At 44.0% G+C, this 49,886-nt stretch carries 50 protein-coding genes and 1 pseudogene; 24 read left to right on the top strand and 27 right to left on the bottom strand.

What is annotated here, in order from left to right:
* The 3 genes from BM329_RS04020 to BM329_RS04005 all read left to right on the top strand — a co-directional run.
* On the top strand, nt 1–94 hold a 94-nt coding region (locus BM329_RS04020), incomplete at its 5' end, for an IS1 family transposase (protein WP_218153253.1).
* Nucleotides 95–224: 130 nt separating this feature from the next.
* Nucleotides 225–1,409: a hypothetical protein gene (locus BM329_RS14975; RefSeq protein WP_245759003.1), complete on the top strand. Its 1,185-nt coding sequence runs from the start codon at nt 225–227 to the stop codon at nt 1,407–1,409.
* Nucleotides 1,410–1,882: 473 nt separating this feature from the next.
* Nucleotides 1,883–2,146 (top strand): helix-turn-helix domain-containing protein, encoded by a 264-nt coding sequence (locus tag BM329_RS04005; protein WP_092549261.1) that lies wholly within the window; start codon nt 1,883–1,885, stop codon nt 2,144–2,146.
* Nucleotides 2,147–2,570: 424 nt separating this feature from the next.
* Here BM329_RS04005 and fis read toward each other — a convergent pair whose 3' ends face one another.
* From fis to BM329_RS03955, 9 genes are all read right to left on the bottom strand, one after another.
* Nucleotides 2,571–2,867: a DNA-binding transcriptional regulator Fis gene (gene fis, locus BM329_RS03995; protein ID WP_010847912.1), complete on the bottom strand. Its 297-nt coding sequence runs from the start codon at nt 2,865–2,867 to the stop codon at nt 2,571–2,573.
* A gap of 7 nt (nt 2,868–2,874) precedes the next feature.
* Nucleotides 2,875–3,858: a tRNA dihydrouridine synthase DusB gene (gene dusB, locus BM329_RS03990; RefSeq protein WP_092549256.1), complete on the bottom strand. Its 984-nt coding sequence runs from the start codon at nt 3,856–3,858 to the stop codon at nt 2,875–2,877.
* Nucleotides 3,859–4,141: 283 nt separating this feature from the next.
* Nucleotides 4,142–5,023: a 50S ribosomal protein L11 methyltransferase gene (prmA, locus tag BM329_RS03985; protein ID WP_092549253.1), complete on the bottom strand. Its 882-nt coding sequence runs from the start codon at nt 5,021–5,023 to the stop codon at nt 4,142–4,144.
* A 38-nt stretch (nt 5,024–5,061) separates the two neighbouring features.
* Nucleotides 5,062–6,507, bottom strand: coding sequence for a sodium/pantothenate symporter (panF, locus tag BM329_RS03980; RefSeq protein ID WP_092549250.1), 1,446 nt, complete (start codon nt 6,505–6,507; stop codon nt 5,062–5,064).
* The gene (locus tag BM329_RS03975; RefSeq protein WP_092549247.1) at nt 6,497–6,739 is read right to left on the bottom strand and encodes a YhdT family protein; all 243 of its coding nucleotides are present in this window, start codon (nt 6,737–6,739) and stop codon (nt 6,497–6,499) included. Before BM329_RS03975 ends, panF begins: the two co-directional genes overlap by 11 nt.
* Before the next feature lie 170 nt (nt 6,740–6,909).
* Nucleotides 6,910–8,259 carry an acetyl-CoA carboxylase biotin carboxylase subunit gene (accC, locus tag BM329_RS03970; RefSeq protein ID WP_092549244.1) on the bottom strand — a complete coding sequence of 450 codons (1,350 nt, stop codon included), beginning with the start codon at nt 8,257–8,259 and terminating at the stop codon, nt 6,910–6,912.
* A gap of 12 nt (nt 8,260–8,271) precedes the next feature.
* Nucleotides 8,272–8,727 (bottom strand): acetyl-CoA carboxylase biotin carboxyl carrier protein, encoded by a 456-nt coding sequence (gene accB / locus BM329_RS03965; RefSeq protein ID WP_092549241.1) that lies wholly within the window; start codon nt 8,725–8,727, stop codon nt 8,272–8,274.
* A gap of 27 nt (nt 8,728–8,754) precedes the next feature.
* Nucleotides 8,755–9,207, bottom strand: coding sequence for a type II 3-dehydroquinate dehydratase (gene aroQ, locus BM329_RS03960; RefSeq protein WP_092549239.1), 453 nt, complete (start codon nt 9,205–9,207; stop codon nt 8,755–8,757).
* Between the two features lie 155 nt (nt 9,208–9,362).
* Nucleotides 9,363–10,337, bottom strand: a complete 975-nt coding sequence (locus BM329_RS03955) for an MDR family oxidoreductase (protein WP_092549236.1) — start codon at nt 10,335–10,337, stop codon at nt 9,363–9,365.
* Nucleotides 10,338–11,211: 874 nt separating this feature from the next.
* Here BM329_RS03955 and mreB point away from each other — a divergent pair.
* From mreB to tldD, 8 genes are all read left to right on the top strand, one after another.
* A complete protein-coding gene (gene mreB / locus BM329_RS03950; protein WP_092549233.1) occupies nt 11,212–12,255 on the top strand; it encodes a rod shape-determining protein MreB in 1,044 nt (347 codons plus the stop codon).
* A gap of 107 nt (nt 12,256–12,362) precedes the next feature.
* Nucleotides 12,363–13,328, top strand: coding sequence for a rod shape-determining protein MreC (gene mreC, locus BM329_RS03945; RefSeq protein ID WP_092549230.1), 966 nt, complete (start codon nt 12,363–12,365; stop codon nt 13,326–13,328).
* On the top strand, nt 13,328–13,816 hold the full coding sequence (gene mreD, locus BM329_RS03940) for a rod shape-determining protein MreD (protein WP_092549227.1): 489 nt from the start codon (nt 13,328–13,330) through the stop codon (nt 13,814–13,816). The genes mreC and mreD overlap by 1 nt, the downstream gene beginning before the upstream one ends.
* A gap of 87 nt (nt 13,817–13,903) precedes the next feature.
* Nucleotides 13,904–14,491, top strand: a complete 588-nt coding sequence (locus BM329_RS03935) for a Maf family protein (RefSeq protein ID WP_092549224.1) — start codon at nt 13,904–13,906, stop codon at nt 14,489–14,491.
* The gene (gene rng, locus BM329_RS03930) at nt 14,488–15,960 is read left to right on the top strand and encodes a ribonuclease G (protein ID WP_092549221.1); all 1,473 of its coding nucleotides are present in this window, start codon (nt 14,488–14,490) and stop codon (nt 15,958–15,960) included. Before BM329_RS03935 ends, rng begins: the two co-directional genes overlap by 4 nt.
* Nucleotides 15,961–16,050: 90 nt before the next feature.
* Nucleotides 16,051–19,869, top strand: a complete 3,819-nt coding sequence (gene yhdP / locus BM329_RS03925; protein WP_092549218.1) for an AsmA2 domain-containing protein YhdP — start codon at nt 16,051–16,053, stop codon at nt 19,867–19,869.
* Nucleotides 19,866–20,714 carry a deaminated glutathione amidase gene (gene nit1, locus BM329_RS03920; protein ID WP_092549215.1) on the top strand — a complete coding sequence of 283 codons (849 nt, stop codon included), beginning with the start codon at nt 19,866–19,868 and terminating at the stop codon, nt 20,712–20,714. The genes yhdP and nit1 overlap by 4 nt, the downstream gene beginning before the upstream one ends.
* A gap of 17 nt (nt 20,715–20,731) precedes the next feature.
* Nucleotides 20,732–22,177 (top strand): metalloprotease TldD, encoded by a 1,446-nt coding sequence (tldD, locus tag BM329_RS03915; protein ID WP_092549212.1) that lies wholly within the window; start codon nt 20,732–20,734, stop codon nt 22,175–22,177.
* 178 nt (nt 22,178–22,355) lie between these two features.
* Here tldD and yjgA read toward each other — a convergent pair whose 3' ends face one another.
* Nucleotides 22,356–22,892 carry a ribosome biogenesis factor YjgA gene (gene yjgA, locus BM329_RS03910; RefSeq protein ID WP_092549209.1) on the bottom strand — a complete coding sequence of 179 codons (537 nt, stop codon included), beginning with the start codon at nt 22,890–22,892 and terminating at the stop codon, nt 22,356–22,358.
* A 198-nt stretch (nt 22,893–23,090) separates the two neighbouring features.
* Between yjgA and pmbA the strand changes: the two genes are divergently transcribed.
* Nucleotides 23,091–24,434: a metalloprotease PmbA gene (gene pmbA / locus BM329_RS03905; RefSeq protein ID WP_092549206.1), complete on the top strand. Its 1,344-nt coding sequence runs from the start codon at nt 23,091–23,093 to the stop codon at nt 24,432–24,434.
* Nucleotides 24,435–24,484: 50 nt separating this feature from the next.
* On the opposite strand, the gene rnk is transcribed toward pmbA, so the two are convergent.
* The 12 genes and pseudogenes from rnk to BM329_RS03845 form a co-directional block, all read right to left on the bottom strand.
* Nucleotides 24,485–24,895 carry a nucleoside diphosphate kinase regulator gene (rnk, locus tag BM329_RS03900; protein WP_092549203.1) on the bottom strand — a complete coding sequence of 137 codons (411 nt, stop codon included), beginning with the start codon at nt 24,893–24,895 and terminating at the stop codon, nt 24,485–24,487.
* Between the two features lie 169 nt (nt 24,896–25,064).
* Nucleotides 25,065–25,157: pseudogene (locus BM329_RS15225) on the bottom strand (alanine racemase C-terminal domain-containing protein); the annotation flags it as partial.
* Nucleotides 25,158–25,530: 373 nt separating this feature from the next.
* On the bottom strand, nt 25,531–26,382 hold the full coding sequence (gene rapZ, locus BM329_RS03890) for an RNase adapter RapZ (protein WP_092549197.1): 852 nt from the start codon (nt 26,380–26,382) through the stop codon (nt 25,531–25,533).
* Nucleotides 26,383–26,421: 39 nt separating this feature from the next.
* Entirely contained in the window at nt 26,422–26,889 is a 468-nt protein-coding gene (ptsN, locus tag BM329_RS03885) for a PTS IIA-like nitrogen regulatory protein PtsN (protein ID WP_092549194.1), read from the bottom strand.
* 114 nt (nt 26,890–27,003) lie between these two features.
* Entirely contained in the window at nt 27,004–27,291 is a 288-nt protein-coding gene (gene hpf, locus BM329_RS03880) for a ribosome hibernation promoting factor (protein ID WP_092549191.1), read from the bottom strand.
* A gap of 23 nt (nt 27,292–27,314) precedes the next feature.
* Nucleotides 27,315–28,754 carry an RNA polymerase factor sigma-54 gene (gene rpoN / locus BM329_RS03875; protein WP_092549188.1) on the bottom strand — a complete coding sequence of 480 codons (1,440 nt, stop codon included), beginning with the start codon at nt 28,752–28,754 and terminating at the stop codon, nt 27,315–27,317.
* Between the two features lie 69 nt (nt 28,755–28,823).
* Nucleotides 28,824–29,549, bottom strand: coding sequence for an LPS export ABC transporter ATP-binding protein (gene lptB, locus BM329_RS03870; protein ID WP_092549185.1), 726 nt, complete (start codon nt 29,547–29,549; stop codon nt 28,824–28,826).
* A gap of 6 nt (nt 29,550–29,555) precedes the next feature.
* Nucleotides 29,556–30,104, bottom strand: a complete 549-nt coding sequence (gene lptA, locus BM329_RS03865; RefSeq protein WP_092549182.1) for a lipopolysaccharide ABC transporter substrate-binding protein LptA — start codon at nt 30,102–30,104, stop codon at nt 29,556–29,558.
* A complete protein-coding gene (gene lptC / locus BM329_RS03860) occupies nt 30,085–30,678 on the bottom strand; it encodes an LPS export ABC transporter periplasmic protein LptC (protein WP_092549179.1) in 594 nt (197 codons plus the stop codon). Before lptC ends, lptA begins: the two co-directional genes overlap by 20 nt.
* Nucleotides 30,679–30,695: 17 nt before the next feature.
* A complete protein-coding gene (gene kdsC, locus BM329_RS03855; RefSeq protein ID WP_092549176.1) occupies nt 30,696–31,259 on the bottom strand; it encodes a 3-deoxy-manno-octulosonate-8-phosphatase KdsC in 564 nt (187 codons plus the stop codon).
* Between the two features lie 127 nt (nt 31,260–31,386).
* Nucleotides 31,387–32,355 (bottom strand): arabinose-5-phosphate isomerase KdsD, encoded by a 969-nt coding sequence (gene kdsD, locus BM329_RS03850; protein ID WP_092549173.1) that lies wholly within the window; start codon nt 32,353–32,355, stop codon nt 31,387–31,389.
* Between the two features lie 38 nt (nt 32,356–32,393).
* On the bottom strand, nt 32,394–33,380 hold the full coding sequence (locus BM329_RS03845; RefSeq protein ID WP_092549170.1) for a calcium/sodium antiporter: 987 nt from the start codon (nt 33,378–33,380) through the stop codon (nt 32,394–32,396).
* A 232-nt stretch (nt 33,381–33,612) separates the two neighbouring features.
* Here BM329_RS03845 and mlaF point away from each other — a divergent pair, with 232 nt between their 5' ends.
* From mlaF to nhaR, 6 genes are all read left to right on the top strand, one after another.
* Nucleotides 33,613–34,416, top strand: coding sequence for a phospholipid ABC transporter ATP-binding protein MlaF (mlaF, locus tag BM329_RS03840; RefSeq protein ID WP_092549167.1), 804 nt, complete (start codon nt 33,613–33,615; stop codon nt 34,414–34,416).
* 10 nt (nt 34,417–34,426) lie between these two features.
* Nucleotides 34,427–35,209 carry a lipid asymmetry maintenance ABC transporter permease subunit MlaE gene (mlaE, locus tag BM329_RS03835; RefSeq protein WP_092549276.1) on the top strand — a complete coding sequence of 261 codons (783 nt, stop codon included), beginning with the start codon at nt 34,427–34,429 and terminating at the stop codon, nt 35,207–35,209.
* A 4-nt stretch (nt 35,210–35,213) separates the two neighbouring features.
* Nucleotides 35,214–35,726: an outer membrane lipid asymmetry maintenance protein MlaD gene (mlaD, locus tag BM329_RS03830; RefSeq protein ID WP_092549164.1), complete on the top strand. Its 513-nt coding sequence runs from the start codon at nt 35,214–35,216 to the stop codon at nt 35,724–35,726.
* Between the two features lie 33 nt (nt 35,727–35,759).
* Nucleotides 35,760–36,389 carry a phospholipid-binding protein MlaC gene (gene mlaC, locus BM329_RS03825; RefSeq protein WP_092549161.1) on the top strand — a complete coding sequence of 210 codons (630 nt, stop codon included), beginning with the start codon at nt 35,760–35,762 and terminating at the stop codon, nt 36,387–36,389.
* A 1-nt stretch (nt 36,390) separates the two neighbouring features.
* Nucleotides 36,391–36,726 carry a lipid asymmetry maintenance protein MlaB gene (gene mlaB / locus BM329_RS03820; RefSeq protein ID WP_092549158.1) on the top strand — a complete coding sequence of 112 codons (336 nt, stop codon included), beginning with the start codon at nt 36,391–36,393 and terminating at the stop codon, nt 36,724–36,726.
* Between the two features lie 564 nt (nt 36,727–37,290).
* Nucleotides 37,291–38,217, top strand: a complete 927-nt coding sequence (gene nhaR, locus BM329_RS03815) for a transcriptional activator NhaR (RefSeq protein ID WP_092549155.1) — start codon at nt 37,291–37,293, stop codon at nt 38,215–38,217.
* 90 nt (nt 38,218–38,307) lie between these two features.
* Here nhaR and rpsT read toward each other — a convergent pair whose 3' ends face one another.
* A complete protein-coding gene (gene rpsT / locus BM329_RS03810; RefSeq protein WP_092549152.1) occupies nt 38,308–38,568 on the bottom strand; it encodes a 30S ribosomal protein S20 in 261 nt (86 codons plus the stop codon).
* Between the two features lie 349 nt (nt 38,569–38,917).
* On the opposite strand from rpsT, the gene ribF reads away from it, so the two are divergent.
* From ribF to ispH, 5 genes are all read left to right on the top strand, one after another.
* Nucleotides 38,918–39,862: a bifunctional riboflavin kinase/FAD synthetase gene (gene ribF, locus BM329_RS03805; RefSeq protein ID WP_092549149.1), complete on the top strand. Its 945-nt coding sequence runs from the start codon at nt 38,918–38,920 to the stop codon at nt 39,860–39,862.
* Between the two features lie 92 nt (nt 39,863–39,954).
* A complete protein-coding gene (gene ileS, locus BM329_RS03800; protein ID WP_092549146.1) occupies nt 39,955–42,768 on the top strand; it encodes an isoleucine--tRNA ligase in 2,814 nt (937 codons plus the stop codon).
* On the top strand, nt 42,768–43,274 hold the full coding sequence (gene lspA, locus BM329_RS03795; RefSeq protein ID WP_092549143.1) for a signal peptidase II: 507 nt from the start codon (nt 42,768–42,770) through the stop codon (nt 43,272–43,274). The genes ileS and lspA overlap by 1 nt, the downstream gene beginning before the upstream one ends.
* Before the next feature lie 291 nt (nt 43,275–43,565).
* The gene (gene fkpB / locus BM329_RS03790) at nt 43,566–44,036 is read left to right on the top strand and encodes an FKBP-type peptidyl-prolyl cis-trans isomerase (protein ID WP_092549140.1); all 471 of its coding nucleotides are present in this window, start codon (nt 43,566–43,568) and stop codon (nt 44,034–44,036) included.
* On the top strand, nt 44,017–44,970 hold the full coding sequence (ispH, locus tag BM329_RS03785; RefSeq protein WP_092549137.1) for a 4-hydroxy-3-methylbut-2-enyl diphosphate reductase: 954 nt from the start codon (nt 44,017–44,019) through the stop codon (nt 44,968–44,970). Before fkpB ends, ispH begins: the two co-directional genes overlap by 20 nt.
* A gap of 396 nt (nt 44,971–45,366) precedes the next feature.
* Here ispH and BM329_RS03780 read toward each other — a convergent pair whose 3' ends face one another.
* The 4 genes from BM329_RS03780 to BM329_RS03765 all read right to left on the bottom strand — a co-directional run bounded on the left by BM329_RS03780 (nt 45,367) and on the right by BM329_RS03765 (nt 48,572).
* Entirely contained in the window at nt 45,367–46,524 is a 1,158-nt protein-coding gene (locus tag BM329_RS03780; RefSeq protein ID WP_218153252.1) for a hypothetical protein, read from the bottom strand.
* Between the two features lie 13 nt (nt 46,525–46,537).
* Nucleotides 46,538–46,849 carry an AzlD domain-containing protein gene (locus tag BM329_RS03775; RefSeq protein WP_092549134.1) on the bottom strand — a complete coding sequence of 104 codons (312 nt, stop codon included), beginning with the start codon at nt 46,847–46,849 and terminating at the stop codon, nt 46,538–46,540.
* Nucleotides 46,846–47,505, bottom strand: coding sequence for an AzlC family ABC transporter permease (locus BM329_RS03770; RefSeq protein WP_245759004.1), 660 nt, complete (start codon nt 47,503–47,505; stop codon nt 46,846–46,848). Before BM329_RS03770 ends, BM329_RS03775 begins: the two co-directional genes overlap by 4 nt.
* Nucleotides 47,506–47,726: 221 nt before the next feature.
* Entirely contained in the window at nt 47,727–48,572 is an 846-nt protein-coding gene (locus BM329_RS03765; protein WP_092549131.1) for a helix-turn-helix transcriptional regulator, read from the bottom strand.
* Between the two features lie 458 nt (nt 48,573–49,030).
* Here BM329_RS03765 and dapB point away from each other — a divergent pair, with 458 nt between their 5' ends.
* Entirely contained in the window at nt 49,031–49,852 is an 822-nt protein-coding gene (dapB, locus tag BM329_RS03760; protein ID WP_092549128.1) for a 4-hydroxy-tetrahydrodipicolinate reductase, read from the top strand.
* Nucleotides 49,853–49,886: the final 34 nt, after the last annotated feature.

The raw sequence follows: 49,886 nt of genomic DNA, 5'->3' as shown, positions 1-49,886 counted from the left end.
AAGACTGACTCGCAAAACATTGTCTTTTTCAAAATCCATCGAAATGCATGACAGAATTATAGGATATTATCTGAACATTCATCACTATCAATAAATTAGAGTCACGACCGTATTCTGTATAAAAGTGCGACTAAATCGGACAATAAGATACTTTATAACTGTATCTTTATTGCCTGCAAGGCGATTCTTGGTTATTAATAATTCAATATTTAACGAGATGTATTATGACGAGTCAAGCAACAGAAGAGTTGAAAGAAATTTACCAAAAAATTAGTAAGAAAATGGTTAAATTAATACCTTATCTGACGATATTGTCCGGCATAATGGTATGGAGTTACTTAAATAATATTGGTAGACTAGATTTATTAATAGACTCTTTTTCAATTAATATAGGATTGATGCTTTTATTAATATCTGCGGTAATTCTCTCTACTGCTATAGTTATAACCCTCATCCTACCTAGCTCCATACTTATTTCTCACTATTCCATATTTCCTGATGTAATTAAAAATCCAATATCTATGCCTTGGATAGGCTGGGGGTGTTCAACTTTATTCTTAACATTAGCATTCCTTCCTCATGCTTCTTTTGTTAAAAAAATAATTCCACCTCCTTCTGTATTACAGACCATCGCTATAATAGCAACATTATCTTTTTTTATTTTTATATTAACTTCATTATTTAAGGGGGATTTTAAAAATAATAGTATTTTTGATAAGTTTAGAAAGGTAGGCCAAGTACTAGTAGCTACATTCACAATAGTATTCGCTACATTATCAATATCGCTTCCTGTTAGTTTGCTGTTAAAGAATAGTACAGGAGAGAAAACAATATCATTGCTAATAGCATTGGCTTTCATGATTGCATTTGCACTATCATCATTTCTTCCAGCAATGGTATATTTTAATGATATAAAAAACACTCCATCAAGTAGTGAAAACAGAAGTAAAATTCTATTAGCAAAGAAATTATCAATCGCTGTTATTTTAACCACAATAACCACATCCATTCTATTTCCTAATATAACCTCTACACTAGTGAATAGTTCTCTTTATTCTATTGGGATCATAGATAATAAAAGCCATTATTTTCTAATTAATGGCAACAAGTATCAGCCAAAAATGTTTCCCCAGAACTTATGGATGACATCGACCACAAACAAGATTGAGAAAGATTTTTTCATCTATGGAATAAGAATGTTTTCCGCTGGAAATAAAAAATTAATATGCCCAGAGAGTGTTGGTGAATTTAAAAGAAATATTGATGGAAGAAATTACGATTTAATTACTTCCTCTGGTGGTGAAGACAGTGCAAGAAAACTAAAAGACATGACTGATATTTGTGTTATTTTGAATAGTGATGATGCTAAACAATGGGATACTTTCTTTAAAATTAATAGCAAAAACTAAATGATTTTTTATTTAATCCTATAGCCAGAATAATAATTCTGGCTTTATTTTTTTCGTTACAAAAAATTTGATTGAAGAAAGAACTATTATTCTGAGTTTGGGATCTCCCTAACATCCTTTACTAGCACGGAGTTGACTGTCATATTTGCTTGAACTCAAAGTAGAAAGGTATCAGATCTCATCTGGACAGCATATAACGCAAAAAGTTAAGTTTTTATACTGATTCGCTTATTGAACCAGATAAACCAATCAGTTAAAGTAGCCCCGCCATTAGCAAAATCTAGTGGTCAGGGATTTGCACCCCTGTTAGAACGATCCACTGGTAGGAAGTTTCTGCCAGTGCGCCTGCTCGCACCTATTCAATGGCGGTTCAGGCAGGGGAGGCTTCGGCCTCGCCGGACGATCGTTCCCGGTAGTGCAAACCCTGTCTGAATCACCACCATCAATATTAATGAATGGAAGGGGTAGCAGGAATGATTGATATAAAAAAAGACTGGCATCAAGCCGATATTATTGCTGCATTGCGTAAGCGCGGTACAACCTTAGCGGCTGTTTCCCGTGAAGCGGGACTCAGTTCATCAACATTAGCGAATACACTTTCTCGTCCTTGGCCGAAAGGTGAATGGATTATCGCTAACTATCTCGAAATACATCCCTCTGAAATCTGGCCTAGCCGCTATTTTGATATGTATGGTAATTTTATTGAACGTAAAGTTCGTGAAAAACCAGAAAAATAATTATTTTAATGTCAAAAAAGACATCAGGGAAATAGTCACCTCATTTCATTGCTCACTGAATGTTATTGGCGTTGATGGGGTGGCACTGCCTATTATGTTATTGCGAAAAACTCAGGTGATAGCAGTTATGAAGAAATCTTCTTATTGGTGGGATATCAATTAGCTATCGTTTCAATCTCTCAATATCTTCCGACGAAATGCGTCGTGACTCTCTATAGTTCTGAACGTCAAGTGTATTGGTTTCTCTTTGATAAAGGTGTTCGTTGGCAGTGCTCTATTTCTACTTTGTTCATGTTTTCATCTTATCTATTGCTTATAGGTTTTTTCAGTGAACTATGTATAAACATTTGTATAAACAAAAACAAAAAAAAGCACTTCCCCAAACGAGAAAGTGCTTCTTTAACAACATGATATAAGACTAGGATCAGTTCATGCCGTATTTTTTCAATTTCTTACGCAGAGTACCACGGTTGATTCCCATCATCAGTGCTGCACGGGTTTGGTTACCACGGGTGTACTGCATAACCATGTCCAACAGTGGTTGTTCTACTTCAGCCAGTACCAGCTCATACAGGTCATTAACGTCTTGACCGTTCAGTTGTGCAAAATAGTTCTTCAGTGCTTGTTTAACTGAGTCACGAAGGGGTTTTTGAGTTACCTGATCTTGTGAATTTACAGTAGCAACGGTTAGTACATCAGAATTTACGCGTTGTTCGAACATAGTTCTGTCAGCTCTTTTCTTTATTTACGCAAAAATTTTCGAAGTATGCTTCCAACGCCTCCAGCTGTTCGCTGGCATCCTCAATGGCGTTGAATGAGCGCCGAAACTGGTCAGCAGGAGCATGTTCCTTGAGATACCAAGATACATGCTTGCGTGCAATACGAACTCCTTTGCCTTGACCGTAAAAGTCGTGCAGTTCTCGTATATGTTCGCCCATTAAATGCTGCACGTCGCCAAGGGGCATCGGTGGCAGCAATTTTCCTGTTTCCAGATAGTGCTGGATTTCCCGAAAGATCCAGGGTCTTCCCTGAGCAGCGCGGCCTATCATCAGGGCATCAGCCCCGGTGTATTCAAGCACTGCTCTGGCTTTTAGCGGGTCAGTAATGTCACCATTAGCAATAATTGGAATGGCAACAGTCTGCTTAACTGCCCGGATATTGTCATATTCGGCCTCACCATTAAACAGACAAGTTCGTGTCCTGCCATGTATCGTAAGAGCCTGAATACCACAACGTTCGGCCAATTGGGCAATTTCCACACAGTTACGTTCCTCTGGTGACCAACCTGTGCGAATTTTCAGCGTGACCGGAACATCTACCGTATTGACCACCGCAGAAAGGATTTTTTCAACCAATTCTGGATAACGTAGTAATGCAGAACCTGCCAGCTTTCGATTCACCTTTTTGGCTGGGCACCCCATATTGATATCGATGATCTGAGCGCCATTGTCGACGTTAATTTTCGCTGCCGCCGCCATTTCATCGGGATCACTTCCGGCAATTTGTACAGAACGAACGCCTGGTTCGTCGCTATGAACCATACGCAGCCGGGATTTATCCGTCTTCCAAACCTGAGGATTGGAAGAAAGCATTTCTGAGACTGTCATTCCTGCACCCATGTGATAGCAAAGAGATCGAAATGGGCGATCTGTTATGCCAGCCATAGGAGCTGCAATAAGACAGTTTTTCAACTGGTATTGTCCGATACGCATAGCGAAGAAAGAGTGGTCAACTGTGACTAAGGGCGCGTATATTACGCATTTTTCACGAGATATGAAAGGCCAAACTTTGAGCGAATCGATATTTATAACGGATTTTTTCCAGTTGACTTTCCTAAATCAGACTTATTATTGTTAAATAACAGGTACTTATATGTTACGGGTAAAATTTATTAATACTTACATTTCTAATCACAAAGAGAGCGGATTACCACCAATAGACCTCCTGGGTAATTATTTTAGTGGATAATCTCGCTTTTCAATAGGTATTAATTGATTATTTTTTAATCCCTGTGATACGACACCATTCTTCTTGTTCGGCTATCGGATCGATAACAAATTCATTGTTATAGGCTTGGGCAACTCCTTCAGCCTGACTGGCCAGAACACCAGACAAGCCTAAGAATCCACCAGATTTAGGCAGTGAGCCGATGATTGGTGCCAATTCACGCAGTGGACCCGCTAAGATGTTGGCAATCACGATGTCACATTCGAGATCTTTGGGCTGATCTTTAGACAGGTAGAGAGTTAGCTGGTCAGATACGCCGTTACGTTCAGCGTTAACCCGACTTGCTTGAATCGCTTGTGGGTCGATATCAATGCCGATAGCTTGCTTTGCCCCTAATTTCAGCGCCGCGATAGCCAAAATACCTGAGCCACAGCCAAAATCGATAACAGTTTTACCTTCCAGCTCAAGGCCATCAAGCCATTGCAGGCAAAGAGAAGTTGTCGGGTGAGTACCGGTTCCGAATGCCAGACCCGGATCAAGCATGACATTAACTGCATCTGGCTCTGGAACTTCGCGCCAGCTAGGACATATCCAAAGACGCTTGCCGAAAAGCATCGGGTGGAAGTTATCCATCCATTCGCGTTCCCAGTCCTTATCTTCCAGTTGTTCGATTTTGTGGGTAAAACCCTTACCCAGCAGTGGAACCTGTTCCAGTTGGCTTACAACCGCCTTCATGTCTGTTTCAGCATCGTACAGGCCGATGATATCTGTATCGCCCCATAAGCGGGTTTCTCCCGGCAGAGGCTCAAAAATCGGGGTATCGTGGCTATCCTGAAAAGTGACTGAAACGGCACCACTTTCTATCAGCTCATCGCCTAATGCTTCAGCTTGTTGTCCCGTAGTGTTTAATCTTAATTGTATCCAAGGCATAAAAATTCTCTTTTTGTGAAAATAAAGTCACAATGCGATTATTGAGGCACAGTGGTTTGTTGTATTTGTTTATTACCCACCCTATTCCCGATCCTGAATGCCAGTAAACTTAGCAACAGTGATGGTACGATGGGGTGGAAACCGAGAAGCTGGATATTGAACGTTGCCAGCAGCGTATAGCTCGCTGCACCTACCAACATTGAACTTATCGCTCCGTAAGCATTGGCTTTTTCCCAGTATAACCCCAGAACCAGAGGCCAGAGGAAAACGGCTTGCAGGCCGCCAAATGCCAGCAGATTTAGCCAAATGATCATCTCTGGTGGATGCCATGCAGCCAGCAGCAGTAATGTGCAGAGAAATAGGGTGGAATAACTGGAGATACGAGACAATTTTTTCTCTTGTTTGATCTGTTCTGGAAACAAATTTAAATAGAGATCTTTAACGATAGTGGCAGAAGATTGCAGCAATTGGGCATTAATGGTGGACATAATAGCTGCCATAGGGGCTGCAAGGAAAATCCCCGCAGCAACAGGAGGCAGTACGGTTATCATCAGGGTTGGGATCACTTGGTCGGGGATGGTCAGATCAGGAATGATTGCCCGCCCCAGCGCACCTGCAAGATGCATACCGAACATGAGGATTGCCATGACGATTGTACCAAGAACAATTCCACGATGAACCGCTTTGCTGTCTTTGTAGGAAATGCAGCGCACGGCAGTATGTGGCAGCCCAATCACGCCAAAGCAGACCAAGACCCAGAAGGATGCCATAAATGGCCCTGTCAGGATGTTATCGGCACCGTGAGGTGAAACCAGATTTGGGTCAATCGTGCGCAGAGTCGTGACCGCAGCGGATAATCCACCTGCTTTGTAGATAGTGCCTGCCAGCAATAGGACGGTTCCCAGTAGCATCACCAGCCCTTGTAAGGCATCATTGAGAACACTGGCTCTGAATCCGCCGAATGCGGTGTAAAGGGCAATTGAAATGCCGAAAATAAGCAATCCTGTGCCGTAAGGTATCCCCGCAGCCGTTTCGAGCAAGCGAGCCCCTCCGATGAATTGCACGGTCATGGCTCCGATGAAGGCAACTAACAGGCTCAAGCTGGCAATCCAGACCAAAAAACGGCTCTTGTAACGTGCATAAAGCATGTCATTGAGCGTCACCGCGTTGTAGCGGCGGGCGAGAATAGCAAATTTTTTCCCCAAGACGCTCAGGGAAAGCCAGATCGCAGGCAGCTGGATCAGCGACAATAAAACCCAGCCGATACCATATTTATACGCAGCGCCCGGTCCCCCGATAAATGAGCTGGCACTGATATAGGTTGCAGTCATTGTCATTGCCAGAACAAATCCACCCATTGAACGATTGCCGAGAAAGTATTCATTCAGGAAATCGCCCGTTTGACGGCGGCGATAAGCATAGATTGATAGCAGAAAAACCAACGCCAAATATCCCAGCAGAGGCAAAATTACTTCACTTTGCATCAGAATCCTCCAGCTGAATATCCTTGAATATAAATTTGATCATCAACCAGCAAAGGATGATAAATAAGGCTGGCAGCAACAGGCAAGCCAGTTCAAACCAGCGGGGTAATCCAGTTATGCCGATGGCATCACTGGGTAGATAGGCACTCAGCAGCCAACCAACAAGATAAGCTAACGTCAGGAATACTGCCCAACGCGCTTCTTTATGGGATTGAACAAATCGTCTGTCCATCCGTTCTCCGGGTAACTTACATGAAACAATATGGGGGAATTGTACGGCAATGAACAGATGGTTACCTAATCATAATCAGGATAATAAAAAATCCACCTGCATTGCGGGTGGATTGAGGTGGAATGCTATTCAGCTAGCCTGGAAAACATCAAATAAGAGCTAAAGAGACTTTACTTGTCCTGCAAGCCGAGTTTCTTCTCCAGATAGTGGATATTGGTTCCGCCTTTCTGGAAGTTTTCGTCATTCATGATTGACAGTTGCAGGTCGATGTTGGTCTTGATGCCATCGATGATCAATTCAGCCAGTGCGTTCTTCATACGCGCAATCGCCACTTCACGGGTTTCGCCGTAAGTAATCAGCTTGCCGATCATAGAGTCATAGTAAGGTGGCACGGTATATCCTGCATAGATATGGGATTCCCAGCGCACACCAAACCCACCCGGTGAGTGGAAATGGGTGATTTTGCCTGGACTTGGCAGGAAGGTTTTCGGATCTTCCGCGTTGATACGGCATTCGATCGCATGACCTTCGATTTCGATATCTTCCTGTTTGATGGACAGCGGCATACCTGAGGCAATGCGCAGCTGTTCTTTGATCAGGTCAATGCCAGTGATCATCTCAGTCACAGGATGCTCAACCTGAATACGGGTATTCATCTCAATAAAGTAGAATTCACCGTTTTCATACAGGAACTCAAATGTACCCGCTCCGCGATAGCCGATTTCGATACACGCATTGGAACAGCGTTCACCGATGCTGCGGCGCAGCTCTGGTGAAATGCCAGGTGCAGGTGCTTCTTCCACGACTTTCTGGTGACGACGCTGCATGGAGCAGTCACGTTCAGCCAGATAGAGTGCATTGCCCTGACCATCAGCCAATACCTGAATTTCAATGTGACGTGGATTCTCAAGGAATTTCTCCATGTATACCATATCGTTGTTGAAAGCTGCTTTGGCTTCTGCGCGGGTCATGGCGATGGATTGTTCCAGATCTTTGTCGCTGCGTACAACGCGCATACCACGACCGCCACCGCCGCCCGATGCCTTGATGATCACCGGATAACCGATACGGTTTGCAATCGTTTTGTTCTTCTCGGCATCATCACCCAATGGGCCGTCAGAGCCGGGAACACAAGGAACACCCGCTTTTTTCATCGCACTGATAGCGGAAACTTTATCCCCCATCAAACGGATGGTGTCCGCTTTCGGGCCGATGAAAACAAAACCGGAACGTTCGACCTGTTCAGCAAAGTCAGCGTTTTCAGACAGGAAACCATAACCCGGATGGATTGCCTGTGCGCAGGTAATTTCCGCTGCTGAGATAATGGCGGGAATGTTCAGGTAACTTTTTGCTGATGCCGCAGGGCCGATGCAGATTGTTTCGTCTGCCAGCAGGACGTGCTTCAGGTCACGATCTGCCGAAGAGTGTACAGCAACAGTTTTGATCCCAAGTTCCTTACAGGCTCTCAGGATACGCAGTGCAATTTCACCACGGTTAGCAATGACAATTTTTTCAAGCATGGGGACGCCTCATTATTCGATAATGACCAGTGGCTCGTCGAATTCAACAGGTTGGCCATCTTGAACCAGAATGGCTTTTACTACGCCGGTTTTATCAGCGTCGATCTGGTTCATCATTTTCATCGCTTCAACGATGCACAGGGTTTCACCCTGATTAACATGCTGGCCGACTTCAATGAAAGGTTTCGCATCAGGGCTTGGTGAACGATAGAAAGTACCGACCATTGGTGAACGAACTATATAACCGCTGATCTCTGCTGGGTCTTCTGCTGCGGCTATTCGAGTTGCTATGGCAGGTTGTACTGGCTGTTGAACAGGCGCAGAGATATATTGCTGAGTCACTGGCATCGCGGGAGCAACGGTTGTGCGGCTGATGCGCACTGATTCTTCACCTTCAGAAATTTCCAGTTCAGAAATACCAGATTCTTCGACCAGCTCAATCAGTTTTTTTATCTTACGAATATCCATGAGTGTGATTCCGTACTTTTATATAAATTAGTTGGATGTTGACAAGCGGTTAACCGCTGCCTGTAATGCGAAGCTATAACCCTCTGCCCCCAGCCCGCAGATTACACCTACTGCGATATCGGAAAGATATGAGTGGTGACGGAATGGTTCACGGGCATGCACATTAGAGAGGTGAATTTCAATAAATGGGATATTCACCGCCAGAAGTGCATCGCGTAGTGCCACGCTGGTATGCGTGTATGCTGCGGGGTTAATCAAAATAAAATCAGTATCTTCCCGTGCTGAATGAATTCTCTCAATCAGTTCAGATTCTGCATTGGATTGCAGATGGGATAATTCAACCCCTGATTGGTGAGCTTCTTTTGACAGTTTGTTAACAATATCATCAAGCGTTAACTTGCCGTAGGTCTCTGGCTCTCGTGTTCCCAACAGGTTCAGGTTGGGACCATTCAAGAGTAAAATGCGAAACTTGTCTGCCATTGTGCGGGTATCTCCGGCAATCTGTCAACAATCGACCAAGATAACTCGATGTTGACGGTTTGTCATCTCTTTCTGATAGCTAGATTTGTAAATTTGACGATGAAGTCCGACATTATAAACATATCGAGGCATTTAGCAGCTAAGTACTGGTCTTATCAGCGCATTTTCACGATGGTTCTGCCAGTAGACTGATTGTTTATCAACTTGTTAGCGTGCTCGAATACTTGTTCTAATGTGATTTCATTGGCAATTTGCTGATAAAAGGAAGCTGGAAGTAGTTTTTGCAACCGTTGCCAAATGGCAGGACGTTTTGAGGCGGCAACGGTGACCGATTCAACGCCCTGTAAACGAATATTGCGCAAAATAAAGGGCATCACGGTGGCAGAAAGCTGGCTGTCACTCGCCAGACCGCAGGCCGCGACCACCCCATTGTAGTTTACTTGTGCTAATAAAGTCGCTAATACCGTGCCACCAAGGGTATCAATGACACCCGCCCAACGTTGTTTCTCCAACGGACGAGATGATCGGTTGAAATCACTGGTGGGTAAAACTTCTTCTGCACCCAGTGAGAGAAGGTAATCATGACTATCAGGTTTGCTGCTAATTGCGACAACGGAATAACCCAATTGTGACAACAGGGTAATCGCTGTACTACCTACACCACCGCTGGCACCTGTGACGGCAATGTCTCCATTTTCAGGTGTCACTTCCCCTTGTTCCAGTGCCATAACACATAGCATAGCGGTAAAGCCTGCTGTGCCGATGATCATGGCTTGTCTGGGATTTAATCCTTGTGGTAATGGTGTCAGCCAGTCTCCAAGCACTTTCGCTTGTTCTGCCAGCCCGCCCCAGTGGGTTTCTCCTACCCCCCATCCAGTCAGCAAAACATGCTGGCCGACATGAAAACGGGGATCTTCTGAGTGATGAACGACACCGGAAAAATCTATTCCTGGAACCATCGGAAATTGACGGACGATTTTCCCTGTACCGGTAATGGCCCGGGCATCTTTGTAATTAAGCGTTGACCAATAAATATCAACGGTCACATCACCTGATGGCAACTGAGATGCATCAATATCTTGGATGGATGCTGACAATGTTTCTTGTTGGTCAAGTAATAAGGCTTTCATGTGCATTCTCCGGATGGATATCTATCTGACACCATTACCTGTTTGGTATCACCACAATATAGATAAAATCTGATGAGCTGAAACAGGCAGGCAACAATATTGTGATAGAGAGCGGTAAAACTGTGGTTACTTATTTTTGTTCAGGATGGCACCGTAAAAGATAATAATATACAGGATAACAATAAGGGGAGTGTTTTATACACTTCGTCTTTCAAACTGCCTCTTTGTTGGCTGCGCTCGCTCACCCCGGTCACATAGTTATCTATGCTCCCGGGGATTTGCTCTCTTGCCGTCGCGATGCAACTTGAAATCCAGTGTGTATAGATAATGGGTTCAGAATAATCCTTATTTTTTTCGATTGCCGCTGAAAGTGACGATATTTGGGTAAGGATTACCGTAATTATCACCAAATTTATCTATTACTTTTATACTTAAAACAGGCTTATGACTTTCATGGGAAAGAACGCATGGGAAAGAACACATGGGGAAGAACACATGGAGAAGAACAAAATTTTTGAGAGAATATGAATTTTGGTTGAACTTACTGAAATGGTGATAGGGCAATATAGAAGCCTGAAAAGTGGGGTAGCTGCATCTTGAAATCCATTGGGTATATAATGTTGTTTTTTTGATTCATTAGGTCATTTTGGGATGTTGTGATGAGATTATTGGTGAAATTAGCCTATTTTTATGCAGTTTTTTTCTGCTCCGTTAGAGAAAAGTAACGTAGAATATTGTATTTCTGATGTGAATAACGTAGCCACTTTTATTGAAGTAGTAAAAGTAGTTAACCATGCGCCTTGTCGCTGCTTCATGTGGTTGGTAGAGTAGACGGACAATCTCCGTCCCCAGCTTGCAGGATTATCCTTTCGTTATGTTAAAGAAATTTCGTGGCATGTTTTCCAACGATTTGTCCATTGACTTGGGTACTGCCAATACCCTTATTTATGTCAAAGGTCAGGGAATAGTATTGGATCAACCTTCTGTTGTGGCCATCCGGCAGGACAGAGCCGGTTCACCAAAAAACGTTGCAGCAGTTGGACTTGAAGCAAAGCAGATGCTGGGACGAACTCCGGGTAATATCGCAGCTATCCGTCCAATGAAAGATGGGGTGATTGCTGATTTTTATGTCACGGAAAAGATGTTGCAGCATTTTATTAAACAGGTTCACAACAATAGTTTTATGCGCCCAAGTCCGCGCGTACTGGTTTGTGTACCTGTAGGAGCGACTCAGGTTGAGCGCCGTGCCATTCGTGAATCTGCCCAAAGCGCAGGTGCCCGCGAGGTATTTTTGATTGAAGAGCCAATGGCAGCCGCCATCGGTGCAGGTCTGCCAGTTTCTGAGGCAACAGGCTCAATGGTAGTGGATATTGGTGGGGGTACCACTGAAGTTGCCGTTATTTCTCTCAATGGAGTAGTTTATTCTTCTTCTGTCCGTATCGGTGGCGACCGTTTTGATGAAGCTATCATCAACTACGTTCGACGTAACTATGGCTCCCTGATTGGGGAAGCAACAGCAGAACGTATCAAACACGAAATCGGTTCTGCTTACCCAACGGATGAAGTACATGAAATTGAAGTGCGCGGCCGGAATCTGGCAGAAGGTGTGCCTCGCAGCTTTACTCTGAATTCCAATGAAATTCTTGAAGCCCTGCAAGAACCATTGACTGGCATTGTCAGTGCGGTCATGGTGGCTCTGGAACAGTGTCCGCCAGAACTGGCTTCCGATATCTCTGAACGGGGTATGGTACTGACCGGTGGCGGGGCGTTGTTGCGTAATCTTGATAGATTGCTGATGGAAGAAACCGGTATTCCTGTCATTGTAGCTGAAGACCCACTTACCTGTGTTGCCCGTGGTGGTGGCAAGGCGCTGGAGATGATCGACATGCATGGTGGCGATCTGTTCAGCGAAGACTGAAAATAACTCTGCAAGCTGGGGGCTGGTGTGTTTTACTCATGCCTCCTTGCTGACTGTTCGGGAGTTTTACCTCGTATGAGACAATACAGCTCAACAATGCGCAATTTATGAAGCCGATTTTCAGCAGGGGACCTTCTCTGCAATTACGACTCTTTTTTGCTGTTATTATTGCCATTATTTTGGTTGTGGTAGACAGCCGCCTTGGTGTTTTCAATAAAGTCCGTAGCTATATGGATACGGCTGTGAGTCCTTTCTATTTTCTTGCTAATGGGCCGCGCCAATTTTTGGACGGTATCTCTGAATCGTTGACCAGCCACAATCACCTTGAGCTGGAGAATCGTACCCTGCGTAATGAATTGCGATTGCAGAGCAGTAAGTTGTTACTGTTGGATCAACTGAAGCATGAAAATGCCCGTCTGCGTGAATTACTGGGATCGCCACTGCGCCGTGATGAACATATGATGGTATCGCAGGTGCTTTCAGGGGGTATGGATCCTTACCGTGATCAAGTTGTCATCGATAAAGGTGCCAAAGATGGGGTATATGAAGGACAACCCGCCATCAGTGATCGGGGAGTTGTGGGGCAAGTTATTTCAGTGAGTCAGTTGAGCAGCCGGATATTACTGATTTGCGATCCAACTCATGCACTGCCTGTGCAGGTGCTGCGCAATGATATTCGTGTGATTGCCGGTGGCACGGGCTGTTCGGATGACCTTCAGTTAGAACCTTTGCCAAGTGATACGGACATTCGTGTCGGTGATGTTTTAGTGACGTCCGGTCTCGGGGGGCGTTTCCCGGAAGGTTATCCCGTAGCAGTAGTTTCTTCTGTCAAAATAGACAATCAGCGGGCTCATGCTGTTATCCATGCGCGCCCATTGGCTGAATTGCGACGCTTGCGTTATTTGCTGCTATTGTGGGGGGCTGATAATAGCCCATCTGAACCTATGGCACCTTCGGGAGTCTACCGTGCAGCCAATGAGCGTTTGATGCAGATGTTGCCACAAGTACTGCCTGAACCATCAGCAGAAAAGCCATCATCAAAACCGCCATCGACAGCTACAGGAAATCGCTAATGAGCCAGTACCATAGCAAAGGACGTTGGGTCATTTGGTTATCTTTCCTGATAGCAATAGTGCTACAAATTATGCCGTGGCCGGAACAGTTTTTTATGTTTCGGCCCACGTTATTAATGTTGTGCTTAGTTTACTGGTTGCTTGCGCTTCCCCATCGTGTCAGTGTCGGCACCGGATTTGTGTTGGGGCTTATCATTGACTTATTGCATGGAAGTATTCTGGGAGCACATGCTCTGGCGTTTAGCCTGATCAGTTTTTTGATGGCCTTCAAATTTCAGCTTATTCGGAATATGGCTCTTTGGCAGCAAGCCTTGGTTGTCATGGGGCTTTCAACCCTGATGAACATTTGTGTCTTTTTAGCCCATGCTTTATTACCGAAGACAACCTTCCATCCTGAAGTGTTCTGGAATGGTTTGGTCAATGGTATTCTCTGGCCCTGGCTATTCTTATTAATGCGGAAAATCCGCCGTCAGTTTTCAGTTCGCTAGAGGCGGTTTCTGTATTAAATGAACTGATATTAAGAGTCTGCTGCAAATCAAATAGTTTACTGGGATAGGCTCTAAGGATGACTCACAATGAAAACCATTTATTTAGCTTCTGGCTCACCAAGACGGCGTGAGTTGGTGGGATTGTTAGATTTTAATTTTGCGATCCTGACAGCTCAGGTCGAAGAAAAATGGCGTGAAGGAGAGTCTCCGCAGCAATATGTCACTCGGCTGGCCAGAGAAAAATCTCAGGCTGGGGTTACACTGGCACCACATGATTACCCTGTTTTGGGGGCTGATACCATTGTCGTATTAGATAACCGCATTTTGGAAAAACCTCGCGATCAACAACACTCCACAAAAATGCTCAGTGCTTTATCAGGCCAGAGCCACCAAGTCATAACCGCTGTTGCTTTATCAAACAGTCAATGCGTCCTCAGCGAAACAGTCATTACAGATGTGACATTCCGCCAGTTATCCCAACGGGAAATACAGGAATATATCGCAACTGGGGAGCCGATGGATAAAGCCGGAGCTTATGGCATTCAAGGTAAGGGCGGTTGTTTTGTCAGAAAAATAAATGGCAGTTACCATGCTGTTGTCGGCTTGCCATTGGTGGAAACGTATGAATTAATCACACGATTTTTAGCGTTAGCTGACGGGAAGAATGATTCATGACAGCAGAGTTATTAGTCAATGTAACACCGTCCGAAACGCGGGTTGCTTATATTGATGGCGGCGGTGTATTGCAAGAAATCCATATTGAACGGGAAGCCAGAAGGGGCATTGTCGGGAATATTTATAAAGGTCGCGTGAGTCGGGTTTTACCCGGAATGCAGGCGGCTTTTGTGGATATCGGACTGGAGAAGGCCGCTTTTTTACACGCTTCAGATATTATGCCTCATACTGAATGTATTGCAGGTGAAGAACGGAAAAATTTCCACGTCAGGGATATTTCCAAGTTGGTATACCAAGGACAGGATTTAATTGTTCAGGTAGTAAAAGATCCCCTTGGTACAAAAGGTGCCCGTTTGACAACGGATATCACTTTACCATCACGTTATCTGGTATTTATGCCGGGAACATCGCATGTGGGTGTTTCACAGCGAATCGAGAGTGAAGAAGAACGTGAACGTCTGAAAAGCGTTGTTACAGATTACTGTGATGAACATGGTGGGTTTATTATCCGTACTGCTGCCGAAGGTGTGGGAACAGAAGAAATTGCGCAGGATGCCGCATTTTTAAAGCGCTTGTGGAGTAAGGTCATTGAGCGCAAGAAACGCAATATTACCAAAAATAAAGTATACGGTGAACTGGCTCTGGCTCAGCGTATTTTGCGTGATTTTGTCGGTGCTTCCCTTGATCGTATTCGGGTTGATTCGCGCCAGACATTTATTCAATTGCAGGAGTTCATTGATGAATATATTCCTGAGATGAACGCCAAGCTGGAATATTTTCAGGGGGAGCAACCAATATTCGATCTCTATGGCGTGGAAAATGAAATTCAGCGGGCGCTAGAGCGTAAAGTGGAATTAAAGTCGGGTGGTTATCTGATTATTGATCAGACAGAAGCCATGACCACAATCGATATTAATACAGGGGCTTTTGTTGGACACCGTAATTTGGAAGAAACTATCTTTAGTACCAATATTGAAGCAACACAAGCTATCGCCCGACAATTAAGGCTGCGCAACTTGGGTGGTATCATTATCATTGATTTTATTGATATGGATAATGAAGAGCATCGTCGTCGTGTATTGGCTTCCTTGGATCTGGCATTAAGTAAAGATCGAGTGAAAACAACCATCAATGGCTTCTCTCAACTGGGGCTGGTGGAGATGACGCGCAAGCGTACAAGGGAGAGCCTCGAACATATCTTGTGTGATAGCTGCCCGACTTGTCAGGGACGCGGCACAGTGAAATCGGTTGAAACCGTATGTTATGAAATATTGCGTGAAATAGTGCGTGTTAATCGTGCAATTAATGCAGATCGTTTTCTGGTTTACGCTTCTCCTGCCGTTAGTGAAGTCCTGAAAGGAGATGAATCTCATGCATTGGCAGAAGTAGAAATTTTTGTGGGTAAACAGGTCAAAGTACAGACAGAGCAGCTTTACAGTCAGGAACAATTTGATGTGATTATGATGTAGTCATGAAATAGTTACGATGTAAATATAAGCTTGCAGACATCTGTTTGCATATTGATATAACGCTACAACGCTGACACTAAGGAGACATGTGTGAGGCGACTGCCGGGCATATTATTAGCGACAGCCGCAATAGTCATTATCATTGTGGCTTTGCTTGTCAGTGGGTTGCGTCTCTTCCTGCCACATATTAACGAATACCGTCAGCAATTATCTGAGAAAATTACTGCGGTGACAGAGATACCTGTCAATATAGGTTACATCAATGGTCACTGGGAGTCATTTGGCCCCAGTCTGGAAATTCGTGATATCAGCGCGAAAGCTGAAAGCGCCGATATCCATGCCAAAAAGATAGTACTTTCTCTCGATGTCTGGCGCTCTCTTTTGCAACGACGTTGGTATTTTCGTGGTCTGTCCTTTTACCAGCTTCAGGTTAACTATAACAAGGCTCTGTTTGGGCAAGATGGCAATAGTATGCTTTCAGAACCAGACAGCGTCTCTTCTTTGTTTCTTGAACAATTTAACCATTTTGATCTGAGCGATAGTCGATTCAGCTTTTTGACGCCATCCGGTGAAAAAGCTGATTTACTGTTGCCACAGTTTACGTGGCTGAATAAAGACAACCGCCATCGGGCACAAGGCAGTGTAAGCCTTTCTTCGATTAATGGTCAGGAAGGTGTTGTTCAGGTAAAGCTAGACCTGACAGATACTGATGGATTTCTCAAGAGTGGCAGGATTTATTTGCAGGCCGATGATATTGATATGCGGTTATGGCTAAGCCGTTGGTTGAAGGATAACATGGGGCTGGAAAATGCCCATTTCAGCCTGGCGAGCTGGATTAATTTGCAGGATGGGCGCATTGATAGCGCGCACCTGCAACTCAAACAAGGGAAGGCTGACTGGCATGTTGGGAATGAAAAACATCAGCTTGCAGTTAATGATTTACTCTTGAAAATGCGTCGTCAGGGGGAAGGCTGGTTATTCAATATTCCCAATTTATCAAACCTGAAAACCGATAACCAGCAATGGATTGAGGGGAATATCAAAGCGCTTTATCTTAATCAGTCCCGTCAATACCAGAGTAAAGATCACTGGCGCATTCGTGCCGAAAACATTCAGCTTGAACGTTTAAATGGCATATTGCCGACGCTCTCTTTTTTAACACCTGATGTTGTCAAAGAGTGGCAATACCGGCAGCCGAAAGGAATGCTCAATAATTTTGCCCTCGATATTACGCCAGAACTTCCCGAAGAGATGGGAATAAGTATGGAATGGCAGGATATAAGCTGGTTACGCTGGAAAGAATGGCCTTCCGTCAGCCACTTCAGCGGCATGCTAGATGGTAATAAGCGGCGGGGAAACCTCAAATTTAAATTGCAAAACAGTACCATTGATTATGGGAACATGTTTCAGGCTCCGCTCAATATCGTTGACAGCAAAGGGCGCATTGAATGGAAAAATGATCGTCATGGCATGGATTTATGGGGGAAGGGGCTGGATTTACAGGCCAAATCACTGTGGTTCAACGGGGATTTCCGCTATCAGCAACCGCAAGCCGCCCCGCCTGTGCTGGAAATGCTCGCGGGGATCCGACTTAATGATTTAGGTGAGGCATGGCGTTATTTTCCTAAACCACTGATGGGGGAATCGCTGACGGATTATCTGACAGAATCTTTGATTAAGGGAAAGGTCGATAAGGCGACTTTGATTTTTCATGGCAATCCCCATGATTTTCCATTTAAACAAAACAACGGCCAATTTCAGGTCTTTGTTCCCTTGCACAATGCAACCTTTCAGTATCAACCTGACTGGCCAGCCCTGCTGGATTTGGATATTGACCTGAATTTCCAGAATAACGGATTGTGGATGCAGGCCCAGAAAGCGAGATTAGGCCGGGTGGATGCCCACCAGGTTTCGGCGGCGATCCCTGATTATGGTCAGGATAAGCTGTTCATTGATGCTGAATTATCCGGCGATGGGAAAAACATCCACGATTATTTTAATCACAGTCCATTGGCGGGATCGATTGGCAGCGCATTGGATAGCTTGCAGCTTGAGGGAAAAGTGGATGGCAGACTCCATCTGGACATTCCCTTGGGACAGGGTGACGTTAATGCGAATGGTGAGGTGGTGCTGAAAGACACCCAACTGTTCATCAAGCCATTGGATAGCAAAATGGAACACCTCAGCGGTAAGTTCCGTTTTGACAATGGTAATTTAACCAGTGACTCACTGTCTGCCCATTGGTTTGAAAATCCGTTGTCCCTGCATTTTTCTACCAAAGATTTACCTAAACATTATCAGGTAGATGTGAACTTGGGTGCACATTGGGCGGCACAGACATTGCCGGGACTGCCTGCCGAGATCCGCAGTAAGCTATCTGGAACACTGAATTGGCTGGGTAAGGTAAATATTACAATACCTTCAAGTGATCTATCCTCAGAGGATAGGGTGAAATACCGTGTTGCAATAGATGCCGATTTGTCACATATCAACAGTAAATTACCGGTATTGGATACACCATCCCTGCGGAAATGGAATAACGTTAATATCCTTGCTACCGGCGATCTGGATCAACTCCAGATGAAAGGCTCAATCGGTGAACGATACGCGTTCAACACCCAATGGATGTTGGAGAAAAAACATACCCGCTTGCAACGGGGTATTCTGACAACGGATGGCGAAGGATACCCGGCGTTGCCGAAAAAATCGTTGTTGGCGTTAGAATTACCTGCAATTGATGGCGAAAAACTGTTGGCGTTAATTGAGCCTTTGAGCCGGCATTCATCGGCAGATAATGGTTTGCTGTGGACAAACGTATTTGAAATTTCTTTACCTTCACTGGATCTTGCTGGACAGCGCTGGAATCAGCTGGCATTCAATGTCGTCCGACAAGCGGATGGCATGAATGTCAGCGCGGGCGGTGAAGAAATCAACGGCAGTCTGTTTATTCAAAAAAATAAACCAATGCAGGCATCAATCAATTATCTTTATTACGATCCACGGTTTGTGACAGATCCAGCAGTTGATACCGACAAGTTAACGTTAAATAAAGCACCATCACCTCATTATGCTCTGGATAATTGGCCGTCACTGAATATCACATGCGCAGAATGCTGGATTGCTGGACTAAAACTCGGCAAAGTAACTGCGTCGATTAAGCCGGAAGGTGATTCCTTGATTCTGACCAATGGACAAGTGGAGAACAGTGCCGGAAAGCTGACCTTATCCGGTCGGTGGTATGAGAGTGACACCGGAAGCCATACCCAAGCCAAAGGGCAATTATCGGGAGAAAAATTCGATGACATGGCCGCTTATCTGGGGTTCATCGTTCCGATTATTGATGCACCTTTCAACTTTGATTTTAACATGAGGTGGCAAGATGTTCCGTGGCAGCCGGATCTCAAGACACTGAACGGGACGTTGACTGGAAATATGAAAAAAGGGGCTATCGCCAAACTGGGTGGTGGCAGGGCAGGGCAATTACTGAGACTTATCAGCTTTGACGCCTTGTTGCGTAAATTACAATTGGATTTCAGTGATACATTCGGTAATGATTTCAACTTTGATGCTATTCATGGCGACGCAACGATAAAAAATGGCGTTATGCATACCGATAATTTCCTCATTGATGGATTAGCAGCAGATATCAATGCCAAAGGATGGACAGACTTGGTTCATCGTCAGATCAATATGGATCTGGTGATTACACCAGAAATTTCTACAACGGTGGGAGTAGCGACAGCTTTTGCAGTCAATCCGGTGGCTGGTGCAGCAGTTTTTGCGGCAACAAAAGTGCTGGGGCCGCTATGGAATAAGGTATCGGTGATTCGCTATCGGTTAACGGGTAGCCTAGAACAGCCTAAAATTGATGAAGTCTTACGTCAGCTTAAGGAGAATAAAGGGTCATGAGAAACGTTAATGTTGCACTTTTACAATTATGTAGTGGAAGGAATGTTAAATATAATTTAGCGCAAATCGAACAACAGATTAAGCAACTGCCAGACACAGTAAAATTAGTTCTGACCCCGGAAAATGCGTTGCTGTTCGCCGATGCTGAAACCTATCGCCAATATGCAGAAGTGCAGGGAAATGGGCCATTGCAACAAGCGGTCAGTGAGATGGCACAGCGTTACGGCATTTGGTTGCTGATTGGTTCCATGCCAATGATCAGTCGGGAAGATCCCTCCCGTATCACGAGCAGTAGCCTGCTGTTTGATGATCAGGGTAAAATCCGTGCCCGCTATGATAAAATCCACATGTTCGATGTCAATATCAACGATGAACATGGTGCTTATAACGAATCCACCATTTACCAGCGTGGAGAACACATTACCGTTGTCGATACACCCGTTGGTCGTTTGGGCATGACTATCTGTTATGATTTGCGTTTTCCTGGGTTATTTCAGGCATTGCGTGAGCAGGGGGCTGAACTTATCTCTGTTCCGGCTGCTTTCACCCACCTGACGGGCAAGGCACATTGGGAACCACTACTGAGAGCACGTGCTATTGAGAATCAATGTATTATTCTGGCACCAGCACAGGTTGGCGTACACGGCACCCGCAGAACATGGGGCCACTCAATGGCAGTGAGTGGTTGGGGAGAAATTATCAGGAAAAACCCGCTGACCGTCAGCGCATTACAGCTTAATATCCGGCGGGATAGTCTGACTCACATGCGTGAACAGATAAAAGTAGTAAAACACAATCGATTCCGTCCACAACTGACTTCTTTGATAAAAAAGAATCTAAATTAAGGTAAAGAGTAATTACTATGAGTTTAACTTATGTCAGTGAACACTTACTGGCTGCTAATAATCTAAATCATCAAGACTTATTTTCTGTTTTGGGGCAATTGGCAGAACGTCGTCTGGACTATGCCGATCTCTATTTCCAATCTAGTTACCATGAAACATGGGTATTGGAAGACCGCATTATTAAAGATGGTTCTTATAATATTGATCAAGGTGTAGGTGTTCGCGCGATCAGTGGAGAAAAAACCGGTTTTGCTTATGCTGATCAAATTACACTGGACGCATTACAGCAAAGTGCGCAGGCAGCGCGAAGCATTGTGCGGGAAGCAGGTAATGTTGTTGTACATACGTTAGGTGCCGTCACATATAAAGCACTTTATACCGCTATTGACCCATTGCAGAGCATGAGTCGGGAAGAAAAAATTGCTTTATTGCATCGGGTTGATCAAATCGCCCGTGCGGAAGACTCCCGCGTACAAGAGGTCAATGCCAGTCTGAGCGGTGTTTATGAGCAGATGTTGGTAGCAGCAACAGATGGCACATTAGCCGCAGATATTCGTCCATTGGTACGTCTTTCCGTCAGCGTGTTGGTGGAAGAAGATGGCAAACGTGAACGTGGTGGCAGTGGTGGTGGTGCTCGTTATGGCTACGAGTATTTTCTGCAAACTGAAGACGGTCAGGTATTGGCAGATCAATTTGCCCGTGAAGCGGTTCGCATGGCACTGATTAATCTGTCAGCAGTTGCGGCACCGGCGGGTACGATGCCGGTCGTATTGGGCGCTGGCTGGCCGGGAGTTTTGCTGCATGAAGCGGTAGGGCATGGTCTGGAAGGTGATTTCAACCGCCGTGGTACATCAGTTTTCTCTGGTCAGATTGGTCAAAAGGTAGCTTCTGAATTTTGTACCGTGGTGGATGACGGAACCATTGAAGGTCGTCGCGGTTCATTGTCTATTGATGACGAAGGGGTTCCGGGGCAGTACAACGTTCTGATTGAGAATGGCATCCTGAAAGGCTATATGCAGGATAAACTCAATGCCCGCCTGATGGGTGTGGCTCCGACAGGCAACGGTCGCCGTGAATCCTATGCACACCTGCCAATGCCACGCATGACCAATACCTATATGCTGGCCGGGAATTCCACACCAGAAGAAATTATCGCCAGTGTTGATCGTGGGCTGTATGCTCCGAATTTCGGTGGTGGTCAGGTGGATATCACGTCCGGTAAGTTTGTTTTCTCAACCTCAGAAGCCTACTTAATCGAAAATGGTAAAATTACGAAACCTGTGAAAGGAGCAACACTGATTGGCTCCGGCATTGAAGCCATGCAGCAAATTTCGATGGTTGGCAATGACCTTGCCCTGGACAAAGGTGTCGGTGTATGTGGTAAAGAAGGTCAGAGTGTTCCGGTCGGTGTTGGTCAGCCAACCCTTAAGCTGGATAACCTGACCGTAGGCGGAACAGCCTGATTTAGGGAACGGAGTGGAGATGACTTAAAGTAAAAAAGCTATCCCATTAAATGTTACATTTCCGCATCATTTGTCTCAAGGTGTTAACTTAAACCAATTTAATGCAATGGTAATGGAGAAGGGGAATAGGCAGAGGGAAATACCGCCAATTCTTAACGAAATGGCGGTGGAGGGCTGATTAAGCTGATTCCGATAACTCTTTCAGATATTGAAAAATCTGACGGTAAGATTTTGGTGGCTTGTTAGCCGCTTTCTCTTTTTTAGCATTACGAACCAGTGTGCGAAGCTGTTGACGATCTGTATGCGGATACAGCGCAATAACTTCCTCAAAGGCATCATCATCTTCGAGCAATTTATCACGCAGCTCTTCCAGCTTGTGTAAGATAACGATTTGCTGGTTGTGACGATTTTTCAGTTTATCCAGCGCAATGGTGATGGGTTCAGGATCACGGGCACGCAATAATTTTCCGATTAACTGTAATTGGCGGCGGCGACCTTCACGTTTGATTTTCTGGGCCAGCTCAATGGCAGCCAGCAAATCTTCATCCAGTGGTATCCGTGCCAGTTGGTTTTTGCTGAGTTCAACCAGTTCCGTTCCCAATTTTTTCAGTATTTCAGCGTCTCGTTTGATTTCGCTTTTACTGACCCAGATTATCTCTTCTTCTTCCTCTTCAGCAGGATAATTGTCGAGCCAATCTTCAGGCTGCTTTGCCATAATTGTTTTCCTTCTAAAAAGGCCGGATAAGGTGTGTTTTGGAGCATGACCTATCGTCCGGTGGGTGTTAACATCCTAATATTGTGTATTGTAACTGGGAAAATTGCCTGATTACCACTCGGCATTCATGCCATGACGTGGGTGGAGGCATTTTTTCTGACGATTTTTATTTTTAATTCAATGGATTATGGTTAATTAATGATAGTCACCAATCAACAAATCGCAGAGCAGCGTCAGCAACTGGAAGATGCAGTTGCCCATGCTCTGGAATTAGCACAAGCCAGTTGTGATGCTGCGGAAGTCGCGGTTAATAAAACCACGGGAATTAGTGTCAGCACCCGTTTCAGTGAAGTCGAAAATGTTGAGTTTAACAGTGATGGCGCTCTGGGGATCACGGTTTATCATCAGCAACGTAAAGGTAGCGCTTCCTCTACGGACTTAAGCCCTGAGGCAATTGCCCGTACTGTTCAGGCTGCTATAGATATCGCTCGCTACACATCCCCTGATCCTTATGCCGGCCCTGCCGATAAGGAATTATTGGCATTTGATGCACCGGAATTGGATCTTTTCCATCCTGCTGATATGGATGCTGATACGGCCATTGAATTAGCAGCCCGTGCTGAACAAGCCTCATTACAGGCAGATGAACGCATTACTAATACCGAAGGCGGTAGTTTCAATAGTCATTATGGCATTCGGGTATTTGGTAACAGCCACGGTATGCTGCAAAGCTACTGTTCAAGTCGTCACTCTATGTCTAGCTGTGTGATTGCAGAGCAGAATGGCAATATGGAGCGTGATTATGCCTATACTGTAAGTCGCCATTTCGATGATCTGAAATCCCCTGAATGGGTTGGGCAGGAGTGTGCCCGTCGTACACTTTCCCGTCTGGGCGCGCGCAAGTTACCAACGATGAAAGCACCAATTATCTTTTCTGCGGAAGTGGCAACAGGTTTGTTTGGTCATTTGGTTGGAGCAATCAGCGGTAGCAGCATTTATCGTAAATCTTCTTTCTTGCTGGATAGTCTGGGCAAGCAGATTCTGCCTTCATGGCTAACAATTCAAGAACAGCCGCATTTGTTGCGCGGACTGGCTTCAACACCTTTTGATAGTGAAGGTGTGCGTACAACGCCATGTGACATCATTAAAGAGGGTGTTTTGCAAACTTGGTTGCTGACTTCTTATTCTGCCCGCAAGTTGGGAATGGTGAACACAGGCCATGCCGGTGGCATTCATAACTGGCACATAGCGGGTCAGGGAGTGGATTTTACTGGTCTGTTGCGTGAAATGGGAACGGGACTGATTGTCACTGAATTGATGGGACAGGGCGTCAGTGCGGTTACAGGTGATTACTCCCGTGGTGCCTCCGGTTTTTGGGTTGAAAACGGCGAAATTCAATACCCGGTCAGTGAGATTACCATCGCTGGTAACTTGAAGGATATGTGGGCAAATATGGTAACAATTGGTGATGATATCGAAACACGCAGCAATATTCAGTGTGGTTCGGTATTGCTGCCGGAAATGAGTATCGCCGGTCAATAGGGATACTCAATCAACAAAAGCCAGTTCGGTCTAACTGAGCTGGCTAGAAATTAACGGTGATATTCACCTGCCGCTTCCGGTTGGTAAAGTATCTCTAACACCTTTATTCGGGTTTTTTCACCGTTCGGTAATGCCCAGTTTATTTCATCATTTACCCGAAGCCCTAAAAGAGCAGCGCCCATAGGAGCCATGACTGACAGTTGTTTGATGCTGTCTTGCAGGGAAGCAGGGTAGACCAGCGTGCGAACACGTTCTTCATTGTTACTCAAATCAATAAAGCGAATTTCACTGTTCATTGTGACAACATCCGCCGGGATCTCTACCGGAGGAAGAATTTCTGCCCGATCCAGTTCTTCATTCAAGGCATCAGCAATGCTGGTATTGGCAAATGCGGGTTGTTCCAACAGAGAATCTAAACGTTCAGCATCCAGTTCATTAATGATAATTTTAGGTTTTTTCATACCACACTCCAAATTAGGCTCAACACAAAATAACACCCGCATCGCATGGAGGGGGTGTTATTTTCAAAAGTGATTAAAGTGATATTAGGCTGTTCTGTCATGAAAATAAAGAGATCATGATCACGAACTGTTTTGTGTTGTTAATGAAATAAGGTTCATTCATCCTAAAATCACCACTTTTCACTTCCGGCAGATCAGTCACATCGATCATCACGGTATTCATGGAAACACTACCAACAATAGGTGCGCGGTGTCCGTTGATACCTTGTGGATAGAGATTGTCAATTAACCAGTCTGAAAACGCCTCCTTGTCCGCTGACGAAACCTGGCGAATACCCAAAAAATCCAGAATTTCCCTGTCAATCGTATTCATGAAACTGAGTGACCGAGACTTCCAGCTGGTCAGCCAAATAATGCAATGGAGTCTCTGAAGCTCGTGCCTCAGGCACTTTAGTTCCCTTCTTAAACCAATCTCAAGTTAACTATGTGACCGGGGTGAGCGAGAGCAACCAACAAAGAGGCAGTTTGAAAGACGAAGTGCATATATGAATTTAAGAATATCTGGATTAGTACTACAGTCGTACCCGCTCTTCTCAACAGAGAATATACGCATAAAACAGCTTGAATTATTGATATTATTTGCGTTTTTCCAGTGTGCGGTGACGTGATTGCACATTTTTACCACGGGAACGGAAGTAATCTGCCAACTGTTCAGCAACATAGACAGAACGGTGTTTACCGCCCGTACAACCTATAGCTACAGTCAGGTAGCTACGGTTGTTGGTTTCCAGCATGGGCAACCAAAGTTCAAGGTAGCTGCGGGTCTGATAAATGAAGTTATGCACTTCGGTATGGCGATCTAAAAATGCAGCAACAGGGCGATCCAGACCTGTCATTGGGCGTAATTTCGGGTCCCAGTGTGGGTTTGGCAGGAAACGCACATCGAAAACATAGTCTGCATCAATAGGAATGCCATGCTTGAAACCAAAAGATTCAAATACCATAGTCAGTTCACGTTCACGTTTACCTAGTAAACGTGTCCTGAGCATTTCTGCCAATTCGTGAACGGACATTTCAGATGTGTCGATGATTAAGTCGGCGCGTGAACGCAGGGGCTCCAGCAGGTCGCTTTCTTGGTCAATTGCACTTTCCAGTGACAAGTTTTTGCTGGATAACGGGTGCAAACGGCGGGTGTCACTGTAACGGCGGATCAGTGTATTGCGATCTGCGTCAAGGAACAGAAGCTGTGGTGAAAAACTGTCAGGTAATTGTGTCAAAGCTTCTTCGAAAATTTCCGGTGACTCCGGCATGTTTCTGACATCAATGCTAACTGCAGCGGAAATGTCGCGTTCAGCCAGTGTGCTTGCCAGTTTTGGCAACAACACGACCGGCAGGTTATCTACGCAATAGAAACCCATATCTTCCAGCGCCCGCAGAGCAACGGACTTACCAGAACCTGAACGACCACTGACTATCATCAGCACCATGAGGTGACTCTCCTAAATGTTTATAATTGCATTAGTTATTTATTCAGTAATAATTTTATATAGCTCTTCGTCACTCTGGGCTGAGCGCAGGCGACGGCAAAGGTTTTTATCTGCAAGGCGCTTTGCTATTAATGATAGTGAGTGTAAATGGGTTTGACACTGGTCTGATGGCACCAATAAAGCGAACAGTAAATCAACAGGCTGATTATCAATGGTATCAAAGGTAATAGGGTGCTCCAGATGCAAAAACACGCCAACGGCATTGTGTGAGCATTCCTTGTCTAATTTGCCGTGTGGGATCGCAACCCCGTTACCGATGCCTGTTGTGCCCACTTTTTCGCGGGAAAGAATAGCCTCGAACACGGTATGTTCCGGTAATTCAAGCTGTTTTGATGCTAGCTCACTGATAATCTCTAAGGCTCGCTTCTTACTCGAACAAGGTACGTTATTGTGTGTACATTCGGATGAAAGCACTGAGCTTAGCGGTAAATCTGTTTCGTTGTTCATTTATTTATTCACTTAGAGCCTTGTGATACCAGATGCCTCAAGGCATCTGGTATTAATGCACTGCTTCCAGACAGAACAGTGTAATTTTATGATGGCCCCGTTGTCTGGAAGCTGTCAGCGTTGTCTTAATTTACTTTTGTGTTTGGTCAATTGACGAGCGAGTTTATCTGCCAATGAATCAATTGCCGCATACATGTCTTCATGCTCTGAGGTGGCATGCAACTCACCTCCGTTGATGTGCACCGTGGCTTCCGCGATTTTTTGCACTTTTTCCACTCGGAGGGTGACCTGAATGAGGTTAATCTTATTGAAATATTGATCCAGTTTGCCGCATTTAGTGTTCACAATGTTGCGCAGTGCATCTGTGATTTCAATATTGTGGCCTGTGATATTGAGTTGCATAGTGTTTTCCTTCTCAGTGTTGTTCAAACCAGTTTTTTGCGTTGGTTTGAAGGCGGGATGGATAACGACTCTCTATATTTTGCGACAGTTCGACGTGCCACCTGAATGCCTTGGTCGGCCAGCATGCTGGTCAATTTACTGTCACTCAGGGGTTTGGCCGGATTTTCTGCCGCGACCAGTTTTTTCACCAGGGCACGTATTGCGGTAGAAGAAGCTTCGCCTCCGCTATCGGTATTGACATGGCTGGAGAAAAAATATTTAAGCTCAAAAATACCTCGCGGACTATACAGATACTTCTGGGTCGTCACACGTGAAATAGTGGATTCATGCATATCAACCTGACAGGCAATATCGGCCAAGACCAGCGGTTTCATATGCTCCTCACCATATTCAAAAAAATCTTGCTGCCGTCCAACAATGCAGCGGGCGACTTTCAATAAAGTCTCATTACGGCTTTCGAGACTTTTGATAAGCCATTTAGCCTCTTGTAAGTTATTGCGAATGAAGAGGCTGTCACTTTCATTATGGGTTAACTGCCCCAATGCTGCATAGTGTTGGTTGATACGCAGGCGGGGGATGCTATCGGTATTCAGCCTGACTTGCCAGCTGTCATTTTCTTTTTGCGCCAATACATCTGGAATAACATACTCGGACTCACCGGTATTGACTACTAACCCCGGTTTCGGCTCCAGTGATTGAATAATATCAATTGCCTCTTTCAGAACATTTTCTTTTAATTTGCTCTGACGTAATAAATTACGGAAGTCTCGATTACCCAGTAGTTCAAGATACTTACTAACGACAAGTTTAGCTTCATTCAAGTAAGGTGTTTCGGGTGGCAGTATGGAAAGTTGGATAAACAGGCATTCACGTAAATCACGGGCGGCAACCCCAATCGGATCAAAATGTTGTATGAGCTTGAGAACGGCTTCGACTTCTTCCGGTGTCAGTTCATCATCGCCTATGCAGGCAAGGATCTCTTCGGTAGAAGCAGTCAGATAGCCGCTGTCATCAATCGCATCAATGATCGATGTGGCAATGGCAGCGTCCGTCTCAGTAAAGGGAGTTAATCCTGCCTGCCACATAAGGTAGTCCTGGAGTGTCTGGGTTGTCTCCCCTTGATAAACGGGAAAGTCATCATCACCGTGATCACTGTGGCTTCCTGAAAGCGTACCTGCGGTATAAATTTCATCCCAACTGGTGTCCAGTGGTAGCTCTTTGGGCATATCTTTCTGTTCAAGCGCTTCTCGGGTATCCATTACTTCCATTTCAGTTTCTGGAAGATCTCGATTCTCCACTTCCTGATGCAGCTCATCTTGTTCAAGCAGTGGATTAGTTTCCAGTGCCTGTTGGATTTCTTGCTGAAGCTCAAGTGTAGAAAGTTGCAACAAACGGATAGCTTGCTGGAGCTGGGGCGTCATCGTCAATTGTTGACTGAGCCTGAGTTGCAAACTTTGCTTCATAGCGTTACTACTTTCTCCTTAATCTAGCTTGAATGATCCCTTAAATTACGCCTGACAGAAAAATCAGAATCAAAGGCGGAAACCTTCACCCAGATAGACGCGTTTTACTTGCTCGTTACTCAGGATGTCATCAGGGCTGCCGTGGGCAATCAAGTGACCTTGACTGACGATATAAGCACGTTCACAGACATCCAGCGTTTCACGAACATTGTGGTCAGTAATCAGGACACCCAATCCGCAGTCTCGCAGGTGTTGAATGATCTTTTTGATATCCAATACGGATATCGGGTCAACGCCGGCGAAAGGCTCATCCAGCAAGATGAATTTGGGATTGGCGGCCAGCGCGCGGGCAATCTCCACGCGGCGGCGTTCACCACCAGAAAGTGATTGCCCAAGGCTATCACGCAGATGGGAGATATGAAACTCTTCCATCAACTCTTCTGCGCGCGTTTTTCGTTGTTCTTTGTTAAGGTCTTTGCGGATCTCAAGGACGGCCATCAAGTTGTCGAAGACGCTCAGGCGGCGGAAGATTGAAGCTTCTTGCGGTAAATACCCTATTCCACGTCGGGCGCGTTCATGTAGCGGCAATAAGCTGATGTCTTCTTCATCAATGGAGATAGAGCCTGCATCACGTGGAACAATGCCAACCACCATGTAGAAAGTGGTTGTCTTGCCTGCACCGTTGGGGCCAAGTAAGCCAACAATTTCTCCTGACCTTACTTTCAGGCTGACGTTCTCAACGACCTTCCGGCCCTTATATGCCTTTGCCAAATTTGCTGCGTTTAGTATTGCCATAAGTCGTTATTTACTCTTTTTGTGAACTTCAGCGCCTTGGGTACCCGGGCTTTTGTCTTGTAATTGGGCAGGCAACAGGACGGTTGTGACATGTTTACCTTTATCACTAAAGGCTTCCATTTGCTGTGTCGGCACGAGGTAGGTGATTTTGTCACCCTTAATATTACTGTCTAGCTGTTCAAGATAGGCATTACCTGTCAGTGCGATCAGCTCTTTATCCATTTCATATCTTATCTTTGCTGCATTCCCTTTGAGGGGCTTGCCATCATCCTGCAATTGGTAGAAAGTGGCAGGGTTACCGTAGGCTTCAATGACCGTTTTATTCGAATCCCCATCTGGACGAGTGACAACGACTTTATCAGCATGAATGTCAATTGAACCTTGCTTTACTATGACACTATCCGTAAATGTGGCAACGTTCCCCGTTAAATCCAGTGACTGTCTTGCAGAGTCGATGGTAATGGGTTGTTTCGTATCATCTTTCAAGGCCAGTACGGACAGGCTGACAGCAAAAAATGTACTGGCAATAACGGTATTACGGATTAGGTTGTTCATGTGGAATCTCATATCGAGTAGTCACCTTTTCAATCAGTTCAGCAGTTTTGTTTCGCAGATTGCCGCGCATTTTCATGCCAACAGATTTCAGACCAACCCCTGTAAGAGTGACTTGATCATCGGACGCTACATCTTGTGTTGTAAGATTAACGGTCGCATTATCTGTTGTGATTTTCTGCAATTGTGATGCATCGTTCAGGCTATTCACCAGGACATTTCCATACAGATAGAGCATCTTGTCATTAGTTAGTTTGGCTTTATCGGCACTGACTGTCCATGTGGTTTTCCGGGAGTCTGTGGGACTGTTGGAGTCATATGTTGTTAATACGGGCTTGGTAAACCAAGTCAGCTTTGTATCAGCGAAATTTTTGATATCATCGGCCACTAATTTGTAAACCAGTTTGCCCTCCGGATCATGGACAAAGGTAACCGCTTCCTGTGTTTGATAAGTGGGATAAACGTCATCTACGATGGATGATGAAGAATCGTCATTGACATTCGATAAATTCCAGCCAATTAGCGCAAGTGCGATAAGTCCGAGTATTGCGATCAACCAGGATTGAATTTTGCTCATTCTTTTTCAGTTTTAGTTTATATGGATAACCCTTTGGCACCTTCCAGCTTATTTTGAGCGAAGAGCACCAAATCACAAAGTTCCCTGACTGCACCACGACCGCCTGCAATCCGGGTCACATAATCTGCTTTTGGCAACAGCAGTGGATGGGCATCAGCAACCGCAACAGATAATCCAACTTGTGCCATGACAGGCCAGTCAATAAGGTCATCACCAATATAGGCAATTTGATCTGACTGTAACGCTAGTTTATCCAACAGCTCTTTATACGCCAAAATCTTATCGCTCTGACCTTGGTAAAGATGTGTAATACCCAGTGTTTCAGCTCGATTTTCTAGCAGTTTTGCCTTGCGGCCGGTAATAATGGCAACTTCAATACCAGAAGTGATTAAACAACGGATACCATAACCATCACGAACATTAAAGACTTTCAGTTCTTCTCCCTCATTGCCCATATAGATCAGCCCATCAGACATTACACCATCCACATCACAGATTAGAAGACGAATTTTACGGGCTTTTTCGATAATATCTTTGCTGACTGGGCCATAGCAGGTGTCCAGATAATCTCTTTGATTCATTAAGGAATTCTCTTAAGGTTTTATATCCTTCATCTTTCAAGTTGCTGCTTTAACTGGCTGTGTGGCAACTTGAAAGCGATTGGGTATACTATACTTGTTTGCATCAAGCTTGTTTTATGTGATTCGTTTATACAACCCCGGCCTGTAAAAGATCATGCATATGCAGTACACCAAGCAATTTGTCTCCTTCTGTGACCAGCAAAGATGTGATGTGGCGTGATTGCATCAGATTTAAAGCATCAACAGCCAGCGCATTGGGTTTGATGCGGATACCGCCAGTAGTCATGACATCAGCAATTTTTGCGTTGTTTAAATCGATACCCATATCGAAAACACGGCGCAAATCACCATCGGTAAAAATACCCTGAATTTGCATGTCATCATCGCAGATAACCGTCATCCCCAGTTTCTTTCGGGTAATTTCCACTAGAGCTTCGCGTAAAGTTGCATGACGGGAAACACGGGGAATATCATCACCGACAGTCATTAAGTCACTGACCAGCAACAAGAGTTTGCGTCCGAGCGTGCCACCGGGATGGGAGAGGGCGAAGTCTTCAGCAGTAAAACCACGGGCCTGCAAAAGCGCAATGGCCAAGGCATCTCCCATGACAAGTGTTGCTGTTGTACTGGTCGTCGGTGCCAGCCCCAATGGACAGGCTTCCTGAGAGGTCTTAATACATAAATGGATGTCTGCGGCTTTTCCCATACTACTGCTACGACTGTTAGTCATGCAGATAAGTGGAACTTTTTGTCTCTTAAGCACAGAAATCAAAGCCAGAATTTCATTTGACTCACCAGAATTTGAGATTGCCAGCACAATATCTTTTTGTGTCACCATGCCGAGATCGCCGTGGCTGGCTTCGCCGGGATGGACAAAGAATGAAGGAGTACCGGTACTGGCAAATGTTGCTGCGATCTTTCGCCCAATGTGACCGGATTTTCCCATCCCCATGACAATGACTTTTCCTTCACAACCAAACATTAATTCACAGGCCTGGCTGAAATCATCATTAATGTATTGTTCCAGACTGGTTAGTCCATCGAGTTCGATGTGTAATACTTTTTTACCTGCTTGTTGAAAATCGATTTTTGGCATTTCTACTCTCACTCTTTTCCCATTCAATCAGCAATGACTTAAGACAGTAATTCAGTACCGTAATAATTAGAAACAAAAAGTACGATAAAATAAGTGACAAAACAGCCCAATAATAAAATGCCATTTAATCGGTTCAACCGATGTTTTCTTCCCAGACAGAATACCGTGAATAGCACACTGGCTGCCATCATGACCCAAAAATCCCGGGAAAAAGCATCGGGTGAAATAACACTGGGAGAAAGTATGGCGGGAATACCTAACACGAGGGTAACATTGAATATATTTGAGCCAATGATGTTGCCCATCGCCATATCATTCTCACCTTTTATGGCGGCGGCAATGGTGGTGGCAAGCTCCGGCAGGCTGGTGCCCACGGCAAGGATTGTCAGGCCAATAATCAACTCACTGATGCCATAAATCCGCGCAATGACGATGGCATTGTCAATCACCATTCGGGTAGCGATGGGCAGGATAATTAACCCCAGCAGAACCCATAGAAGAGCAATGCCTTTGTTGCCTTCGACAGGTAATTCTGAATCTCGTTCTTGGGTATAGCTATCAACCCCGTCATATTGGGATAAGGCCATCATTTTAATCATCAGCGCGATGAAGAAAAAGGCAGAAAGTGACAGAAGGATGCCATCCATGCGGCTCAAATAACTGTTGGAGATTAGATATCCAGCAAAGGCAGTGATTAGCAGCATCAGGGGCAGTTCCCGCCGGAGGATATCCGATTTTACCGTGATTGGCCTGATGAACGCCGCTGCTCCTGTAATCAGCAGCAGGTTAGTAATATTGGAACCAATTGCATTGCCCACTGCCATGTCCGGCATCCCGTCTAAAATTGCTGTGACAGAAACCATCAGTTCTGGCAGTGATGTTCCGATCCCCATAATGACCAGACCAATAATAAAGGAGGGAATTTTCAGGGAACGGGAAAAAACCGCAGCACCATAAACTAATCTATCAGAACCATACACTAGTAAAATCAACCCGGTAATGAGCAATACAATAGTCAGAAACATGGTGTGTCCCTTAAATAAGATTTATTCCGAGCAAAATGCTAATGATGGTTGATTTTTAAACATAAAATATTTATTCAGCTAAACTTATACATTCTGACGGTCAAGAGATAAAAAGTAAAATTTGTCGCAACTTTGCTAACGCAAATTGGGCAATTTTTTTGTAGTATGCATGATTGACTATTTAAATACAGTAAATTAAGACAGTTCTATTAACGGTTAGGGGCTATCAATAATGAATCAACAAACAGCAAATCTTATTGAGATCTGTGGAATGCATTTTACCCGAGGTCAACGCCCGATTTTTGCTGATATTAATATGACCGTTCCGAAAGGAAAAGTGACTGCTATCATGGGACCTTCCGGCATAGGAAAAACAACCCTATTACGTCTGATTGGGGGACAAATTCGCCCTGAACGTGGTGAAATTTGGTTTGATGGTAATAATATTCCCGCATTGTCTCGCCCACGTCTTTATGCGGCGCGCAAGAAAATGAGCATGTTATTCCAGTCAGGGGCATTGTTTACTGATCTAAATGTTTTTGACAATGTCGCTTTTCCTCTTCGTGAACATACCCAACTGCCAGAAGAATTGATTCATACTACTGTGATGATGAAATTGGAAGCGGTGGGGCTACGTGGCGCGGCTCATTTGATGCCATCGGAACTGTCAGGCGGCATGGCCAGAAGAGCGGCATTGGCGAGGGCGATCGCGCTTGATCCAGACTTAATCATGTTTGATGAGCCATTCGTCGGTCAAGACCCAATCACAATGGGGGTTTTGGTGAAACTTATTGACGAGCTTAATCACGCGCTTGGGGTTACGTGTGTTGTGGTTTCGCACGATGTGCCTGAAGTGCTGAGTATTGCCGATTATGCTTATATCGTGGCTGAACAGAAAGTGATAGCAGAAGGCACTCCTGAACAGTTGAGAGCGAATCAGGAGCAACGGGTACGGCAATTTCTTGATGGTGTTGCTGATGGGCCAGTACCTTTCCGTTTCCCTTCCGGGGATTATAAAACTGAGTTATTAGGATAATGGAATGTTGATGTTAACACAGGCATTGGCAGCGTTGGGCAGACGTGCAATTGAAATTACAGCTTCATTTGGTCGTGCAGGCTTCATGCTGTTTGGCGCAATTTTTGGTAAACCGGAACCCGCCAGGCAATGGACACTCTTGCGTCAGCAACTTTATAGCGTAGGTGTTCAATCTCTGCTTATCATTGTGGTTTCAGGCTTATTTATCGGCATGGTTTTGGCTTTGCAGGGGTATCTGGTTCTGACTACATTCAGTGCTGAGGGCAGTCTCGGCATGATGGTGGCGTTATCACTGCTGCGTGAATTAGGACCTGTAGTGACAGCACTGCTGTTTGCGGGTAGGGCGGGTTCAGCTCTGACCGCAGAAATTGGTTTGATGAAAGCCACTGAACAGCTCTCCAGTTTGGAAATGATGGCGGTTGATCCGTTGCGTCGTGTCATTGCCCCTCGTTTTTGGGCTGGTTTTATTAGTATGCCTTTGCTGTCACTGATCTTTGTTGCCGTTGGGATCATAGGGGGTGCGATAGTCGGTGTAGACTGGAAAGGCATTGATAGCGGTTTTTTTTGGTCATCCATGCAATCGGCGGTGGAATGGGAAAAAGACCTGGTTAACTGTTTTCTTAAGAGTGTCGTTTTTGCCATCACGATAACGTGGATTGCGCTGTTTAATGGTTATGACGCTATCCCAACATCGGAAGGGATCAGCAGGGCAACAACGCGCACGGTAGTTCATGCGTCGTTGGCGGTATTGGGTTTGGATTTTGTGCTGACAGCACTGATGTTTGGGAACTAAGTCTATGCAAAGCAAGAAAAATGAAATTTGGATTGGTGCTTTTGTTTTGATTGCGCTGGCGTCAATCATTTTCTTATGTCTGAAAGTGGCGGATATCCGATCTTTCGGCAGTCAGACAACTTATCGCGTATATGCCGCATTTGGCAATATTGGGGGTCTGAAGATACGTTCGCCAGTGAAAGTTGGCGGAGTAGTGATTGGTCGTGTAGAAAAAATTTGGTTGGATCATAAAACTTATACGCCGCAGGTTGAATTGGATATTTTCACTCAATACGACAATATTCCAAATACAAGCTCTTTGTCTATCCGAACCTCAGGGTTACTGGGTGAACAATACGTCTCACTCAATGTCGGGTTTGATGATCAGGATTTGGGAACTTTCATGTTGAAAGATGGTGATCGTATTGAAGACACTAAACCTGCTATGGTACTTGAAGATTTGATTGGTCAGTTCTTGTATAAGAACGGTGGCGGGAATCAGGAAAAATCCGCTTCTACACCTGAACGAATACACTAACCAACAATTCACTGTTTAGGAGAAATAACATTTATGTTTAAGCGATTACTCATGGTTGCATTGCTGGTGGTTGCGCCACTGGTCAGCGCAGCGGATCAGACAAATCCCTACGCCTTGATGAAAGACGCGGCGGAAAAAACCTTTACCCATTTGAAGAATGAGCAATCCCGGATACAGTCAAATCCAGAAGTTTTGCGTCAGATTGTGCGTGAAGAGTTGTTGCCTTACGTACAGGTAAAGTATGCGGGGGCACTGGTTTTGGGACCTTACTACAAACAAGCGACCCCAGAACAGCGCGATGCTTATTTCAAGGCGTTTGAAACTTATTTGGAACAGGCATATGGTCAGGCTCTGGCGATGTATCATGGTCAAAATTATGAAATTGCCCCAGAACAGCCATTGGATGATAAAACTATCGTGGCTATTCGTGTCACTATTAGCGATCCTAATGGGCAACCGCCAGTTCGCCTGGATTTCCAATGGCGTAAAAACAGTAAAACAGGAAATTGGCAGGCTTACGATATGATTGCAGAGGGCGTGAGCATGATCACGACCAAGCAGAACGAATGGATGGATATCTTGCGTCAGAAAGGCATCAACGGTTTGACTGAACAACTGTCCATCAGTGCAAAAGCTCCGATCACTTTAGAAAAGAAAAAGTGATATGGAAAAAGGCACTTCTGATAGCAGCCTGGCCAGTGAAATGGTGAGTTGGGAAAAAGCGGGCAATACGTTATTTCTGAAAGGCACGCTGGATCGTAACAGTTTACTTCCTCTCTGGCAGAAAAGAGAGAGTGTACTGGAAGGAATCGATAATATTGACGTTTCCCTACTCAGCCATGTGGACTCCACGGGGCTGGCACTGTTTGTCCGTTTAAGAGGAGAGTATCAGCAAGATGGTAAGATACTGTCATTTTCAGGTGTAGGGGAACGCCTTAACACGTTGATCGCGTTATATGGCCTGCAAAGCCTTCTTGAGGAAAATCAGCCCAAGACGTAACTCAATGTTTGATAAACAGCGCCCCTTAAGTTGAAGTATAGCGTCCAACCTTTGGGGTGCAGATCTCATTATCGTATATTTTCGCTCAAAAACGAAACGAACAACCACAATAGCCATGACAGTTATCACAGAATCGGACTTTTTGAATGGTCATATACGCTTATTTAACTTATTAATAAAGCATCTTTATGAGTGTTATTGGTACTTGAAATTAGCATTCACGAAGGTAACCGCGCCATAATCACACACATATCCATATTTATATCCATCAATTACCAAAGATACTAATTTCACGCAAGCTGAGTTAGTATCTTTCCATATTTAGGATTGAAATCCGTCAGTGGCTTATCATTGTCCATTCATTTGGAAAATGAAGCAAAATTCGCAATCTCCCCCAGGTAGTGCGTTAAATCAGGGTTTTCACCTGCCCGGATAATCAGTTATTCACAATAGTTTTAATGAAGGCATTTCTCCCGTTGAATATGAAAGGCAGTGGGAAGAGGCTAAAAAAGTGTCCGGAAGTTACTGACCACAACATAAAGAGGCATACACAAGGATAAATATATGCAGGTTTCACATTTAAACTTTAACCACCTCTACTATTTTTGGCATGTTTGCAAGGAAGGTTCTGTTGTGGGTGCAGCAGAGGCGCTATATCTGACACCACAGACCATTACTGGGCAGATCAAGGCACTGGAAGAACGTCTGGATGGAAAATTATTCAAAAGACAGGGAAGAGGTTTAGTACCTTCTGAACTGGGACAATTGATTTTCCGTTATGCGGATAAAATGTTTACGCTCAGTCAGGAAATGCTTGATATCGTTACTTACAGCCGAGAATCAAATCTACTGTTTGATGTCGGTGTCGCTGATGCTCTGTCCAAGCGTTTAGTCAGCAAAGTGCTGGAAACCGCTGTTGTGGAACATGAGAAAATTCACTTACGCTGTTTTGAATCAACACATGAAATGCTGCTTGAACAACTCAGCCAGCATAAATTGGACATGATCCTGTCAGATTGTCCGGTGGATTCTTCTCAGCAAGAAGGGTTATTCTCAGTGAAGTTGGGCGAATGTAAAATCAGTTTTTACTGCCGTCAACCAATCCCAGAAAAACCGTTTCCAGAATGTTTGGAAGAGCGCCGTTTGCTGATCCCTGGTCGCCGCTCCATGCTGGGCAGAAAGCTACTGACATGGATACGCAATAAAAACCTTCAGGTTGAGGTCCTGGGTGAATTTGATGATGCCGCACTGATGAAAGCATTTGGTATGTACCATAACGCTATTTTCATTGCGCCTTCCTTCTATGCCAATGACATTTTTGCTGATAGTGATATCGTCGAAATAGGCCGGCTGGATACTGTACAGGAAGAGTATTACGTCATTTTTGCAGAGCGTATGATCCAACATCCGGCAGTTCAGCGAGTATGTAATAAAGATTTCTCGACTTTATTTAGCTCACCTCCCAAAAGTAGTCCTGAAAGATTACGTTAGAACCAGAATATTAAGACCTTAAATTAAAACCTGCAGATACAAAAAAACCGGCTTATAGCCGGTTTTTTTTAGCATAACCAAAACAAATAATTACATTGCTTTGATTTGCGCTGTCAGAGCAGACTTATGACGTGCTGCTTTATTTTTGTGGATCAGACCTTTGCAGGCGTGACGATCAACAATTGGTTGCATGTCATTGAATGCTTTCTGCGCAGTTTCTTTATCGCCAGTAGCGATAGCCGCGTATACTTTCTTGATAAAAGTACGCACCATAGAACGACGGCTTACGTTGTGCTGACGACGTTTCTCAGACTGTACAGCGCGTTTCTTAGCTGATTTGATATTAGCCAAGGGCCAACTCCCAAATATATTCTATTGAGGACAATTCAAAGGCCGAGGAATATGCCTGTTCAGCCTTCTTTTGTCAATGGATTTGTGCAAATAAGCGTCGTTGTACGGCGACGCTGGTTACGTTGTGATAGCGCAGGATTTTATCAGCTTACTGAGAGGGAATACAGACCTTCGCAAGAAAAAAACAGAATGAATCTCAGAGAAATGAGATAAATTAAATATTTTTCGGGCATCTGGCCTATTTTTATTGTATGAATCAGGTTATTAATTAAAACCCTTTGTGATCGTGGGTTAACCTTGAGCTTTGTACAAGGTATAATCCGGCAATTTCCACGGTATTGAGCCAGCTATGGAGCTAATTCGCGGTATACACAATATCCGGTCGCGTCACCATGGTTGCGTGCTGACGATTGGTAATTTTGATGGTGTCCATCGGGGGCATCAGGCTTTATTAAAACACTTGAAGCAAGAAGGGCAACGTCTCGGATTACCGACGATGGTCATGATTTTCGAACCGCAGCCTTTGGAAGTTTTTGCGGCAGATAAAGCACCAGCCCGCCTGACGAGACTGAGAGATAAAATAAAATATCTGGCCCAAAATGGCGTTGATTATCTGTTATGCGTAAAATTTGACAAGTATTTTGCATCCAACTCACCAGAAGCCTTTGTTTCAAAGTTGCTTGTTGAAAAACTGGGTGTTAAGTTTCTGGCAATAGGTGATGATTTCCGCTTTGGCAAGAATCGCTTCGGAGATTGCCATTATTTGCAGCAGGCAGGTAAACAATACAAGTTTGATGTCGCCAGCACAGATAGTTTTTGTGACAGCGGTCTTAGGATCAGCAGTACAGCCATTCGTCAGGCACTGCAAAGTAATGATCTGGCATTGGCTGAAACATTACTGGGACATCCTTACAGCATAAGTGGCAGAGTTGTTCATGGTAATAGATTGGGACGTACCATCGGGTTTCCCACAGCCAACCTGCCATTAAAACGTTTAGTGGCACCAGTTAAGGGCGTTTATGCTGTTGAAGTCCACGGATTGGGCGATACCCCTTTGCCGGGTGTTGCAAATATAGGTAATCGTCCTACAGTTGCCGGCCAAAGCCAGCAGCTTGAAGTGCATTTGATTGATACCCAAATGGATTTGTATGGGCATCATATCGATGTGGTATTACGCAAAAAATTGCGTGATGAACAGCGGTTTGCTTCGCTTGATGCGCTAAAACAGCAAATTGCAAATGATGTGGTTGCCGCAAGGGATTATCTCTTGCAGCGATCCGAGTCATATACCTGATACCCAATGAATTTCAAATTGCAGCCAACAAAATAAAGGCAGCAACATGAAAGACAAGGGATATAGCGGAAAATTGGAACTGAGAATCAATAATGAGTGACTATAAAGACACCCTGAATTTACCGGAAACAGGGTTCCCCATGCGCGGGGATTTAGCCAAGCGCGAACCAGATATGTTGAAACGTTGGTACAAAGAAGGTTTGTATCAGGCAATTAGAAAAGCAAAATCTGGTAAGAAAACGTTTATTTTGCATGACGGCCCTCCTTATGCAAATGGCAATATTCATATTGGTCACTCAGTTAATAAAATTCTCAAAGATATTGTTATTAAATCCAAAGGATTATCAGGCTTTGATTCGCCTTATATTCCAGGTTGGGACTGCCATGGTTTGCCAATTGAGCTCAAGGTTGAGCAAATCATCGGTAAGCCAGGGGAAAAATTTTCCGTCGCTGAATTCCGTGCTGAGTGCCGTAAATATGCCATGACTCAGGTTGAAGCACAGAAAACCGACTTCAAACGTCTGGGCGTTCTGGGCGACTGGGATAAACCTTACCTGACGATGGATTTCAAAACTGAAGCAGACATCATTCGTGCATTGGGTCGTATCATCAAAAATGGTCATTTGCTGAAAGGCGTAAAACCTGTTCATTGGTGTACTGATTGCGGCTCTTCCCTCGCTGAAGCCGAAGTGGAATACTACGATAAGACCTCCCCTTCCATTGATGTCAGTTTCCCTGCTGTTGATGCTGATGCCGTATACGCCAAATTTGGTGTAAAACCACAAGGTCTGCCAGTTTTTCTGGTTATCTGGACAACCACGCCGTGGACATTGCCGGCAAACCGTGCAATTTCATTAAATACAGAAATCACCTACCAATTAGTTAAAATTGATAACGAATGCCTGATTCTGGCGGCTGAACTGGTCGAACAGGTTATGCAACGGGCGGGTATTACTTCATGGGAAGTTGTCAGCGATTGTACAGGTGCTGATCTGGAACTGATGCGCTTTAAGCACCCATTTATGGACTACGATGTTCCTGCTATCCTCGGTGATCACGTTACACTGGAAGCAGGTACCGGTGCAGTGCATACCGCCGGTGGTCATGGCCCTGATGACTATTCCATCAGCCTGAAATATGGTCTTGAAATTGCTAATCCGGTTGGCCCGAATGGTTGCTATATTTCTGGTACATATCCGTCACTGGATGGCATGTTTGTTTTCAAAGCGAACGATATCATCGTTGAACTGCTGAAAGAAAAAGGCGCACTACTGAGCCTGAACAAAATTCAGCACAGCTACCCTTGCTGTTGGCGCCATAAAAAGCCGATCATCTTCCGTGCAACACCACAGTGGTTTATCAGCATGGATCAGAACGGTCTGCGTACCCAGTCAATGAAAGAAATCAAAGGGGTACAGTGGATTCCAGGCTGGGGTCAAGCACGTATTGAATCAATGGTCGAAAACCGTCCGGACTGGTGTATCTCTCGTCAGCGTGCATGGGGTGTACCGATGTCCCTGTTCGTTCATAAAGAGACACAAGAACCACATCCGCGCACTGTCGAATTGATCGGAGAGGTTGCCAAACGGGTTGAAGTGGATGGAATTCAGGCATGGTGGGATCTGGATTCAGCAGAACTGTTGGGTGATGAAGCCGCTGATTACATCAAGGCTCAAGATACACTGGATGTTTGGTTTGATTCAGGAAGTACCCACTCTTCCGTTGTTGATGCACGTTCAGAATTCAACGGTAATTCAGCTGATCTCTATCTGGAAGGTTCCGACCAGCACCGTGGCTGGTTCATGTCTTCTCTAATGTTGTCTACTGCTATCAAAGGCAAAGCACCTTATCGTCAAGTGCTGACTCATGGCTTCACCGTTGATGAGCAAGGACGCAAAATGTCCAAATCCATCGGTAATACCGTCAGCCCACAAGATGTAATGAACAAACTGGGTGCGGATATCCTGCGCTTATGGGTAGCATCTACTGATTATACTGGTGAGATCGCGGTTTCTGATGAAATCCTGAAACGTTCCGCTGATGCTTACCGCCGTATCCGCAACACTGCCCGCTTCCTGCTGGCAAACCTGAATGGCTTCAATCCTGAGCAACACAGGGTGAAAACAGAAGAGATGGTTATTCTGGATCGCTGGGCAGTAGGTCGTGCTCAAGCGGCACAGGCTGATATCCTCAAATACTATGGTGAATATGATTTCCACTCCGTGGTTCAGCGTTTGATGCAGTTCTGCTCCGTGGAAATGGGTTCATTCTATTTGGATATCATCAAAGATCGTCAGTACACCGCAAAAGGTGATAGTCTTGCCCGCCGTAGCTGCCAGACCGCATTATTCCATATTGCAGAAGCACTGGTTCGCTGGATGGCACCAATCCTCTCCTTTACTGCTGACGAAATCTGGAATGAATTGCCGGGCGAACGTGCTCAATATGTCTTTACCGAAGAGTGGTATGAAGGGCTGTTTGGCCTGGCTGACGGCGAAGATATGAACGATACTTTCTGGGCAGATCTGTTGGCAGTACGTGGTGAAGTCAACAAAGTTCTGGAACAGGCTCGTGCTGATAAACATATCCGCAGTTCACTGGAAGCGGCTATCACACTCTATGCAGATGAAGCGCTGGCAGAAAAACTCAACAAACTGTCCGACGAATTGCGTTTTGTACTACTGACTTCTCAAGCTGAAGTCGCTGCTTACACTACAGCCGGAGACACCGCCCAACAAAGCGATCTGGCTGGCCTAAAAGTAGCTTTCCGCAAAGCTGTCGGCGAGAAATGCCCACGCTGCTGGCACTATGCTACAAATGTGGGAGTGGTGGCGGAACATGCAGAACTTTGCGGCCGCTGTGTGACTAACGTTGCCGGTAACGGTGAAGAGCGTAAATTTGCCTGATGAATAAACCCATTTGCTCCACTGGACTCCGCTGGCTTTGGCTGGTTGTTGTGGTATTAATATTGGATTTAGGAAGCAAACACTTCGTGTTGCAGTATTTCACGTTGTATGAATCTATCCCATTGATACCTTATTTTAATCTGATGTATGCCCAGAATTTTGGTGCGGCTTTCAGCTTTCTGGCAGACAAAGGTGGCTGGCAACGCTGGTTCTTTGCTTTGGTGGCAATATCCATCACTGTTGTGCTTCTGGTGATGATGTATCGTTCCAGTGCCAAGCAAAAACTGAGCAATATCGCCTACGCCTTAGTGATTGGTGGGGCATTGGGGAATTTGTTTGATCGTCTGGTACATGGCTTTGTTATCGATTTCATCGATTTTTATGTCGGGGAATGGCACTGGCCTACTTTTAATATCGCCGATTCAGCAATCTGTATCGGGGCAGCTCTCATTATCATCGAGAGCTTTATCAGCCCAGATGACAAAAAATCAGTATCGAAAACTTAGTCATTGAAGAAAACATAGCTATTGAAGAAAAAACAGCCATTGAGGAAAATATAGTCATTGAAAATGATAATAAACCAGCCCCGGTTAACAAAATTGGGGCTGGTAATTTCATCTATACCCAATGGATTTCAAGATGCAGCGCGACGGCAAGGGAATGAGTCTCAGGAGCATAGCCTAACTATGTGACTGGGGTGAGTGAGCGCAGCCAACAAAGCTGCAACTTGAAAGACGACGGGTATATACCCAATGCCGGTATACTTGCAATCATTCACAATATAAGGTTTGAGTAACATGTCAATGCAGGTGCAAATGCACAGTGTGGTTTTATTACACTTCACATTAAAACTGGATGATGGCTCAACGGCAGACTCGACTTACAGTCAAGGCAAGCCAGCATTATTCCGTCTTGGTGATGGTAGCCTCTCTGCCCCTCTGGAACAGCAGCTTCTTGGTTTGAAAATCGGTGATAAACATCAATTCACGCTGGCAGGGGAAACCGTTTTTGGTAAACACAACCCTGACTTAGTGCAGTACTTCACTCCACGTGATTTTGCTGACTCCGGTATCCCGGAAGCAGGAACCATCATGTTATTTACAGCTATGAACGGCAGTGAAATGCCGGGATTTATCAAAGAAGTGGCTGAAGGTTCTATCACTGTTGATTTTAATCATCCACTGGCTGAACAAAATATCACTTTTGAAATTGAAGTGTTAAAAATTGACCCTCAGCGGGAGGAAACCCATGCAAATATTGCTGGCTAACCCTCGTGGTTTTTGTGCTGGTGTTGATCGTGCCATCAGCATTGTAGAACGGGCGCTGGAACTATACGGTGCTCCGATTTATGTTCGCCATGAAGTCGTACATAACCGTTATGTCGTCGATAATCTAAGAAAGCGTGGGGCTATCTTCATTGAAGAAATTTCAGAAGTGCCTGATGGTGCCATTCTGATTTTCTCTGCACATGGCGTTTCTCAGGCCATTCGCGCGGAAGCCCGCTCCCGTCATCTCACCATGCTGTTTGATGCAACCTGTCCGTTGGTAACTAAAGTTCATATGGAAGTTGCGAGGGCAAGCCGCAAAGGTAAAGAAGCGATTCTAATTGGACATGCAGGTCACCCGGAAGTGGAAGGCACTATGGGCCAATACAATAACTCTGAAGGTGGCATGTATCTGGTGGAATCCCCGGAAGATGTGTGGAAAATGCAAGTAAAAGATGAAAATAACCTCTGTTTTATGACACAAACCACACTTTCTGTCGACGACACTTCAGAAGTGATTGATGCACTCAATGCCCGTTTCCCGAATATTGTCGGCCCACGCAAAGATGACATCTGTTATGCCACAACCAACCGTCAGGAAGCAGTGCGTGATTTGGCTGATGGCGCTGACGTGGTTTTAGTCGTTGGTTCCAAAAATTCATCAAACTCAAATCGCTTGGCCGAACTTGCACAACGTGTGGGAAAACCTGCTTATTTGATTGATTCTGCGGGTGATATACAAGAAGAGTGGGTCAAAGGTGTGAATGCAGTCGGTGTCACAGCGGGCGCATCTGCGCCTGATATTTTGGTACAACAAGTGATTGATCGCCTGAAAATTCTTGGCGCAGAAACAGTTAACGAATTGAGTGGCCGTGAAGAAAATATTGTCTTCGAAGTACCAAAAGAATTGCGTGTTGAAGTGAAAGAAGTAAATTAACACTGGATTCGCTTGAGGGCAATAATTTCAGCATATGTAAACTCCAACTCGGCTTTTTCGAGTTGGAAATTTTCGGTTGATAGTTACAGTTGTCAGTAATGGATTCCAATATAATTTTCCGACAAAAAGCCGTTTCAAATAAAGTAATACCTAAAAGATGTTCATACGAATTGCCAGAGGCAGAAGAATAGGTAGGTAATAATAACTAATTTACCAATAACTTTTGAAATAACTCTGTCGATGAAATATCAAATAGGTCTATCATAATAATCTAATCTACTAATGATAGACCTAACGATTTATCCATTAGATAAAAATCCTTATTAATAATAAATTATTGTTGTTAATGAACTAACGTTAATTATTTCTTACATTACTATTTAATGATGTTTTATTTTAATTAAGTCTATATTTAAAATCACCAATCTCTACTGATTCAGCCTGATTTATCATTGTTAATACATAATCCAAACAATGATGAAAACCCCAAAATTCGGTGTAATCATAACGACCTTCTTTCGCTAATTTTTCAGCATCAGCTTCCCTTAGTGCCGCATAATTATACCAGTCTTTCACACTACTTACTCGATGATGCCAGTCATGGCATACGAGTGACCCTTGTACTACCAGCATTCTAATAGGCAGATGATAGAATAAGTGTGCGATAGACCAAATTACCCACTGAGGCCAATATTTTAAGGCAAAACTCTTGGGGCAAGGTGAACCACAGAAACGACCTAGAGAATTATTGATATGACTATCACGAATAGTTTCTTTTTCTTTACGTAATAACCAAACATGCTCTGTTATTAAATGTAATAATGATGCGATTTGGTAAACTATTACATAAGGAACAATGATCATGAGAAGAAAAGAAACGATACCTAAATACCAAATTAGATAACCTAATACCATGAGTTGAATGATTGTCATAATAAATCTATATTTTGGAACGCCTATTAAATTTGATTTAGTTCTACCGATAAAATATGACAAATGAAAATATGGGCTAAGTAAAGTTAAAAGTAAATTCAGATAAAGCCGGTTTTTAGACTTTCCAGGGATAAAGCCTAATTTATATATTGCAGCGAGATCTTTATCCTCTATTGTTGAAAAATCTTTGCCATGATGCTCATAGATATGAAATTTACGATATGAATCATAAGGTTGGGTAATCAATATTGTTGAAAAAATTTCGCATAGTATTTTATTACCTGTTTGAATTGATAGTAAATTGCCATGCACGCCTTGATGAATAATTGTGGCAACAACATACCTGGCACCTGAAGCAGAAAATAAAACACCTATGATATAGATAACAATGGTAAAAAACAGTGACATTTCGCTGGTAAGCGACCAGTGGATAAGTAATGTACCAACCACAATCCAGCTAATTGACCAGAAAATCATTTCAATAGAACTTGATTTCCATAATGGCCTCCTATCAGGAATATCTTTTCCCGTCAGCCAAGTCCATGCGCCTTGAAAAGGTAAGATTCTATAAGTATTTCGAATATCAGTAGACTCCTTATAAACTTCGTTTCCTGTTTTCATAATTCCCTCCTATCTATAAGATAACGGATAAAATATAAAACGCGATCAGACTAACAATAACGCAAACAACAATATTACGAATAAAAAAAGCAAATATAGTCGTCAGCAACGCTCCCCATAGATACGGATTATTGGGTAACTTTCTTAATTCTCCATGTTCCATTAATATAATAGGCCCACATATTGCAATAAGTAAGCACGGTGCGGAATATTTAAGTGACTCATTTAATATTCTTGGTAACTTTACCGGCATTTTAGGTTCTAAAAAAATATATCTATTTAAAAAAACAATACTGGCTAAAATAAAAATCAATGTCCAGCTCATATTGATTCTTTCGCCAATCTAGCAATAAATACAGAAAAGAACATGCCACTCACACCTGCTATAATAATTGCCCCCTCAACATGCAAGTAAGATAACAACATAGATAAAAATAAAGAAAAACAAACACCTAATATCACGCTAAGCTTTTTAATCATAGGTACAACAATAGTGATAAACGTGGCAACAATAGAAAAATCCAGATGATATTTTGCAAGATCAGGGATAGAGGAAGCCATGAGAATCCCCAACAAACTAAACAGATTCCAACACAAATAAAAACATAAACCAGCACCAATCATATAACCAGGCGTTAAAATCTGTTTATTTTTCTGGGCACTACTGAGGGCAAATAACTCGTCTGTTAGTAAAAAGCCGATTGGCAATCGATAACGAGCTTTTAACACCGCAACATATTCACGCAATGTCAAGCCATATAGAAAATGCTGAGCTGTAATAAAGAAGACAGAAATAATAATGGTAAATATACTCGCACCTGATGACAATAACCCCAGAGTCACTAACTGTGCCGCCCCTGCAAATAAAATAGCTGACATACTAATACTTTGACCTAAAGTCAGGCCAGATTGTACAGCAACAGAACCTGCCAATATCCCCCAAGGGATAACTGATAAGCAAAGCGGCAACATATTATACATGCCTGACCAAAACCCCCTCCAGGGAGAAGCTTTCGACTGAATATCAATATTCGGATCGGAGAATGATTTTTCCATAATGTAATCTACATCAATAAGTTGAAAGCTAGTCATTAGAAAATTAGCTTACAAATAGTTAAAGCCGGAATATTGAATAAAATTGCGGTTAAATAATTTGTTAATTCACTGATAAAATTATTTAGAGGGAAAACTTCTTAAAGAAGTTAATAAGATTTTTGCAAGGAACGTACAAACATACCGGGAGTAATACCCACTGCATTTTTAAAATGGCGGTTAAAATGACTTTGATCTGAGAAACCACAGCGGATGGCAACATTCAATATGGAATTCCCTTCAATCAATAACCTTCGCGCCATGCGTAAACGAGCTAAGATCAGGTAAACATGTGGGGTTACCCCGATGATTTTCTTGAATTGCCGTAAAAAATGCCATGGACTCAATTGTGTCATTTCCGCTAATTGATTGAGAGATATATCATTTTCTGCATAAGCATCAATATATTCCTTGATCACGAATATCTGTTTTTCTGCATCCGATAATTCCGGCCCAGTAATATATGTCTGACCATATCGCATGATTAACCAGGCAAGTGAAGAAAGCAGCATAGTTTCTTTGAGCAAAGTATTGCCATTCTGAACCAAGAGATTAAACGTCATAAGCAACTGCTCGGATAAACCGGGATCGTGTACAACAGCAGAAGGAAACCAAGGGATTGAACCACTTGCGTATTTAAAATCCCGTGACAATGAACACAGTAGTTCAGGTGATGGGTATATTGCCTGATATGACCATCCCGTTTGTACAGCAGAAGATCCTGTATGGATTTCATCTGCGTTGATCAGAATAATATCGCCTTTAGGTGCAATATGTTCTATTCCCGTACGGTGAAAACGCTGGGCTCCTTCTTCCATAACACCGATACAAAAAGCTTCATGCACATGGCGGGAAAACACTTGATTATGGTATTTTGCCCTGAGCATCTCCAATCCATTAAATTCTTTCAGATGAAAGAAATGGGTACTTTCTTTTACATTTTCCTGCTCAACCATCAATAATCACCTATAGCTTTCGTCTTTCAGATTACCGCTCAAAATCCATTGGGTATAATTATAAATTGAAACCTATTCTTATACTGAAAGGAAATTGATAAAACAGTTACCCATTTTTGTATAAAATTGCTACTCAAATTGAAGTAAACGTGTTTTATAATTTATTGTCAAACTCTGAAAATTAACGATACATATTATAATAATATTGCACTATCAAATCTGATATACCCGTCATCTTTCAAGTTGCTGCTTTGTTGGCTGCGTTCACTTACTCCAGTCACTTAGTTAGAACACTTAGTTAGAATACTTAGCTGTTTAGTCATTTTTATAATTTCCTGCCTGATCCCTGTTTTTCTAATTGTCTGACTATAAGGCTGGTGCAGCCATCTCCTGACAGTTAAGCTGTAAAGCAATTTTCTTGGCTACTTGAGTTAAAAACGATTTACAGAGAGGGCCTTATGGCTGATACAGATATTCGCATTGCTATTGTCGGCGCGAGTGGGCGCATGGGACGCAATCTTATTCAGGCTGTCCAGCAACTGGATGGCGTTACACTTGGTGCAGCATTGGAACGTCCCGGTTCTTCATTGGTGGGAACTGATGCCGGAGAACTGGCGGGTATCGGTAAAAACGGGATAATTATCAGTGATGATCTACACCATGTTATCGAACATTTTGACGTATTGATCGATTTTACCCGTCCAGAAGGTACATTAACTTATCTCGCTGTTTGCCGACAATACCGCAAATCAATGGTCATTGGTACGACAGGTTTTGATGAGGCCGGCAAACAGGCTATTGAAGACGCTTCCCGTGAAATTTCCATTGTTTTTGCCGCGAATTTTAGTGTCGGGGTCAATCTGGTACTAAAATTGCTGGAAAAAGCTGCCACCGTGATGGGAGAGTATACTGATATTGAAATCATTGAAGCCCACCATCGGCATAAAGTTGATGCACCATCAGGAACCGCTCTTGCAATGGGTGAGTCCATCGCCAATGCGTTGGGCCGTGATCTCAAAACCTGTGCAGTCTATGCCCGTGAAGGCCATACCGGGGAACGTGATCCGAAAAGCATCGGATTTGCTACCATACGAGCCGGAGATATTGTTGGAGAACATACAGCGATATTTGCAGATATTGGTGAGCGCATAGAGATTAGTCATAGGGCTTCCAGCCGCATGACCTTTGCTAATGGAGCTGTTAAGGCTTCAATATGGTTAATGGATAGAAAACATGGTCTTTATAATATGAAAGATGTTCTGAATCTTGATAATATTTAATAAATAAAATCTATAAGTCATTGTAAATACAATT

It is taken from the genome of Xenorhabdus koppenhoeferi, assembly GCF_900116635.1.
GTDB lineage: Bacteria > Pseudomonadota > Gammaproteobacteria > Enterobacterales > Enterobacteriaceae > Xenorhabdus > Xenorhabdus koppenhoeferi.
This window is presented reverse-complemented; position numbering and strand designations above follow the sequence as displayed.

Excerpts from the sequence above, each read along its gene's own strand:
- BM329_RS14975 (WP_245759003.1), top strand. The coding sequence starts at position 225 with ATGACGAGTCAAGCAACAGAAGAGTTGAAAGAAATTTACCAAAAAATT.
- BM329_RS04005 (WP_092549261.1), top strand. The coding sequence starts at position 1,883 with ATGATTGATATAAAAAAAGACTGGCATCAAGCCGATATTATTGCTGCA.
- fis (WP_010847912.1), bottom strand. The coding sequence starts at position 2,867 with ATGTTCGAACAACGCGTAAATTCTGATGTACTAACCGTTGCTACTGTA.
- dusB (WP_092549256.1), bottom strand. The coding sequence starts at position 3,858 with ATGCGTATCGGACAATACCAGTTGAAAAACTGTCTTATTGCAGCTCCT.
- prmA (WP_092549253.1), bottom strand. The coding sequence starts at position 5,023 with ATGCCTTGGATACAATTAAGATTAAACACTACGGGACAACAAGCTGAA.
- panF (WP_092549250.1), bottom strand. The coding sequence starts at position 6,507 with ATGCAAAGTGAAGTAATTTTGCCTCTGCTGGGATATTTGGCGTTGGTT.
- BM329_RS03975 (WP_092549247.1), bottom strand. The coding sequence starts at position 6,739 with ATGGACAGACGATTTGTTCAATCCCATAAAGAAGCGCGTTGGGCAGTA.
- accC (WP_092549244.1), bottom strand. The coding sequence starts at position 8,259 with ATGCTTGAAAAAATTGTCATTGCTAACCGTGGTGAAATTGCACTGCGT.
- accB (WP_092549241.1), bottom strand. The coding sequence starts at position 8,727 with ATGGATATTCGTAAGATAAAAAAACTGATTGAGCTGGTCGAAGAATCT.
- aroQ (WP_092549239.1), bottom strand. The coding sequence starts at position 9,207 with ATGGCAGACAAGTTTCGCATTTTACTCTTGAATGGTCCCAACCTGAAC.
- BM329_RS03955 (WP_092549236.1), bottom strand. The coding sequence starts at position 10,337 with ATGAAAGCCTTATTACTTGACCAACAAGAAACATTGTCAGCATCCATC.
- mreB (WP_092549233.1), top strand. The coding sequence starts at position 11,212 with ATGTTAAAGAAATTTCGTGGCATGTTTTCCAACGATTTGTCCATTGAC.
- mreC (WP_092549230.1), top strand. The coding sequence starts at position 12,363 with ATGAAGCCGATTTTCAGCAGGGGACCTTCTCTGCAATTACGACTCTTT.
- mreD (WP_092549227.1), top strand. The coding sequence starts at position 13,328 with ATGAGCCAGTACCATAGCAAAGGACGTTGGGTCATTTGGTTATCTTTC.
- BM329_RS03935 (WP_092549224.1), top strand. The coding sequence starts at position 13,904 with ATGAAAACCATTTATTTAGCTTCTGGCTCACCAAGACGGCGTGAGTTG.
- rng (WP_092549221.1), top strand. The coding sequence starts at position 14,488 with ATGACAGCAGAGTTATTAGTCAATGTAACACCGTCCGAAACGCGGGTT.
- nit1 (WP_092549215.1), top strand. The coding sequence starts at position 19,866 with ATGAGAAACGTTAATGTTGCACTTTTACAATTATGTAGTGGAAGGAAT.
- tldD (WP_092549212.1), top strand. The coding sequence starts at position 20,732 with ATGAGTTTAACTTATGTCAGTGAACACTTACTGGCTGCTAATAATCTA.
- yjgA (WP_092549209.1), bottom strand. The coding sequence starts at position 22,892 with ATGGCAAAGCAGCCTGAAGATTGGCTCGACAATTATCCTGCTGAAGAG.
- pmbA (WP_092549206.1), top strand. The coding sequence starts at position 23,091 with ATGATAGTCACCAATCAACAAATCGCAGAGCAGCGTCAGCAACTGGAA.
- rnk (WP_092549203.1), bottom strand. The coding sequence starts at position 24,895 with ATGAAAAAACCTAAAATTATCATTAATGAACTGGATGCTGAACGTTTA.
- rapZ (WP_092549197.1), bottom strand. The coding sequence starts at position 26,382 with ATGGTGCTGATGATAGTCAGTGGTCGTTCAGGTTCTGGTAAGTCCGTT.
- ptsN (WP_092549194.1), bottom strand. The coding sequence starts at position 26,889 with ATGAACAACGAAACAGATTTACCGCTAAGCTCAGTGCTTTCATCCGAA.
- hpf (WP_092549191.1), bottom strand. The coding sequence starts at position 27,291 with ATGCAACTCAATATCACAGGCCACAATATTGAAATCACAGATGCACTG.
- rpoN (WP_092549188.1), bottom strand. The coding sequence starts at position 28,754 with ATGAAGCAAAGTTTGCAACTCAGGCTCAGTCAACAATTGACGATGACG.
- lptB (WP_092549185.1), bottom strand. The coding sequence starts at position 29,549 with ATGGCAATACTAAACGCAGCAAATTTGGCAAAGGCATATAAGGGCCGG.
- lptA (WP_092549182.1), bottom strand. The coding sequence starts at position 30,104 with ATGAACAACCTAATCCGTAATACCGTTATTGCCAGTACATTTTTTGCT.
- lptC (WP_092549179.1), bottom strand. The coding sequence starts at position 30,678 with ATGAGCAAAATTCAATCCTGGTTGATCGCAATACTCGGACTTATCGCA.
- kdsC (WP_092549176.1), bottom strand. The coding sequence starts at position 31,259 with ATGAATCAAAGAGATTATCTGGACACCTGCTATGGCCCAGTCAGCAAA.
- kdsD (WP_092549173.1), bottom strand. The coding sequence starts at position 32,355 with ATGCCAAAAATCGATTTTCAACAAGCAGGTAAAAAAGTATTACACATC.
- BM329_RS03845 (WP_092549170.1), bottom strand. The coding sequence starts at position 33,380 with ATGTTTCTGACTATTGTATTGCTCATTACCGGGTTGATTTTACTAGTG.
- mlaF (WP_092549167.1), top strand. The coding sequence starts at position 33,613 with ATGAATCAACAAACAGCAAATCTTATTGAGATCTGTGGAATGCATTTT.
- mlaE (WP_092549276.1), top strand. The coding sequence starts at position 34,427 with ATGTTAACACAGGCATTGGCAGCGTTGGGCAGACGTGCAATTGAAATT.
- mlaD (WP_092549164.1), top strand. The coding sequence starts at position 35,214 with ATGCAAAGCAAGAAAAATGAAATTTGGATTGGTGCTTTTGTTTTGATT.
- mlaC (WP_092549161.1), top strand. The coding sequence starts at position 35,760 with ATGTTTAAGCGATTACTCATGGTTGCATTGCTGGTGGTTGCGCCACTG.
- mlaB (WP_092549158.1), top strand. The coding sequence starts at position 36,391 with ATGGAAAAAGGCACTTCTGATAGCAGCCTGGCCAGTGAAATGGTGAGT.
- nhaR (WP_092549155.1), top strand. The coding sequence starts at position 37,291 with ATGCAGGTTTCACATTTAAACTTTAACCACCTCTACTATTTTTGGCAT.
- ribF (WP_092549149.1), top strand. The coding sequence starts at position 38,918 with ATGGAGCTAATTCGCGGTATACACAATATCCGGTCGCGTCACCATGGT.
- ileS (WP_092549146.1), top strand. The coding sequence starts at position 39,955 with ATGAGTGACTATAAAGACACCCTGAATTTACCGGAAACAGGGTTCCCC.
- lspA (WP_092549143.1), top strand. The coding sequence starts at position 42,768 with ATGAATAAACCCATTTGCTCCACTGGACTCCGCTGGCTTTGGCTGGTT.
- fkpB (WP_092549140.1), top strand. The coding sequence starts at position 43,566 with ATGTCAATGCAGGTGCAAATGCACAGTGTGGTTTTATTACACTTCACA.
- ispH (WP_092549137.1), top strand. The coding sequence starts at position 44,017 with ATGCAAATATTGCTGGCTAACCCTCGTGGTTTTTGTGCTGGTGTTGAT.
- BM329_RS03780 (WP_218153252.1), bottom strand. The coding sequence starts at position 46,524 with ATGAAAACAGGAAACGAAGTTTATAAGGAGTCTACTGATATTCGAAAT.
- BM329_RS03775 (WP_092549134.1), bottom strand. The coding sequence starts at position 46,849 with ATGAGCTGGACATTGATTTTTATTTTAGCCAGTATTGTTTTTTTAAAT.
- BM329_RS03770 (WP_245759004.1), bottom strand. The coding sequence starts at position 47,505 with ATGTATAATATGTTGCCGCTTTGCTTATCAGTTATCCCTTGGGGGATA.
- BM329_RS03765 (WP_092549131.1), bottom strand. The coding sequence starts at position 48,572 with ATGGTTGAGCAGGAAAATGTAAAAGAAAGTACCCATTTCTTTCATCTG.
- dapB (WP_092549128.1), top strand. The coding sequence starts at position 49,031 with ATGGCTGATACAGATATTCGCATTGCTATTGTCGGCGCGAGTGGGCGC.